General features: G+C 60.0%; 56 protein-coding genes (1 of these 56 running past the window's edge). 33 read left to right on the forward strand and 23 right to left on the reverse strand.

Going from position 1 to position 56702, the window contains the following annotated elements; genetic code table 11:
* Positions 1–251 precede the first annotated feature (251 nt).
* Together YA0848_RS16995 and YA0848_RS17000 are read right to left on the reverse strand one after the other, a co-directional pair.
* Positions 252–1472 carry a CaiB/BaiF CoA transferase family protein gene (locus YA0848_RS16995; protein ID WP_034101757.1) on the reverse strand — a complete coding sequence of 407 codons (1221 nt, stop codon included), beginning with the start codon at positions 1470–1472 and terminating at the stop codon, positions 252–254.
* A 13-nt stretch (positions 1473–1485) separates the two neighbouring features.
* On the reverse strand, positions 1486–2667 hold the full coding sequence (locus tag YA0848_RS17000) for an acyl-CoA dehydrogenase (protein ID WP_010207882.1): 1182 nt from the start codon (positions 2665–2667) through the stop codon (positions 1486–1488).
* A 158-nt stretch (positions 2668–2825) separates the two neighbouring features.
* Between YA0848_RS17000 and YA0848_RS17005 the strand changes: the two genes are divergently transcribed.
* The 20 genes from YA0848_RS17005 to YA0848_RS17100 all read left to right on the forward strand — a co-directional run bounded on the left by YA0848_RS17005 (position 2826) and on the right by YA0848_RS17100 (position 23270).
* Positions 2826–3725, forward strand: coding sequence for a LysR family transcriptional regulator (locus YA0848_RS17005; RefSeq protein WP_169902258.1), 900 nt, complete (start codon positions 2826–2828; stop codon positions 3723–3725).
* A 451-nt stretch (positions 3726–4176) separates the two neighbouring features.
* Positions 4177–5298, forward strand: a complete 1122-nt coding sequence (locus YA0848_RS17010; RefSeq protein WP_034111163.1) for a Re/Si-specific NAD(P)(+) transhydrogenase subunit alpha — start codon at positions 4177–4179, stop codon at positions 5296–5298.
* A gap of 15 nt (positions 5299–5313) precedes the next feature.
* Positions 5314–5634, forward strand: a complete 321-nt coding sequence (locus YA0848_RS17015; protein ID WP_034101753.1) for an NAD(P) transhydrogenase subunit alpha — start codon at positions 5314–5316, stop codon at positions 5632–5634.
* Positions 5634–7070 (forward strand): NAD(P)(+) transhydrogenase (Re/Si-specific) subunit beta, encoded by a 1437-nt coding sequence (locus YA0848_RS17020; protein ID WP_169902259.1) that lies wholly within the window; start codon positions 5634–5636, stop codon positions 7068–7070. The genes YA0848_RS17015 and YA0848_RS17020 overlap by 1 nt, the downstream gene beginning before the upstream one ends.
* 179 nt (positions 7071–7249) lie before the next feature.
* Positions 7250–8743 carry an acetyl-CoA hydrolase/transferase family protein gene (locus tag YA0848_RS17025; protein WP_169902260.1) on the forward strand — a complete coding sequence of 498 codons (1494 nt, stop codon included), beginning with the start codon at positions 7250–7252 and terminating at the stop codon, positions 8741–8743.
* Between the two features lie 317 nt (positions 8744–9060).
* On the forward strand, positions 9061–9273 hold the full coding sequence (locus tag YA0848_RS17030) for a DUF1127 domain-containing protein (protein ID WP_034101749.1): 213 nt from the start codon (positions 9061–9063) through the stop codon (positions 9271–9273).
* Between the two features lie 260 nt (positions 9274–9533).
* Positions 9534–9719 carry a DUF1127 domain-containing protein gene (locus YA0848_RS17035; RefSeq protein ID WP_034101748.1) on the forward strand — a complete coding sequence of 62 codons (186 nt, stop codon included), beginning with the start codon at positions 9534–9536 and terminating at the stop codon, positions 9717–9719.
* 133 nt (positions 9720–9852) lie between these two features.
* Entirely contained in the window at positions 9853–10173 is a 321-nt protein-coding gene (locus YA0848_RS17040) for a DUF2388 domain-containing protein (protein ID WP_034101747.1), read from the forward strand.
* 103 nt (positions 10174–10276) lie between these two features.
* On the forward strand, positions 10277–10585 hold the full coding sequence (locus YA0848_RS17045; RefSeq protein WP_034111159.1) for a DUF2388 domain-containing protein: 309 nt from the start codon (positions 10277–10279) through the stop codon (positions 10583–10585).
* Between the two features lie 26 nt (positions 10586–10611).
* Positions 10612–10932 (forward strand): DUF2388 domain-containing protein, encoded by a 321-nt coding sequence (locus YA0848_RS17050; protein WP_034101745.1) that lies wholly within the window; start codon positions 10612–10614, stop codon positions 10930–10932.
* Positions 10929–12890, forward strand: a complete 1962-nt coding sequence (locus YA0848_RS17055) for a DUF7844 domain-containing protein (protein WP_169902261.1) — start codon at positions 10929–10931, stop codon at positions 12888–12890. Before YA0848_RS17050 ends, YA0848_RS17055 begins: the two co-directional genes overlap by 4 nt.
* Before the next feature lie 276 nt (positions 12891–13166).
* The gene (locus YA0848_RS17060) at positions 13167–14474 is read left to right on the forward strand and encodes a CitMHS family transporter (RefSeq protein ID WP_169867684.1); all 1308 of its coding nucleotides are present in this window, start codon (positions 13167–13169) and stop codon (positions 14472–14474) included.
* A 63-nt stretch (positions 14475–14537) separates the two neighbouring features.
* Positions 14538–15305 carry a TerC family protein gene (locus YA0848_RS17065; RefSeq protein ID WP_034101741.1) on the forward strand — a complete coding sequence of 256 codons (768 nt, stop codon included), beginning with the start codon at positions 14538–14540 and terminating at the stop codon, positions 15303–15305.
* Positions 15306–15518: 213 nt separating this feature from the next.
* A complete protein-coding gene (locus YA0848_RS17070; protein ID WP_034101740.1) occupies positions 15519–17177 on the forward strand; it encodes a Na/Pi cotransporter family protein in 1659 nt (552 codons plus the stop codon).
* Between the two features lie 57 nt (positions 17178–17234).
* A complete protein-coding gene (locus YA0848_RS17075) occupies positions 17235–18620 on the forward strand; it encodes a M16 family metallopeptidase (protein ID WP_169902262.1) in 1386 nt (461 codons plus the stop codon).
* 68 nt (positions 18621–18688) lie between these two features.
* Complete coding sequence (locus YA0848_RS17080; protein WP_034101737.1) at positions 18689–19720, forward strand: DUF5924 family protein; 1032 nt, start codon at positions 18689–18691, stop codon at positions 19718–19720.
* A gap of 53 nt (positions 19721–19773) precedes the next feature.
* A complete protein-coding gene (locus YA0848_RS17085) occupies positions 19774–20922 on the forward strand; it encodes an ABC transporter permease (protein ID WP_169902263.1) in 1149 nt (382 codons plus the stop codon).
* On the forward strand, positions 20919–21722 hold the full coding sequence (locus YA0848_RS17090; protein WP_034101733.1) for an ABC transporter ATP-binding protein: 804 nt from the start codon (positions 20919–20921) through the stop codon (positions 21720–21722). The genes YA0848_RS17085 and YA0848_RS17090 overlap by 4 nt, the downstream gene beginning before the upstream one ends.
* A 1-nt stretch (position 21723) precedes the next feature.
* Complete coding sequence (locus YA0848_RS17095; protein ID WP_034101732.1) at positions 21724–22662, forward strand: MlaD family protein; 939 nt, start codon at positions 21724–21726, stop codon at positions 22660–22662.
* Positions 22659–23270 carry an ABC-type transport auxiliary lipoprotein family protein gene (locus tag YA0848_RS17100; protein ID WP_034101731.1) on the forward strand — a complete coding sequence of 204 codons (612 nt, stop codon included), beginning with the start codon at positions 22659–22661 and terminating at the stop codon, positions 23268–23270. Before YA0848_RS17095 ends, YA0848_RS17100 begins: the two co-directional genes overlap by 4 nt.
* 91 nt (positions 23271–23361) lie before the next feature.
* Here the strand turns inward: YA0848_RS17100 and YA0848_RS17105 are convergent, their stop codons facing one another.
* The 5 genes from YA0848_RS17105 to YA0848_RS17125 all read right to left on the reverse strand — a co-directional run bounded on the left by YA0848_RS17105 (position 23362) and on the right by YA0848_RS17125 (position 27752).
* A complete protein-coding gene (locus YA0848_RS17105) occupies positions 23362–24591 on the reverse strand; it encodes a nucleoside recognition domain-containing protein (protein ID WP_034101730.1) in 1230 nt (409 codons plus the stop codon).
* A gap of 100 nt (positions 24592–24691) precedes the next feature.
* The gene (gene gltP / locus YA0848_RS17110) at positions 24692–26023 is read right to left on the reverse strand and encodes a glutamate/aspartate:proton symporter GltP (RefSeq protein WP_034101729.1); all 1332 of its coding nucleotides are present in this window, start codon (positions 26021–26023) and stop codon (positions 24692–24694) included.
* A gap of 713 nt (positions 26024–26736) precedes the next feature.
* Entirely contained in the window at positions 26737–27204 is a 468-nt protein-coding gene (locus tag YA0848_RS17115) for an inhibitor of vertebrate lysozyme family protein (RefSeq protein WP_034101727.1), read from the reverse strand.
* Positions 27205–27206: 2 nt separating this feature from the next.
* Positions 27207–27371, reverse strand: a complete 165-nt coding sequence (locus YA0848_RS17120) for a DUF1328 domain-containing protein (protein ID WP_003170804.1) — start codon at positions 27369–27371, stop codon at positions 27207–27209.
* 81 nt (positions 27372–27452) lie between these two features.
* Positions 27453–27752: a hypothetical protein gene (locus YA0848_RS17125; protein ID WP_034101781.1), complete on the reverse strand. Its 300-nt coding sequence runs from the start codon at positions 27750–27752 to the stop codon at positions 27453–27455.
* Positions 27753–28143: 391 nt separating this feature from the next.
* Between YA0848_RS17125 and algB the strand changes: the two genes are divergently transcribed.
* Positions 28144–29490, forward strand: a complete 1347-nt coding sequence (algB, locus tag YA0848_RS17130; protein WP_034101725.1) for a sigma-54-dependent response regulator transcription factor AlgB — start codon at positions 28144–28146, stop codon at positions 29488–29490.
* A gap of 10 nt (positions 29491–29500) precedes the next feature.
* Positions 29501–31288, forward strand: coding sequence for an ATP-binding protein (locus YA0848_RS17135; RefSeq protein ID WP_169902265.1), 1788 nt, complete (start codon positions 29501–29503; stop codon positions 31286–31288).
* A gap of 3 nt (positions 31289–31291) precedes the next feature.
* Here YA0848_RS17135 and YA0848_RS17140 read toward each other — a convergent pair whose 3' ends face one another.
* The 6 genes from YA0848_RS17140 to YA0848_RS17165 all read right to left on the reverse strand — a co-directional run bounded on the left by YA0848_RS17140 (position 31292) and on the right by YA0848_RS17165 (position 36862).
* Positions 31292–32068: an N-acetylmuramoyl-L-alanine amidase gene (locus YA0848_RS17140; protein ID WP_169902266.1), complete on the reverse strand. Its 777-nt coding sequence runs from the start codon at positions 32066–32068 to the stop codon at positions 31292–31294.
* A gap of 89 nt (positions 32069–32157) precedes the next feature.
* The gene (locus YA0848_RS17145; RefSeq protein WP_034101722.1) at positions 32158–34224 is read right to left on the reverse strand and encodes a diguanylate cyclase; all 2067 of its coding nucleotides are present in this window, start codon (positions 34222–34224) and stop codon (positions 32158–32160) included.
* Entirely contained in the window at positions 34221–35099 is an 879-nt protein-coding gene (locus tag YA0848_RS17150) for an endonuclease/exonuclease/phosphatase family protein (protein WP_034101720.1), read from the reverse strand. The genes YA0848_RS17145 and YA0848_RS17150 overlap by 4 nt, the downstream gene beginning before the upstream one ends.
* Positions 35100–35109: 10 nt before the next feature.
* Complete coding sequence (dsbA, locus tag YA0848_RS17155; RefSeq protein WP_034111146.1) at positions 35110–35745, reverse strand: thiol:disulfide interchange protein DsbA; 636 nt, start codon at positions 35743–35745, stop codon at positions 35110–35112.
* 169 nt (positions 35746–35914) lie between these two features.
* A complete protein-coding gene (locus tag YA0848_RS17160; protein ID WP_169902267.1) occupies positions 35915–36526 on the reverse strand; it encodes a c-type cytochrome in 612 nt (203 codons plus the stop codon).
* A gap of 33 nt (positions 36527–36559) precedes the next feature.
* Positions 36560–36862: a c-type cytochrome gene (locus YA0848_RS17165; protein ID WP_034101715.1), complete on the reverse strand. Its 303-nt coding sequence runs from the start codon at positions 36860–36862 to the stop codon at positions 36560–36562.
* Between the two features lie 192 nt (positions 36863–37054).
* On the opposite strand from YA0848_RS17165, the gene yihA reads away from it, so the two are divergent.
* Positions 37055–37696 carry a ribosome biogenesis GTP-binding protein YihA/YsxC gene (gene yihA, locus YA0848_RS17170; RefSeq protein WP_003187369.1) on the forward strand — a complete coding sequence of 214 codons (642 nt, stop codon included), beginning with the start codon at positions 37055–37057 and terminating at the stop codon, positions 37694–37696.
* A gap of 269 nt (positions 37697–37965) precedes the next feature.
* On the opposite strand, the gene polA is transcribed toward yihA, so the two are convergent.
* Positions 37966–40758, reverse strand: a complete 2793-nt coding sequence (gene polA / locus YA0848_RS17175; RefSeq protein ID WP_169867678.1) for a DNA polymerase I — start codon at positions 40756–40758, stop codon at positions 37966–37968.
* A 74-nt stretch (positions 40759–40832) separates the two neighbouring features.
* On the opposite strand from polA, the gene YA0848_RS17180 reads away from it, so the two are divergent.
* Both YA0848_RS17180 and YA0848_RS17185 read left to right on the forward strand, forming a co-directional pair.
* A complete protein-coding gene (locus YA0848_RS17180; RefSeq protein WP_034101712.1) occupies positions 40833–41123 on the forward strand; it encodes a DUF2782 domain-containing protein in 291 nt (96 codons plus the stop codon).
* A 56-nt stretch (positions 41124–41179) separates the two neighbouring features.
* The gene (locus YA0848_RS17185; RefSeq protein ID WP_034101711.1) at positions 41180–42133 is read left to right on the forward strand and encodes a homoserine kinase; all 954 of its coding nucleotides are present in this window, start codon (positions 41180–41182) and stop codon (positions 42131–42133) included.
* A gap of 64 nt (positions 42134–42197) precedes the next feature.
* Here the strand turns inward: YA0848_RS17185 and YA0848_RS17190 are convergent, their stop codons facing one another.
* Positions 42198–43124, reverse strand: a complete 927-nt coding sequence (locus YA0848_RS17190) for a zinc ABC transporter substrate-binding protein (RefSeq protein WP_094064489.1) — start codon at positions 43122–43124, stop codon at positions 42198–42200.
* Positions 43125–43182: 58 nt separating this feature from the next.
* Between YA0848_RS17190 and zur the strand changes: the two genes are divergently transcribed.
* From zur to YA0848_RS17210, 4 genes are read left to right on the forward strand one after another with little or no spacing between them, the layout of a single operon-like run.
* Positions 43183–43665: a zinc uptake transcriptional repressor Zur gene (zur, locus tag YA0848_RS17195; RefSeq protein WP_034101709.1), complete on the forward strand. Its 483-nt coding sequence runs from the start codon at positions 43183–43185 to the stop codon at positions 43663–43665.
* The gene (gene znuC, locus YA0848_RS17200) at positions 43665–44450 is read left to right on the forward strand and encodes a zinc ABC transporter ATP-binding protein ZnuC (RefSeq protein WP_034101708.1); all 786 of its coding nucleotides are present in this window, start codon (positions 43665–43667) and stop codon (positions 44448–44450) included. The genes zur and znuC overlap by 1 nt, the downstream gene beginning before the upstream one ends.
* On the forward strand, positions 44443–45231 hold the full coding sequence (gene znuB / locus YA0848_RS17205; RefSeq protein ID WP_034101706.1) for a zinc ABC transporter permease subunit ZnuB: 789 nt from the start codon (positions 44443–44445) through the stop codon (positions 45229–45231). The genes znuC and znuB overlap by 8 nt, the downstream gene beginning before the upstream one ends.
* 37 nt (positions 45232–45268) lie before the next feature.
* A complete protein-coding gene (locus YA0848_RS17210) occupies positions 45269–45988 on the forward strand; it encodes a PA5502 family lipoprotein (RefSeq protein ID WP_034111139.1) in 720 nt (239 codons plus the stop codon).
* A 106-nt stretch (positions 45989–46094) separates the two neighbouring features.
* On the opposite strand, the gene katE is transcribed toward YA0848_RS17210, so the two are convergent.
* Positions 46095–48236 (reverse strand): catalase HPII, encoded by a 2142-nt coding sequence (katE, locus tag YA0848_RS17215; protein WP_169902268.1) that lies wholly within the window; start codon positions 48234–48236, stop codon positions 46095–46097.
* 264 nt (positions 48237–48500) lie between these two features.
* Here katE and YA0848_RS17220 point away from each other — a divergent pair, with 264 nt between their 5' ends.
* From YA0848_RS17220 to YA0848_RS17230, 3 genes are read left to right on the forward strand one after another with little or no spacing between them, the layout of a single operon-like run.
* On the forward strand, positions 48501–49508 hold the full coding sequence (locus YA0848_RS17220) for a methionine ABC transporter ATP-binding protein (RefSeq protein ID WP_034111136.1): 1008 nt from the start codon (positions 48501–48503) through the stop codon (positions 49506–49508).
* Entirely contained in the window at positions 49508–50182 is a 675-nt protein-coding gene (locus YA0848_RS17225; protein WP_034101701.1) for a methionine ABC transporter permease, read from the forward strand. The genes YA0848_RS17220 and YA0848_RS17225 overlap by 1 nt, the downstream gene beginning before the upstream one ends.
* Before the next feature lie 51 nt (positions 50183–50233).
* A complete protein-coding gene (locus YA0848_RS17230; RefSeq protein ID WP_047882318.1) occupies positions 50234–51007 on the forward strand; it encodes a MetQ/NlpA family ABC transporter substrate-binding protein in 774 nt (257 codons plus the stop codon).
* A 406-nt stretch (positions 51008–51413) separates the two neighbouring features.
* On the opposite strand, the gene YA0848_RS17235 is transcribed toward YA0848_RS17230, so the two are convergent.
* From YA0848_RS17235 to YA0848_RS17255, 5 genes are read right to left on the reverse strand one after another with little or no spacing between them, the layout of a single operon-like run.
* Positions 51414–52049, reverse strand: coding sequence for an SCO family protein (locus tag YA0848_RS17235; protein ID WP_034101699.1), 636 nt, complete (start codon positions 52047–52049; stop codon positions 51414–51416).
* Positions 52046–52945 (reverse strand): heme o synthase, encoded by a 900-nt coding sequence (cyoE, locus tag YA0848_RS17240; protein ID WP_034111134.1) that lies wholly within the window; start codon positions 52943–52945, stop codon positions 52046–52048. Before cyoE ends, YA0848_RS17235 begins: the two co-directional genes overlap by 4 nt.
* Positions 52933–54012 carry a COX15/CtaA family protein gene (locus tag YA0848_RS17245; protein ID WP_034101696.1) on the reverse strand — a complete coding sequence of 360 codons (1080 nt, stop codon included), beginning with the start codon at positions 54010–54012 and terminating at the stop codon, positions 52933–52935. The genes cyoE and YA0848_RS17245 overlap by 13 nt, the downstream gene beginning before the upstream one ends.
* A gap of 10 nt (positions 54013–54022) precedes the next feature.
* Positions 54023–54607, reverse strand: coding sequence for a hypothetical protein (locus tag YA0848_RS17250; protein WP_034101695.1), 585 nt, complete (start codon positions 54605–54607; stop codon positions 54023–54025).
* Entirely contained in the window at positions 54573–55340 is a 768-nt protein-coding gene (locus YA0848_RS17255) for an SURF1 family protein (RefSeq protein ID WP_169902269.1), read from the reverse strand. Before YA0848_RS17255 ends, YA0848_RS17250 begins: the two co-directional genes overlap by 35 nt.
* A gap of 33 nt (positions 55341–55373) precedes the next feature.
* Here YA0848_RS17255 and YA0848_RS17260 point away from each other — a divergent pair, with 33 nt between their 5' ends.
* Positions 55374–55577, forward strand: coding sequence for a twin transmembrane helix small protein (locus YA0848_RS17260; protein WP_034101693.1), 204 nt, complete (start codon positions 55374–55376; stop codon positions 55575–55577).
* A 6-nt stretch (positions 55578–55583) separates the two neighbouring features.
* On the opposite strand, the gene YA0848_RS17265 is transcribed toward YA0848_RS17260, so the two are convergent.
* Both YA0848_RS17265 and YA0848_RS17270 read right to left on the reverse strand, forming a co-directional pair.
* The gene (locus YA0848_RS17265) at positions 55584–56471 is read right to left on the reverse strand and encodes a cytochrome c oxidase subunit 3 (RefSeq protein ID WP_034101692.1); all 888 of its coding nucleotides are present in this window, start codon (positions 56469–56471) and stop codon (positions 55584–55586) included.
* Positions 56472–56506: 35 nt separating this feature from the next.
* A protein-coding gene (locus tag YA0848_RS17270; RefSeq protein WP_034101691.1) for a cytochrome c oxidase assembly protein crosses the window boundary here: on the reverse strand, positions 56507–56702 show its end. Its footprint extends 356 nt past the window's final position; 196 of the gene's 552 nt are visible here — the last part of the coding sequence; its start codon lies off the right edge, out of view; its stop codon occupies positions 56507–56509.

Here is a 56702-nt window from a genome sequence, read left to right on the forward strand (position 1 = left end):
TAATAGAGCCAAACAACACTGCCCTACCAACTCCTTCTGGGCTTCGATGAACTGAAGCGATCCGCTGTCGAATCTTGCGTAACTCTTTGTTTACCAAGGAGTTTTCCGTTTCGACTGCGCCGGAAGTGGGGCGAATTATAGACTTCTGGAATCTGCCGTCAAGCGTTAATTTGCGTTCTCTATCAATTAGTTAAAGCTGGCTAAAAACCAACCAGCAGTATCGCTACAGCTATCTATATAGAAGGAAAGATTCAGATAACACCTGCCTCCTTTAAAGCAGCCACATGATCCGGCCCAATACCTAATACGCTCTGCAGCACCTGAACGGTATGCTCTCCTAATAAGGGAGGCGCACTACGGTACTCCACGGGTGTCTTGGATAAACGTATGGGACTGGCAACCTGAGGCACCTCCCCCGCCAGCGGATGGGGCAGTTGAATGGCCAATCCACGCGCCTTGACCTGCGGATCAGTAAACACCTGCGCCAAATCGTTGATCGGCCCGCACGGAACTCCGACACTCTCCAACTGCGCCACCCACTCCGCCGTCGTTTTAAAGACAGTGGCCTGGCGAATCAACGGAATCAACTCGGCGCGATTGGCCACCCGCATCCCATTGGTAGAAAACCGCGGGTCATCCGCCCATTGCGGCTGCCCAGCCACTTGCGCAAATTTCCGGAACTGCCCGTCATTACCTACCGTCAGGATGAAGTCACCGTCGGCAGTAGGAAAGTCCTGGTAAGGCACAATATTCGGATGAGCATTACCCAGGCGCTTTGGCGCGATCCCAGTTGTCAGATAATTCATCGCCTGGTTAGCCAGGCAGGCGACCTGCACATCGAGCAACGCCATATCAATGTGCTGACCGCCACCATCATGATCACGATGGGCCAGGGCAGCCAGTATCGCGACAGTCGAGTAGAGCCCGGTGAGGATATCGGTTAACGCTACCCCCACCTTCACAGGCCCGGCTCCCTCGTCGCCTTCAGGCCGTCCGGTCAGACTCATGAGCCCACCCAGCCCCTGAATCATGAAATCGTAGCCCGCTCGCGCCGCATAGGGTCCTGTCTGGCCAAACCCTGTGATTGAGCAATAGATCAGTTCAGGATTGATCTCCTTGAGCGACTCATAATCCAGCCCATAAGCCGCCAGACCACCGACCTTGAAGTTCTCGATCAGGATGTCGGACTTGGCCGCTAGGTCCCGTATGAGCTTTTGCCCCTCCGGCCGAGTGAAATCGATCGTAACCGACTCTTTATTACGATTGGCCGCCAGGTAGTACGCCGCCTCGCCGGTGCTCTCACCAAAAGCGTCCTTCAGAAAGGGGGGACCCCAGGCCCGCGTATCGTCACCACTTACCGGTCGCTCGACCTTGATCACCTCAGCCCCCAGGTCTGCAAGGATCTGTCCCGACCAAGGGCCGGCCAATACCCGCGAAAGATCCAGTACCCGCAAATGGGAAAGCGCGCCCATGCCCATACTCCTATTAATAGAAGGCCTGAAGCCCGGTTTGCGCGCGCCCTAATATCAAGGCATGCACGTCGTGAGTACCTTCGTAGGTGTTAACCACCTCAAGGTTCACCAAGTGACGCGCCACTCCGAATTCATCGGAAATGCCGTTGCCGCCCAACATGTCACGCGCCATCCGCGCAATATCCAACGACTTTCCGCATGAGTTGCGCTTCATGATCGACGTGATCTCAACTGCGGCCGTACCTTCGTCTTTCATACGCCCCAGACGCAGGCACCCCTGCAGTGCCAAGGTGATCTCAGTCTGCATATCAGCCAGCTTCTTCTGAATCAGCTGGGTGGCCGCCAGCGGTCGTCCAAACTGCTGACGATCCAATGTGTACTGGCGGGCGGTGTGCCAGCAGAACTCGGCAGCACCCAAAGCCCCCCAGGAGATGCCATAGCGCGCAGAGTTCAGGCAGGTGAAGGGCCCTTTCAAGCCGCGCACATCCGGGAAGATGTTTTCTTCCGGCACAAATACGTTATCCATAACGATCTCGCCGGTGATTGAGGCCCGCAGGCCAACCTTTCCGTGAATCGCCGGAGCACTCAGCCCCTTCCAGCCTTTTTCCAGCACGAAGCCGCGGATATCACCGGCATCATCCTTGCCCCAGACGACAAATACATCCGCGATCGGGCTGTTGGTGATCCACATTTTGGCGCCCGTCAGGCTGTAGCCGCCTTCTACTTTGCGTGCACGTGTAATCATCGCGCCAGGGTCAGACCCGTGATTAGGCTCGGTCAGACCAAAGCAACCGATCCATTCGCCTGAGGCGAGTTTTGGTAGGTACTTCTGCTTCTGCGCCTCGGTACCGAACTCATTGATCGGTACCATCACAAGCGACGACTGCACACTCATCATCGAACGATAGCCGGAATCGACACGCTCCACTTCGCGCGCGATCAAGCCGTAACTCACGTAGTTCAAGCCACTGCCACCGTACTGCTCGGGAATCATTGCGCCCAGCAGGCCGGTCTCACCCATCTCACGGAAAATTGCAGGATCAGTCTTCTCATGACGGAAGGCTTCAAGCACACGCGGCGCCAGTTTGTCCTGAGCGAACTGCTCAGCACTGTCGCGCACCATGCGCTCTTCTTCGGTGAGCTGTTGATCCAGAAGAAGCGGATCGATCCAGTTGAAGCTTGCCTTGCCAGCCATGAGTTAAGTCCTCGCAAAGAACAGTGGAAGTCGTGGAGCAAGCCTAGGCTGGGTAATCGTTCTGGGCAAACGAGGTTTAAGCATAAGGTTGTGCTAATTTCTCACTTCGAAACAGTTTTATGCCGTGAAATTTCGCTTTATGAGTGAGGACAAGGTACATGCGCAGAAAAATCCCCAGCACCACCGCCCTTGTCAGCTTCGAAGCGGCGGCCCGCCACGAGAGCTTCACCAAGGCCGCTCAGGAACTTTCCCTGACCCAAGGCGCCATCTGCCGACAGATTGCCAGCCTTGAAGAGTTCTTGAGCGTGGAACTGTTTCGCCGTTCGCGGCGCGGCGTGAAGCTAACAGAAGCGGGACTGTCCTATAGCCGTCGCGTCGCCACACAACTGGACGCGGTGGAACGCGACACGCTGTCCGTCATGGGCCAACAAGGCGCCAATGTGATTGAGCTGGCGGTGGTCCCGACATTCGGCACGCAGTGGTTGATTCCACGGCTCAAGGACTTCCAGCGCCAACACCCGGAAGTCACGGTAAACCTCACCAACCGTACGCGGCCGTTTCTATTTGCAGATACTGACTTTGACGCTGCGATCTATTTCGGAGATGCCGATTGGTCCGGCACCGAATCCCACCGCTTGATGGGAGAGAATCCGGTGCCAATCTGCAGCCCGCGCTTGCTGGGCAATCGCACTCACTTCAGCGCCCAGGAAATCGCAGAACTGCCGCTGCTGCAGCAAACCACTCGGCCCTATGCGTGGCGCCAGTGGTTCAACGCCAGGCAACTGAACGTTCCCCGCGACATGACAGGACCCCGTTACGAGCTATTCTCGATGCTGTCTCAGGCAGCCATGCACGATATGGGCATCGCGTTGATCCCACCGTTTTTGATCCAGCGAGAGTTGGATGAGCATCAATTGGTGATTGCGAGCCCAGAGGCACTGACCAGCGCCAAGGCGTATTACCTGATGATTCCTGAGAGAAAGGTCGAATCAGCGTCGCTGCACGCCTTCAGGGACTGGCTCATCGAGCAATCACAACGCTACAGCCCCAGTATTTAAAGGGTCGCTCAAATTACTGACTCTGTAGTCAGCTATTTATAAATCCTACAGATATACGTATATGTCGCATTTATGCAGACTGTATCTATCGACCGAGAATGCGCGCCAAAGCCATGATTATCATGGCTTACAGCGACCACGACGAGCCAATGCACGACTATTCACAACAACGATGACAAAAACCGCTAAAAATGCCTGAAACCCTTTAATCACTTGTATTTAAAGAGGTTATTTTAGTGAGTTGCGACAATCAGTCACAGGGTGACTTGTAGTTAATTTTTCGTCACCCGTCATAATCCCTTGAAGGCCGTAAAGTTCGCCTGCAAAATGCCGCGCCCCGCTGTCATTTCAGCGGGATCGTGCTGATCGGCCGCCCCAGTTGCGCCTCTCGCGGTGCACTGGCCTTTTTACAAAAAGATCAAAAGCAAAAAGATCATGCAGGAGATTTGACGTGCACATTGGTGTTCCTCTCGAAACCCAGACCGGTGAAACGCGGGTGGCTGCCACCCCGGAAACCATCAAGAAGCTGATCGGCCAGGGCCATAAGGTCACTGTACAAAGCGGAGCGGGCCTCAAGGCCAGCGTTGTCGACAGTGCTTATGAAGCGGCAGGTGCCACCCTTGGCAGCGCCAACGACGCATTTGGCGCCGAGCTGATCCTGAAGGTGGTCGCTCCCAGCGATAACGAGATGGCGCTGATTAAAAGCGGCACCGTATTGGTGGGCATGCTCAATCCGTTCAGCAATGAAACTATCGCCAAATTGGCCGAACGTGGCATCACCGCCTTCGCCCTGGAAGCGGCACCGCGCACTTCTCGGGCCCAAAGCCTGGACGTGCTGTCGTCCCAGGCCAACATTGCTGGCTATAAAGCCGTGCTGCTCGCCGCCCATCACTACCCACGCTTCATGCCCATGCTGATGACCGCCGCTGGCACCGTTAAAGCCGCGCGCGTATTGATCCTTGGCGCTGGCGTTGCGGGGCTGCAGGCGATCGCTACGGCGAAACGCCTGGGAGCTGTGATCGAAGCGTCTGACGTGCGCCCGGCCGTGAAGGAACAGATCGAATCCCTCGGTGCCAAGTTTGTCGACGTGCCCTACGAAACCGATGAAGAGCGCGAATGCGCCGTCGGTGTCGGCGGTTACGCCCGCCCGATGCCCACCAGCTGGATGCAACGTCAGGCGCAGGCCGTGCACGAGCGCGCCAAACAAGCCGATATTGTTATCACCACTGCGTTGATACCCGGCCGCAAGGCACCGACGCTGCTAAGCGCCGACACTGTCGCGCAGATGAAGCCCGGCTCGGTGGTCATTGACCTCGCCGCCGCCCAAGGCGGTAACTGCCCGCTGACTGTGGCCGACCAGGTGGTGGTGGAAAACGGCGTGATCATCTGCGGCCCGACCAACCTCGCGGGCGCAGTTGCCGCCGACGCGTCGGCGCTGTATGCGCGCAACCTGCTGGACTTCCTGAAGCTGGTCTTCAATAAGGAAGGCCAATTTGAAATCAACCTCGAAGACGACATCGTCGCCGCGTGCCTGATGTGCCGCGACGGCCAAGTCATCCGCAAAAACGCTTAAGCAGGGATTCAGACGATGGAAGAGCTTATCTCCCCCGGTATCTACAACCTGATCATCTTTGTGCTGGCGATTTATGTCGGTTACCACGTGGTCTGGAACGTCACGCCCGCCCTGCACACGCCTTTGATGGCGGTGACCAACGCGATTTCCGCCATCGTGATCGTCGGCGCCATGCTCGCCGCCGCCCTCACCGTGACGCCGCTGGGCAAAACCATGGGCACCCTGGCCGTGGCCCTGGCTGCGGTCAACGTGTTCGGCGGCTTCCTGGTTACCCGTAGGATGCTGGAGATGTTCAAGAAGAAAGCCGCGAAAGTAAAAGAAGAGGCGCCGAAGTAATGAGCATGAATCTCGTCACGACGCTTTACCTGATCGCGTCGATCTGCTTCATCCAGGCACTCAAGGGCCTGTCGCACCCCACCACGTCGCGTCGCGGCAACCTGTTCGGCATGCTGGGCATGGCCCTGGCCGTGCTCACCACCGTGGGGCTCATCTATAAGCTCGGCGCTGAGCTGGCCACTGCCGGCATCGGCTATGTGATCGTCGGTCTGCTGATCGGCGGCACCGCCGGTTCGATCATGGCCAAGCGTGTAGAAATGACCAAGATGCCGGAGCTGGTGGCGTTCATGCACAGCATGATTGGCCTGGCCGCCGTGTTTATCTCCATCGCGGCGGTGGTCGAGCCGCAATCCCTGGGTATCGTCAAACACCTGGGCGATGCGATTCCTGCCGGTAACCGCCTGGAACTGTTCCTCGGCGCGGCCATCGGTGCCATCACGTTCTCCGGCTCGGTAATCGCGTTCGGCAAGCTGTCTGGCAATTACAAGTTCCGCCTGTTTCAGGGCGCACCGGTACAGTTCGGCGGCCAGCACAAACTGAACCTGGTACTGGGCCTGACAACCCTGGGTCTGGGGCTGGCATTCATGTTCACCGGCAACCTCACCGCTTTCGCGCTGATGCTGGCTCTGGCGTTCGTATTGGGCGTGTTGATCATTATCCCGATCGGCGGTGCGGATATGCCGGTGGTGGTCTCGATGCTCAACAGCTATTCAGGCTGGGCGGCGGCCGGTATCGGTTTCTCGCTGAACAACTCGATGCTGATTATTGCCGGTTCGCTGGTGGGCTCCAGCGGCGCGATCCTGTCGTACATCATGTGCAAGGCGATGAACCGCTCCTTCTTCAATGTACTGCTCGGCGGCTTCGGTAACGCACCGGACGCCGGGGCGGCCGCTGGCTCAAAAGAAGCGCGCCCGGTGAAATCCGGTTCGGCCGACGACGCGACCTTCCTGCTGACCAACGCCGACACCGTGATCATCGTCCCAGGCTACGGCCTGGCAGTGGCGCGGGCGCAGCATGCGCTCAAAGAGTTGACCGAGAAGCTCACTCACCACGGCGTCACAGTGAAATACGCGATCCACCCGGTGGCCGGCCGTATGCCTGGACACATGAACGTGTTGCTCGCCGAGGCGGAGGTGCCTTACGACCAGGTGTTCGAGATGGAGGACATCAACTCCGAGTTCGGCCAGGCCGACGTGGTGCTGGTATTGGGCGCCAACGACGTGGTCAACCCGGCCGCCAAGAACGACCCGAACTCGCCAATCGCCGGTATGCCGATCCTGGAAGCCTTCAAGGCCAAGACCATCATCGTCAACAAGCGCTCAATGGCCAGCGGTTATGCCGGCCTGGATAACGAGCTGTTCTACCTGGACAAAACCATGATGGTCTTCGGCGACGCCAAGAAGGTCATCGAGGACATGGTCAAGGCCGTCGAATAACACTGCGCCAGCGCAATACCCTAAACCCCGGCCTGCAGTAGGCTGGGGTTTTTTATTGCGGGATGAATCCCGACCAAAGGCTCTAAATCGCTAGCTCGCATTCGACCATGGTAGCGGGCCGAATTTTTTTGAAATCACTACACTGCCCACCTTGCTTCCGTAGCCTGAGATAACAATTCATGTACCGTGATCGTATCCGCTTGCCTTCGCTGTTGAACAAGGTCATGAGCGCGGCTGACGCCGCCGCACTGATCGAAGACGGCATGACCGTCGGCATGAGTGGCTTCACCCGTGCCGGTGAAGCCAAGGCCGTCCCCCATGCCCTGGCCGAGCGCGCCAAGACTTCCCCGCTGAAAATCACGCTGATGACCGGCGCCAGCCTGGGCAATGACTTGGACAAGCAGCTGACCGAGGCCGGCGTATTGTCTCGACGCATGCCGTTCCAGGTCGACAGCACCTTGCGCAAGGCCATCAACGCAGGCGAGGTGATGTTCATCGATCAACACTTGTCGGAAACCGTCGAGCAACTGCGCAACAACCAGCTCAAGCTCCCGGACATTGCAGTGATCGAAGCGGTTGCTATCACCGAGCAGGGTCACATCGTGCCCACCACCTCCGTGGGCAACTCGGCCAGTTTCGCGATTTTCGCCAAGCAGGTGATCGTCGAGATCAACCTGGCGCACAACCCGAACCTGGAAGGGCTGCACGACATCTATATACCGACCTACCGGCCGACCCGCACACCGATTCCACTGGTAAAAGTAGATGACCGCATCGGCAGCACCGCAATCCCGATTCCGCCAGAGAAGATCGCCGCGATCGTCATCACCAACCAGGCCGACTCTGCGTCTACCGTAACCCCGCCTGACAATGACACCCAGAGCATCGCCAACCACTTGATCAATTTCCTCAGGCAAGAAGTGGACGCCGGGCGCATGACCAACAAACTCGGCCCGCTGCAGGCCGGGATCGGCAACATTGCCAACGCGGTAATGTGCGGTTTGATCGACTCGCCATTCGAAGACCTGACCATGTACTCGGAAGTACTGCAGGACTCGACATTTGACCTGATCGACGCCGGCAAGCTGAGCTTTGCCTCGGGCAGTTCGATCACCTTGTCGGAACGGCGCAACGCCGACGTGTTCGGCAACCTGGAACGCTACAAAGAGAAATTGGTGCTGCGCCCTCAGGAAATCTCCAACCACCCTGAAGTGGTGCGGCGCCTGGGCATTATCGGTATCAACACCGCTCTGGAGTTCGACATATACGGCAACGTCAACTCCACCCATGTGTGCGGCACGCGGATGATGAACGGCATCGGAGGTTCAGGCGACTTCGCGCGCAACGCGCATCTGGCGATCTTCGTGACCAAGTCGATCGCAAAAGGTGGCGCGATTTCCAGCGTGGTGCCGATGGTGAGCCATGTGGATCACACCGAACATGACGTGGACATCCTGGTGACCGAAGTCGGCCTGGCCGACCTGCGTGGCCTGGCGCCACGGGAAAGGGCGAGGGTGGTCATCGATAACTGTGTACATCCCGCTTACCGCGATGCACTGAACACCTACTTCGAGACCGCGCGCGCTTTAGGCGGCCACACCCCGCACATCCTTCGCGAGGCACTGAGCTGGCACATCAACCTGGAAGAAACCGGGCATATGCTGAAGGCTTGATTCACACACCTCGGGGCTGAGGCAAGTACAGTTGCCTCAGCTCCTTAAGCAACCCGCCAAAATTTAAAAAACTGTACTGCTGTACCGGTCATTTCCTACCTCATTTTCCTACTCAACCTCTGAAAAATGTCAATTTCGCACCATTTAGGTGCAGACAGGTACAGTTGCCCCATTTCCGTACCGTACAGCCTCATTAAACAGTTAACTGGCCCCTCACAATACAGGTGAACTGTATCTAGAGAGTCTTGCCCTGGAAGAGGATCATTGGCATCAGTTAAACCACTACCTAATCCCGCCACAAGCGGAAGGATGTCATCATGGAACGTACACTCAGTTCCGAACTGTTCTCCGAAAAAGCCGTCAACCACCAAGCCGCTCTGCCTCTGCGCGTTCTGGCCAACCTGATGCTGTGGCAGCGCCGCATCTCCAGCCGTCACCAACTGGCTCGTCTGGATTCGCGTCTGCTGGCTGATGCTGGTATCAGCGAAGCTCAACGCTACGAAGAGCTGAGCAAGCCGTTCTGGCGCTAATGAGCGCTCGCTGGCCCTGACCTGCTTAGGTCCACTGCCAGCAACCAGATTGAACAAAACAAAGCCCGCCCCGGGAAACCGGAGGCGGGCTTTGTCGTTTGGGGGATTCGATTTTTGGCGCTGAACAGAAGCGCTATATCTAGACCAGTACAGTTATAATTACAGAACACTTTAGCGGTACAATTTACCCGCAGTGTATCTGTATCGCTCGATATAGCCCGATCACTATGGTGCTTCAGACCTAATCGAAGGCACCTTCCATGAATAATCGAGACGCTCTGTATAAGCGGCTGACACGGCGTATCGTCGACGGCCTTGGCCGTTGGGCGCAGCGTGCTCACGGTAGGCGCCAGTTGGCTCAGCTTGATCCGCGAGACTTGGCCGATGCAGGCATCACGCAGGGTGATCGTATTGCCGAGCTGTCCAAGCCCTTCTGGCGTGACTAAGCAGTCAAGAAGCTATCCGAAGGCAGAAGTGGCGACTAATATCCAGCAACCGAGTGGCGAAGCACGGGGAGCAGGCGTCTGATCCCCAACGACTGTTCTGCACCACTTATCGTTCATCTTAAGGAGTCACACCATGTCCCGTCTTCGCCTGCTGAGTGCCGCTGCGCTATTGACCCTGGCTACCACTGCCAACGCGAGCAGCTTTATCGTGACCACCGACTCCATCGTTGGCGCCCTGAAAGCCACTTCCGACGCTACCTCCGATGCCACTTCGTCCCTACGTGACAACAAGGTCGTACGCGCCGCCCGTGACGACGCCGCCAGCTTTGTCGCCAGCGAAGGTGCGATTCGTGGTGTGAAGCTGGAAAGCGCCCTGGCTCAGATCCGCCAACAAGCTCCGCAATTGAACACCGCGACGGACGCACAATTGGCCCAAGCCATCCTGGCGATCTGAAACACCATGCAACGGGAGCCTCTGCCGCTCCCGGATGCCTTCGCACTGGCCCTTGCCGGGGCTTTGCGCTAGCCTTGCCGCTCGTTTTCAGTTGTCGAGTCCTATGGCTTTTTCATACCGTTTGCTCATCGTTCCTATGTTGTTTTCTGCCAGTTGGTCGCCCATTGCCTCTGCTTTTGACGTGACCATTCAGGGCACCGTCGCGAGCGCGTACGCCACCAGCAAAGTGACTTCCGCACCTTTCGACAGAAAAGTCGTCATGGCGGCCCAGGATGATGCCGCCGCTTTCGTCGCCACTGACGGCCAGTGGCGGGGAGCACGGCTGGAATCGGCGCTGGATTACCTGCGCCACAGCCAGCCAAAACTTAACGCCAGCGACCTTGAACTGGCGAAAGCAATTCTCGTCCAATAATCACCTTTGTATTTCGGAGTCATTCCATGCGTAGCCCGCTGATCGTCGCCACCCTTGGCCTACTGTTGTTGGCCGATGTTGCCCAGGCGCATACCCTGGTGGCCACCAGTAACATCATTGTGCGCGCCTCCGGTCGCACCATTGATTTCACCTCGGACACCACCACCTCCATCCGCGACTCCAAGGTCGTACGCGAAGCCCACGACGACGCCGCCAGTTTTGTCGCCACCAACGGCGAAATCCGTGGCGCGCAACTGGAGGCCGCCTTCGATACTCTTCGAACCCGCCTGCCTGAAGCACGCGATGCCAGCGATCAGACTCTCGCCGAAGCCATCCTCGCACTGTGAGGCGCCTCGCGGCCTGGCTCCTGGCCGGGACTGTGCTGCTATGCGCCAGCGCTGCCCAGGCCAGCCTGCAACTGCGGCTCAAGACCGAGGGCTTGAGCCCGGCTGAACAGCAGGCCAGCCAGGCATTGCTCGATGACGCGATGCGCTCGTTGCCGCCGCGCTTTATCGAGCAACTGGACCGACGCATCGATGTCGGCTGGACCGACCAGATGCCTGCAAACGCTTACGGCCAAGCCTCCCTGGTGTCTGAGCTGGACCTCAACCGCAACCTGTTGGCCAGCCTGACCGACGGCAGCGCCGCCACGCATAAAACCAATCGCCCCCACGGCACCGTGCGCCGGGAAATGCTGGCCACGGTCCTGCATGAACTGACTCACATCTATGATCGCGCGCGCCTGTGGCCCGAAGACGAACGCAGGCTGATCCAGCGCTGCAGTCGCCAGAACAGCATCACCGGCGTGATCGGCCTGCCGGATCAGTGCCGTGGCCAGAACGACCGGCGCTTCACCCTCAGCGATGACCCGCGATTGCTCGACCTCGCCGGCTGGCCACAATACGTCGGCAGGCGCGGCGAACGCGAACAACACAACCGCCAGGTGGTGCGCAGCCCTGACCTGTACGAAACCACCAGCCCGCTGGAATTCGTCGCGGTCAATATGGAGTACTTCCTCCTCGACCCGAGCTACGCTTGCCGGCGCCCGGCACTGTTCCGTTACTACCGCGATCACTTCGGCTGGGCCCCGCCAAAACAGGATGCCTGCGCCAAGACTTACGCGTTTCTCAATGCCGGCAACGATTTCGCCAAAACGCCGCTGGGCCATATCGATCCCGAGCGGGTGTACCAGATTGATTACTTGCTGGCCGAAGCCAACCAGAACCTGGTGAGCCGTTGGGGCCACAGCATGTTGCGTCTGGTGATCTGCGCCCCGGGCCGCCCGCGTGGGCCGGACTGTCGGCTGGATCTGGACCAGCACCTGGTGCTGTCCTACCGCGCTTTCGTGGGTGACGTGCAACTGTCGAGCTGGGACGGTCTGGTGGGCAAATACCCGTCGCGGCTGTTCGTATTGCCGCTGGCGCAGGTGATCGATGAATACACCAAGACCGAACTGCGCGGCCTGGCCTCCATCCCGCTGAAACTCACGCGCCGGGAGATCAACGAAACAGTCGAGCACGCCGCCGAAATGCACTGGAGCTACGACGGCAACTATTTCTTCCTGTCCAATAACTGTGCCGTGGAAAGCCTGAAACTGTTGCGCAGCGGCAGCGCCAATCCGCAGCTGACCGGCCTGGACAACATCACCCCCAATGGTTTGCTGGAAGTACTGCAGGCTCGCGGCCTGGCCGATACCAGCGTGCTGGACGACAAACGTGAAGCACTGCGCCTGGGGTATCACTTCGACTCCTTCCGCGAACGCTACCAGGCCATGTTCGACGTGCTGCGCAAACATCTGCCGATCAAACAGACTCAGGTTGAAGACTGGCTCTCCCTCAGCGCCGAGCAACGTCGCGTGTGGTTCAACCAGGCCGATCTGCGCACCAGTGCGGCGTTGCTGCTGTTGGAACAGGCGAGCTTCCGTAAACAGCTGATGCTGGCCCAGGATGAGGTCAAGCAGCGTTACCTCGGCGCCCGCGAGTTGAAAAACGGCGGCATGGAGAAAGCCAACGCTACGTTGCAACAGATCCTTGCCAACAGCGGCTTTCTCAGCCGCCCGGCCGAACTGCTCGGCAGTGGCGGCTACGGTCTGCCGCAACCGTCGGAAGCCACGCGTCTGGAGTCAGAAAGCGCCGAGCGGCAAAAGCAATTGCAATCGCTGACCGGCGAGCTGGACAAAGAGGTGAGGGCGCTGCTGGATCCGTCCCGTGCCGCCGAGATTGCTGCCTGTGAAGCCAACCTCAAGCAAGTCGGAGAACATCTGCGCAGTCTGCACAAGGCAGCGGGCGGCCTCGAACTGCCCTGAAGCCCCCGCGATTGTTGACATGCGTTCCCCTGAATACCGCGCGTCTTCCCACCGACAACTGTTTTGCCAGCGAAAGCTGGCTGAAAGCTAAGGCGTCTAGGATCGCCCCCAACTGCCGGCAACAGACCGGCTGTACACAACAACAATGGTGATCCCCGATGTCCGTCCGTACCCGCCTGTTCACTCCCACTCCGCCCGTAAGCCTCGTGACTGCCGTTCTGCGCTGAACCGTTCCGGTTCGCCATTCCCTAGCCGCGCTACGCCTGGAGTATTCCTATGCTGACTTTCCTTGGCTTTGCCATGGTCATCACGTTCATGTTCCTGATCATGACCAAGCGCTTGTCCGCGCTGATCGCCTTGATCATTGTGCCGATTTTGTTCGCGCTGTTCGGCGGCTTCGCGCCGAAGATCGGCCCGATGATGCTCGAAGGCATCACCAAGCTCGCGCCGACCGGCGTGATGCTGATGTTCGCCATCCTCTACTTTGCCTTGATGATCGACTCCGGCCTGTTCGACCCGGCCGTGCGCAAGATCCTCAAGATGGTCAAGGGCGACCCGCTGAAAGTCTCGGTCGGCACCGCGGTGCTGGCCCTGGTGGTGTCCCTCGACGGTGACGGCGCCACCACGTACATGATCTGCGTAGCCGCCATGCTGCCGCTGTACCAGCGCATCGGCATGAGCCCGCGGATCATGGCCGGCCTGATCATCCTCGCCGGTGGCGTGATGAACATGACCCCCTGGGGTGGCCCCACCGCCCGCGCCGCCAGTGCGCTGCATGTGGACCCGTCGGATATTTTCGTACCCATGATCCCCGCCATGGCCGCCGGCGTGGTGGCGATCCTGGTGATCGCTTACATGTACGGCAAGCGCGAACGTGCGCGCTTGGGTGAACTGCACCTGCAAGTCGACGAAATCGACCACAGCGAGATCAGTGTGTCGCAGTACCCGGACGCTCGCCGTCCCAAGCTGATCTGGTTCAACGGCGCCCTGACCCTGGCGCTGATGTGCACTCTGATTGCAGGTCTGTTGCCGCTGCCGGTGCTGTTCATGGTGGCGTTCAGCATCGCGATGATCGTCAACTACCCGTGCCTGCAACAACAAAAAGACCGCGTAGCCGCTCACGCCGGCAGCGTGCTGGCGGTGGTGGGGCTGATCTTCGCGGCGGGCATTTTCACCGGCATTCTGTCGGGTACCGGCATGGTCGATGCTATGTCCAAGAGCCTGCTGGCGGTCATCCCTGAAGCGTTGGGCCCGTACCTGGCGGTGATCACCGCGCTGGTGAGCATGCCGTTCACGTTCTTCATGTCCAACGACGCGTTCTACTACGGCGTACTGCCAGTACTCGCCGAAGCCGCCAGCCACTATGGCATCACCGCCGTGGAAATGGCCCGCGCTTCCATCGTTGGTCAGCCCGTGCACTTGCTCAGCCCGTTGGTCCCCTCGACCTACCTGCTGGTGGCCCTGGCCGGTATCGAATTTGGCGACCACCAGCGCTTTACGTTGAAGTGGGCAGTGCTGGTGTGCCTGTGCATAATGTTCGCCGCCTTGCTGATGGGGATTTTTCCGCTGTTCAGCACTCTATAACCGTACAACCCACTGCGCCGGTTCCAGACCGGCGCGGTTCAACACTTGCGCAAAGGAATACACATGGAATGGCTGACCAATCCGGAGATCTGGATTGCCTTCTTCACCCTGACGGCCCTCGAGATCGTCCTGGGCATCGATAACATCATCATGATTTCGATCCTGGTCAGCCGCATGCCCAAGCACATGCAAGCGCGCACCCGGATTTTCGGCCTGGCGCTGGCAATGGTCACGCGCATCATGCTGCTGCTGTCGATCACTTGGGTGATGCAATTGACCGCCGACCTGTTCGTGGTCCTCGGCCAGGGCATTTCCGGTCGCGACCTGATTCTGTTCTTCGGTGGCCTGTTCCTGCTGTGGAAAAGCTCCCAGGAGATGTACCACGCGCTGGAAGGCGAAGACGAAACCCACGAGGAGCCCAAGGGCGCCGGTGGCAAGTTCATCTACACCATCATCCAGATCGCGATCATCGACATCGTGTTCTCCCTGGACTCGGTGATCACTGCGGTCGGCATGGTGTCCCATGTGCCGGTCATGGTCGCCGCGATCGTCGTCGCCGTACTGGTGATGATGCTGGCGGCCGGCAAGATCAGCGAGTTCATCGATAAGCACCCGTCATTGAAAATGCTCGCGCTGTCGTTCCTGCTGGTGGTGGGTACCGTGCTGATCGCCGAATCCTTCGATGTGCATGTGCCGAAGGGTTACGTCTACTTCGCCATGGCGTTCTCGTTGGCGGTGGAAGCGGTAAACATCAAGATGCGCACCGCCATCGCGAAAAAGAAAAAGCAGCAGGATCCGGTGAAACTGCGCAAGGACATTCCGGGTCAGTAAACCCGAGCCTGAACAAAAACGGGGCCTTCGCGCCCCGTTTTTTTTACATCGCAAAAAGCTGATTTCATGACAGTTTTGTTTCAATCCCCACTTTAGCTATGCGATGCTGGCGCCGAGCCCATTCGCCAACTACAGCTTAAGTACAAGACGTAGAACGGCACGCGGCAATTCTCATTGGCTCCTTCTGGAGCCCACCCACACGGGGGGCCGAGCATGCTGACCTTGCTCAATCTGCTTTCCGCCGTGACCCTGCTGATCTGGGGCACGCACATCGTCCGAACCGGCATCCTGCGGGTCTACGGTTCCAACTTGCGCCACGTCATCGGTCAGAACATGGCCAAGCGCTGGCTGGCGTTTATCGCCGGCATTCTGGTGACCGCCATGGTGCAGAGCAGTAACGCCACGGCGATGTTGGTGACATCATTCGTCGGCCAGGGCCTGATGGGGCTGATGCCGGCCATGGCCACCATGCTCGGCGCCGACGTCGGCACAGCCTTGATGGCGCGGGTACTCACCTTTGATCTGTCCTGGCTGTCGCCGCTGTTGATTTTTCTCGGGGTGATTTTCTTCCTGTCGCGCAAACAGACGCGGGCAGGGCAGTTGGGTCGGGTGGGCATCGGCCTGGGGCTGATCATCCTGGCGCTGCAATTGATCGTCGAAGCGGCGGGACCGATTACCCATGCCCAGGGGGTCAAAGTCGTGTTTGCGTCGCTGACCGGCGACATCCTGCTCGACGCCTTGGTCGGCGCCTTGTTCGCCATGATTTCCTACTCCAGCCTGGCCGCGGTGCTGCTGACCGCAACCCTGGCCGGCGCCGGCGTGATCGGCCTGCATGTGGCAATCGGCCTGGTGATCGGCGCCAATATCGGCAGCGGCATACTGGCATTTCTCAGTACCAGCATGCAGAACGCGGCCGGTCGCCAGGTCGCCCTAGGGAGCCTGCTGTACAAACTGATCGGCCTGCTGCTGATCATCCCGGTGCTCGACCCGCTCGTACGCTGGATGGATAACCTGGACTACAGCGCCCAGGGCATGGTCATCACCTTTCATTTGCTCTACAACGTCAGCCGCTGCCTGATCCTGCTGCCCACCATCGGCCCGATGGCACGCCTGTGCGCGTGGCTGCTGCCGGAGCGAGAAGAGGTCAATGGCAAAGCCAAACCACGGCATCTGGACCCTGCCGCCCTCACCACTCCCAGCTTGGCGCTAGCCAACGCCGCGCGAGAAACCCTGCGCCTGGGTGACCTGATCGACAATATGCTCACCGCCATGCAGGAAGTACTGCGCGGCAAACAGACGGCCATCACCCAGGAAATGCGCAGCCTCAGCGATGACGTTGAAGCGCTCTACAGCGCCATCAAGCTCTACCTGGCGCAAATGCCCCGCGAAGACCTCAGCGAACAAGACAGCCGCCGCTGGGCCGAAATCATCGAGCTATCGATCAACCTCAAGCTGGCCGGCGACTTGATCGAACGCATGCTGCGCAAGGTCCAGCAGCAGAAGACCTCCCAGCGCCGGCAGTTCTCGGAGGTGGGCCTGGAAGAACTCACCGACCTGCACAGCCAGTTGATCGCTAATCTGCGCCTGGGGCTGTCGGTGTTTCTCAGCGCCGACCCCCACAGCGCGCGCCAACTGCTGCGCGAGAAGCGCCGCTTCCGCGCCCAGGAGCGGCGCCTGGCCCATGCCCATGTCAGCCGTCTGCAGCGCAAGATCGTACAAAGCCTGGAGACCAGTTCCCTGCATCTGGAGCTGATTGCCGACATGAAGCGCCTGAACTCGTTGTTTTGCAGCAGTGCGTATGTGGTGTTGGAAACGTCCGACACCGGCGCACTCTCGGCCGAAGATATCGCCGACATCACGCATTCACCCTGAACGTACGATGGCCCGTGAAGTCAGTTACAACTGACCTCACTCGCCAGGAAGCCAGTTATGCGTCGCCTGTTATTCGCCTGCCTGCTGATGGGCGCCGCTCACGCCTTTGCCTTTGACCGCCTGCAAGTCGAGGGCTACACCTTGCCCAACGGCCTGCAATTGTTGCTCAAACCGGGTACCGAGCGCGGGCATGTGGCGATTCGCTTGGTGGTGGGTGTGGGCCTGGATGACTTCCGGTGCGAGGACAAAGAGCTGCCCCATCTGTTTGAACACCTGCTGTTCAGCGGCATCGATGGCGGCGGCGAAGGCGATCTGGAAGAACGCATGCAAGCCCTGGGCGGCGAATGGAATGCCTACACCAGCAACGCCGATACCACCTTCGTGATCGAAGCGCCCGCCTATAACCAGCGCAAAGTGCTGGACCTGCTGCTGGCGATCCTCACTCGCACCGAGTTGACCGACGCCCACATCAATGCAGCCAAACAGGTGGTGGAACGTGAGGACGGCGGCCACTACTCACGCCTGCAACGCCTGCTTGACCGCCAGGACCTGGGCCACACCGCCAGCAATCAACTGGCCGTCGAGTTGGGACTTAAATGTGCCGAACGCGCCGAGGTCAATCACCTGACCCGCGATCAATTGCAAAAACTGCGCAAGGACTGGTACGCCCCCAACAACATGACGCTGATCGTCGTCGGCGATCTCGACAAACTGCTGCCGGCCTATCTGGAACGCACCTACGGCCAATTGACGCCGGTCGAGCCCAGCGAACATTTACCGCTGCCGCAGATCCAACAGGCCGCCGCCGCCCATCGCGAGCTGATCCACGGATGGCTCGGCAACAGCGCCAAACTGCACTGGCTGCTGCCGGAACCGGTGCTGGACGACCAGCACGATGAAACCTACGACCTGCTCAAGGACTACTTGGACTGGGCGCTGTACCGCCAACTGCGCCTCAAGCATGGCCTGTCCTACGGCCCCTGGGCCGAACGCGAAGTGCTCGGCGGTGTCGGTTTTCTGAGCCTGAATGCAGACCTGGAACGGGAAAACCTCAGCGAAGCCGAACAGGTACTGCAAGACCTCAAGACGCAATTGCTCAAAGACGGCCTGGACCCGGCCACCTTTGCGCGTCTGCAACAAGCGGCCATTGCCCGACAAGCCTGGGCCGTTCAGGGCAACAGCGCGCTGGCCGACTACTATTGGAGCGCTACCAGCGATTACGACAACGGCCATTTCAGCGACCCAGCCAAACGCATCAAGGCGGTCAAACTGGACGAGGCCAACCAGACGCTGCGCGAGTTGCTCAAGCAACCCGGCTACTGGCGCATCGAAAAACCACTGTTGAGCTACGACAGCCTGAGTGGGCTCGGCGTCGGCCTACTGGGGGTGATCGCGATCCTGTGGATAAGCGTGCGGCGTTATCGCAAACGGGTTGTGCAATGACGCACCGAACACCCGGCTAAGGCGTTATTCTGTCTGGGATTTTTCCTACACACACTGCGAATCGCCGAATGCCAAACCTGACTCACTATATCCAGCGCATCCTTGAACTGATGAAGCGCTACCCAGGGGTGATCGCACTCGGTGGTTTTATCTCGGGGGTGTGCAGCTTCATCCTGGTGGACCGTCAGCAGGGCATGGCCAGTTGGATCGCGGTGATCATGCTGGTGAGCTGGCTATGGCTGATGCTCGAAAACAGCTTCACGCAGCTGTTCACCAAACTCTTCAAACGGGAAATTCCCGAACCTCTGCTGCGCTACGCGACCCAGATGATCCACCAGGAAAGTCTGTTCTTCGTGCTGCCGTTCTTTTTCATCACCACGGCCTGGAACAGCGGCCAATCGATATTCACAGGGCTGCTCGGCGCCGCGGCGCTGGTGTCGATCATCGACCCGCTGTACTACAAGTGGCTGGCGCCCAAGCGTTCGCTGTTCCTGGCCTTGCACACCCTGACCCTGTTCGCCGCGCTGCTCACTGCACTGCCGATCATCCTGCACCTGACCACCGCCGAGAGTTACAAACTCGCCCTCGGCGTGGCCATGGCCTTGTCGATTCCGAGCCTGGCCGTGAGCCTGCCGCTGCGCAGCCTCAAGGGCTGGGCGATGCTGCTGGGGGTCACGGCCGCCATCGGCGCGGCGGGCTGGCTGCTGCGCAGTTGGGTGCCGCCGGCCACGCTGTGGATGACCGAAGTGGCCATCAGCACGCAGTTGCAGGACCGCACCCCAGGCGATGACCTCAAACAAGTCAGCGCCGCGCAACTGCGCAACGGCGGCCTGTATGCCTACACCGCTATCAACGCGCCGCGGGGGCTGGATGAGCGCATCTACCATGTGTGGAAACTCAACGGCAAAGAAGTGGACCGTATCGCCCTGGATATTCACGGCGGACGCAAAGAGGGCTACCGCGCCTGGACCCACAAGCAGAACTTCCCGGCCGACTCCGTAGGGCGCTGGCAGGTGAGGGTGCTCACCGAAGACGGACAAGTGATCGGCGTGCTGCGCTTTAAAGTCACCGACGCAGCACAAACGGACAACCCACAGTAGGCTGCTTCGTGCTATTACGTAGGACTTGTGGATAGCAAACAAGCTCGGAGCTTATGACCACCCACACCACGCCTGGCGCCGCCCATCTCGATACGTCCACCGCCCCTCCGTTACTCAGGATTACGGGGGACTGGACGCTTGCCCACTACGCCGGCCTGAAAAAGCTGTCGGACAAGCTCGACGGCCAATACGACGCCGGCGCGCGCATCGATCTCAATGGCCTCGGCGCCCTGGACACTGCTGGCGCGTCACTGCTGGTGGAACTGCTCGGGCCGACCCGCATCGAGCAATCCGCCGAGCAGACCGATTGCAGCCTGTCCACCGCCGACCGCGCACTGCTTAAAACCGTGTATCGCTCCCTCAACGACTTCTGCGTGCCGGACAAGGCCCCCGAAGAAGCTACCGGTATTCAGGTGCTGGCGCGTATCGGTGCAGCGGTGGACAAGGTGTGGCAGGACAGCAAGAAACTGCTGGGCTTTATCGGCCTGATCCTCGAAACCTTCGCCCGCAGCCTGTTCCGGCCCAAGCGCTGGCGCATTACGCCCATGGTTGCCCACCTCGAACAGGTCGGCCTGGATGCCGCCCCCATCGTGGCCTTGTTGACCTTCCTGGTCGGCGCCGTAGTGGCCTTTCTCGGTGCCACCGTGCTCAAAAGCTTTGGCGCGACGATTTTTACCGTGGACCTGGTGGCGTTCTCTTTCCTACGGGAATTCGGCGTGCTGCTGACGGCGATCCTGATCGCCGGCCGCACGGCCAGTGCGTTTACCGCACAAATCGGCTCGATGAAGGCCAACGAAGAAATCGACGCTATCCGCACCCTGGGGCTAGACCCGATGGAGCTGCTGGTGCTGCCCCGCGTGCTGGCGCTGCTGGTGGCGCTGCCGATGCTGACGTTTCTGGCGATGCTCTCGGGGATTGTCGGCGGTGGCGTGGTATGCGCCGTGGCCTTGGATATTTCACCGGCGATGTTCCTTTCGCTGTTGCAATCGGACATTGGGGTTCAACATTTCCTGGTGGGCATGGTGAAAGCCCCGATATTCGCTTTCCTGATCGCGGCGATTGGCTGCCTGGAGGGCTTCAAGGTCAGCGGCAGTGCTGAGTCGGTCGGTGCCCACACCACCTCCAGCGTGGTGCAATCGATTTTCGTGGTGATCTTGCTGGATGCGGTCGCGGCTCTGTTCTTCATGGAGATGAGCTGGTGAGCCGTCTACACCGGGCACCCGCCGAGGCGGTGATTGAGGTGCGCGGCCTGTGCAATCGCTTTGGCAGTCAGCGCGTGCACGAGAACCTCGATCTGGACTTGTATAAAGGTGAAATCCTCGCGGTGGTGGGCGGTTCCGGCAGCGGTAAGTCGGTGCTGCTGCGCAGTATCGTCGGCCTGCGCCGGCCAAACGAGGGTGAAGTGCGGGTGTTCGGCAAGAACCTGCCGAGCCTGCCGGAACAGGAGCGTTCCCTGGTGGAACGGCGCTTCGGCGTGCTGTTCCAAAAGGGCGCGCTGTTTTCCTCGCTGACGGTGACCGAGAACGTCGCCCTGCCACTGATCGAACATGCGGGCCTGAGCCGCGCCGATGCCGAGCATTTGGCTGCGGTGAAACTAGCGCTGGCCGGGCTGCCGCTGTCGGCGGCCGACAAGTACCCGGCCTCGTTGTCCGGCGGCATGATCAAACGCGCAGCTCTGGCCCGAGCCTTGGCGCTAGACCCAGACATCCTGTTCCTTGATGAACCCACCGCGGGCCTCGACCCGATCGGCGCGGCGCAATTCGATCAACTGATCCTGACCCTGCGCGACGCGCTGGGCTTGAGCGTGTTCCTGGTGACCCACGACCTGGACACGCTGTACACCATCACCGACCGCGTGGCGGTACTGGCGCAGAAAAAAGTGCTGGTGGCCGATGCTATCGATGTCGTCTCGGAAACGGACGATGCGTGGATTCACGAATATTTCCACGGCCCCCGTGGCCGCGCGGCATTGGATGCCGCTCAATCGCTCAACGAGGTATGACATGGAAACCCGAGCCCATCATGTGATGATCGGACTGTTCAGCGTGATCGTGGTGGTCGGCGCCATGCTGTTTGGCTTGTGGCTGGCCAAGTCCAGCGTCGACAGCGCGTTCCAGGATTACGAAGTGGTCTTCAATGAAGCGGTCAGCGGTCTGTCCCAAGGCAGTGCGGTGCAATACAGCGGGATCAAGGTGGGCGATGTGATCAGCCTGCGCCTGGACCCAAAAGACCCGCGTCGCGTCCTCGCCCGTATTCGCCTGGCCGGGCAGACGCCGATCAAGGAAGACACCCAGGCCAAACTCGCGCTGACCGGCATCACCGGTACCTCGATCATCCAGCTCAGTGGCGGCACGCCGCAAAGCCCCGAACTCAAAGGCAAAAATGGCAACCTGCCGGAAATCATCGCCTCACCTTCGCCCATCGCGCGCTTGCTTAACAACAGCAATGATCTGATGACCAGCATCAACGTGCTGCTGCACAACGCCAACAGCATGTTCTCCGCGGAAAACGTCGAGCACTTGAGCAATACCCTTGCACATCTGGAACAAACGACCGGTGCCATCGCTGACCAGCGTGGCGATATCAAGGTTGTGATGCAGCAGCTGATGCAAGTGAGCAAACAGGCAAGCGCCGCGCTGGAGCAGACCACCGCGCTGATGCGCAATGCCAATGGCCTGTTGAACGAGCAGGGCAAGCAAGCCTTCGGCAGCGCCGAACAGGCCATGAAGTCCCTTGAGCAAAGCACCGCCACCATCAATACCTTGCTGACCAACAACAAGGATTCGGTCAACAGCGGCATGCAAGGGCTCAACGAACTGGCGCCGGCCGTGCGCGAACTGCGCGAAACCCTCGGCTCGCTGCGTGCCATCTCCCGCCGCCTGGAGGCCAACCCCAGCGGCTACCTGCTGGGCAGCGACAAGAACAAGGAGTTCACGCCATGAAGCGTGCATATCAACTGATCGTCCCTGTGGCCTTGGCGCTGATCAGCGCGTGCTCGATCCTGCCCAAAGCCGACCCGTCCGACGTGTACCGCCTGGCTTCGGCCCAAGCCACCAGCCAAGGCACGCCGGTGAGTTGGTCGCTACGCGTGACCAAGCCGCAAACCAGCGAATTTCTCGACAGCCCGCGCATTGCCGTGGTGCCCAATGGCGACTTGATCAGCAGCTACGCGAACTCGCGCTGGAGCGATCCGGCGCCAGTGCTGTTGCGTAATCGCCTGCTCGACGGCTTCCAGCGCGATGGCCGGGTCACGCTGCTCAGCACCGATGACACCAACCTGCAGGCCGACTATGAGCTGGGCGGGCAGTTGCAGGCGTTTCAGAGCCAATACCGAGGCAGTGCAGTGGAGGTGGTGATTCGCCTGGACGCACGCCTGGTACGTGGGAGCGATCAACGGATTCTGGCCAGTCGGCGCTTTGAAGTGCGCCAGCCGGTGAGCGATACCCAGGTGCCAGGGGTGGTGGCTGCGTTTGGCCAGGCAGGGGATCAGTTGAACAAGCAGGTGGTGGATTGGGTGGTGGCTCAGGGCAACCGGGGCGTGAAGCGCTGAGGGCGTCATCGGGGGCAAGCCCCCTCCCACATTTGAATGTATTCACAGGTCAATGGGTGGGAGGGGCTTGCCCCCGATAGCTATCTAAGTCTCAGCCAAAGAACCAGTAGCACACCGAGATAGCCGCCACGACGCCGGCAAACTCCGCCAGCAACGCACAACCCACCGCATGCCGCGCGCGCTGGATACCGACCGAACCAAAGTACACCGCCAACACATAGAAGGTGGTTTCGGTACTGCCCTGAATCGTCGCGGCCACCAGCGCCGGGAAGCTGTCCACGCCTTGGGTCTGCATGGTCTCGATCAGCATTGCCCGCGCGGCACTGCCGGAGAACGGCTTGACCATCGCAGTCGGCAAGGCATCGACAAAGCGCGTGTCCATGCCAGTCCACGCCACCACATGGCGAATCCCTTCCAGGCCGAAATCCAGCGCGCCGGAGGCACGTAATACGCCCACCGCACACAGCATCGCCACCAGGTACGGCAGCAGGTTCTTGGCGACATCGAAGCCTTCTTTGGCACCTTCGACAAATGCTTCGTACACCTTCACCTTGCGCAACGCACCGATCAGCAGGAACAGCATGATCAGGCCGAACAGGGTCAGGTTGCCGAGAATCGATGACAACCCGGCCAGTGCCGTGGCGGACAGGGTCGCCAGCAACGCCATGAAGCCGCCCAACATCAGCGCGCCAGGAATCAAATAAGCCAACACCACCGGGTCCCACAGCCGCAGGCGCTGCATGACGGCAACCGAGAGCAGGCCCACCAGGGTCGACGCACTGGTCGCCAGCAGAATCGGCAGGAACACCAGCGTCGGGTCGGCGGCGCCTTGTTGGGCGCGGTACATGAAGATGGTCACTGGCAACAGCGTCAGCGACGAGGCATTGAGCACCAGGAACAGAATCTGCGCATTGCTCGCGGTGGTCGGCAGCGGGTTGAGTTCTTGTAACGCCTTCATGGCTTTGAGGCCGATGGGGGTCGCGGCGTTGTCCAGTCCCAGGCCGTTGGCGGCGAAGTTAAGGGTGATCAGACCGATAGCGGGGTGACCCGCCGGCACTTCCGGCATCAGGCGACGAAACAGCGGGCCGAGGGCCTTGGCCAGCCAATCGACGATGCCGGCCTTTTCGGCGATGCGCAGAAAGCCCAGCCATAACGTCAGGGTGCCGAACAGCAACACCATCACTTCAACCGACAGTTTGGCCATGGCGAAAATGCTTTCCACCATCGCCGCGAAGATCCCAGCGTTACCGCCGACCAGCCATTGCGCCAGTGCTGACACCATTGCCACGACAAAGAAGCCAAGCCACAGGCCATTGAGCATCAGTTGAATCCCCTCGAATGATGGGGCGAATGATAGCGGGGCCGGCAGAAACGACAAACCCCGGATTTACCCGGGGTTTGCGTTGTTCAGCTCAGGGGGTTCAACCGCGGCTGACCTCGCCGACCGGCAATGCTTCCTTGCTGCGCCAGTGCGGCAGGGAATTCCAGTAGCGCTCGCCCTTGGCGTCGTCGTACATGCCTTCCCAACGAGCGATAACCAGCACGGCCAGGGCGTTACCGATCACGTTCAGAGCGGTACGCGCCATGTCCATCACACGGTCGACACCGGCAATAAACGCCAGGCCCTCAAGCGGAATGCCAACGCTGCCCAGGGTGGCCAGCAGCACCACGAAGGACACACCCGGTACACCGGCGATGCCTTTGGAGGTGACCATCAGGGTCAGTACCAGCATCAGTTGCTGACCGATTGACAGGTCAATGCCGTACAGCTGGGCGATAAAGATCGCGGCGATGCTCTGGTACAGGGTCGAACCGTCGAGGTTGAACGAGTAGCCGGTCGGCACCACGAAGCTGCAGATCGCCTTCGGCGCGCCGTAGGCTTCCATCTTCTCGATCACGCGCGGCAGCACGGTTTCGGAACTGGCGGTGGAGTAGGCCAGCACCAGTTCATCCTTGAAGATGCGCATCAGCTTGATCACCGAGAAACCGAACAGGCGCGCGATCAGGCCGAGAATCACAAAAGCGAAGAACAGAATGGCGACATAAACCAGGATCACCAACTTGGCCAGCGGCAGCAGGGAGGCGAAGCCGAAGTTGGCCACAGTCACCGCGATCAGCGCGAATACACCGATGGGGGCGTATTTCATGATCATGTGGGTCACTTTGAACATGCTCTCGGATACACCCTGGAACATGGTCACCAGCGGCTCGCGCAGCTCAGGCTTGAGGCTCGACAGGCCCAGGCCGAACAGCACGGAGAAGAAGATGATCGGCAGCATTTCGCCACGGGCGACGGCGGCGAAGATGTTGGACGGGATCAGGTTGAGGATGGTCTGGATAAACGCATGCTCGTGTTGTACCTCGGCGGCAGTCGCCTGGTATTTGGAGATGTCCACGGTACCCAGGGTACTCATGTCGATCCCGGCGCCGGGGTGGAACAGGTTTGCCAGCAACAAGCCGACCACGATGGCAATGGTGGTGACCACTTCGAAGTAGAGGATGGTTTTGACGCCGATGCGACCGAGCTTTTTCGCATCACCGACACCGGCAATACCGACGATCAGCGAGGAAATCACAATCGGGATCACGATCATCTTGATCAGGCGAATAAAGATATCGCCCGCCGGCTGCAGCACATTGCTGATCCACCAGGCCTTTTCAGCACTGAAATGGTTGAGCACTGCTCCGATTGCGATCCCCAGTACCAAACCGATGAGGATCTGCCAGGCGAGGCTTAGCTTTGCCTTCTTCATGTCATTACCCTTACTTCAAGTGAACTTAAGGCAAATGCGCCAGCTGCAACGCTCGAAAGCGAAAAAGTGTGAGCATCCGCCTCCATGAAAGGTCGCCGCCGCGTGGCCGAAATGACTTACTGGCAGGCGAAAAAAGGCGCAACTATTCCCATGCAAGGGGGCGACGTCTAATGCCGTAAACGCCTACCCTATGCCGAATCGGCATGGCTTTTTTAGATAATAACTGTCCGAACGGTCAGTTCAAATGCGACATTTTGCCCGACGAATATGCCGTGAAACGGCCAATTCAGGCTCACGTAGGGTTGCAGGCGTTGATCGAAGAATCAGCACAAATGCTTGAGGATTCAGCGCAGTAGTGTCTGAAATGTCCTATAGACCCCTGCAAACTTTCTCGATAGATGGTCGCCGCGACACACTCAGTAATGGTTGAGGGCAGGCAAAAATAAAATGGTGGGCTATGGGCGGCATAACAGGCATAAGCCCGCCGCAAGTTCAACAAGTCGACGACTTGTGAACCTGCGTCGCAGCTTTTCGCCTGACCCGGCCCTTGCGCAGGTACTCCCTGTACCCGTAGGTCACGCCGATCCCAATCGATCAGAGCAACCCGGCCCCCTGGTCATGCACGCCCCGCGGCGGGGCGTGCAGAAGAAAGAAGCGAAGAGCTTCTTTCTATGGACGCTGGTCCCGTTATCAGCAAGCGCTTTAAACGAAACCTAGTACCAATTCGGGTCTTTCTTGAGCTGTTCCATCAGCAGCTTCTGCATGCCTTCGTCCGGTTTACCAATAAAGCGGTAGTCGGCGTGCCGCGTAGGCGACTTGTCAGCCGGGAGGCCGGCCGGCACTTCCACCAACATGGCGTAGGCATCTTCCTTGTCAAAGCTGAAAGCGACGATCAGACGCTTATTCAGGCATGTGTCCGCGGTCTCGCAGAGCGGCCCTACCAAGTACTTGTCGCCATCCTCTTCGACAGCATTCATTTGCTCGGCCGTACCGGTCAGGTTCATCACCCAATCCGGCAGGCGCTCTTCTTTCTTCACCACGCCTTGCCAGGTCTCACGGTATTGCGGGTCCGCGCTGAGCAATTCGTTGGCCCGCGACTGGCCGTCATTGGCGGCCATCGCCAGACCGCTACCGCCCAGCAATAGGGCGGCAGCAATGGCTTTGAGAGACAAAGTGGTCATATTCAGCCTCGGCCGCGACGACCAAAGAAGAACGAAGCAATGAACATCACCAGGAAGACGACAAACAGGATCTTGGCGATACCGGTTGCGGTGCCTGCGATACCACCGAAGCCCAGGACTGCAGCAACAATGGCGATGATCAGAAATGTGATTGCCCAACTCAACATGGTGATTCTCCTTACGCTTCTATTAGAGGGTACAGCGGTCATGCCGTACGGACGCCCAGTGCGGACGACCGCTTTTCTTGCCTAGAACACCCAACGTTCCTGAGCTGGCAGCTGATCCAGCGTTGAATTCTGGTCAGCTACTCGCAATTGCTTGACGCTCACATCGCCAACAGCGCTGGCGGCGGGACGGCTCTGCATCGAACTGAAATGGGTCTGGGTCATGGCCGGACGCTCAAACACTTGGGCTTGCTGCTGACTCTCCTGCCAATGTTGAATCTGCTGGCCTGCAATCAACGTGACCATCAAGGCCAGGCTGGCAAACAAACCTTGCTGCACATGCAGTGGCGATACACGCAATTGGCTGAGGGTTTGGCGAGTCATGCTGCTGTACTCCCGCATTCTGATTATTCGTTCATGACACTCTTGGGAGAGGTATTGCAGAGCGCATGCCAGGTTTTTAACAAAATAAAACCCAATAAAATCAATAAGTTATAGATAGTTGCTCGATGATAGGGGCAGCATCCTGCACGATGGGCCTCTAGGGGCCGTGCGAAATGCACGATGGCCAGCGGTCGGGTCAAGGGATACATCACGACATGGGCGCTGCCCAACTGAGCGAATGACATGAAATGGCCACTCGCTGTGGCCTTTGTGAGAAGAAGCGCAGATACCTGCACGACGATTCGTTTTGTCGGTCAGAATAAACCATGCAACTTGCCCGATTATTCCGGGACTAAACACCATCATTTATCAGTTAGGGAGCGCGGGACAGATGGAATCAGCCAAGGAACTTCAAGGCCGCATTCTTTTAGTAGATGACGAGTCCGCGATCCTCCGCACCTTCCGTTATTGCCTGGAAGATGAAGGCTATACCGTCGCCACCGCCAACAGCGCTGCCCAAGCCGACGCGCTGATGCAACGCCAAGTGTTCGATCTGTGCTTCCTGGACCTGCGCCTGGGCGAAGATAACGGCCTGGATGTGCTGGCCCAGATGCGCATTCAGGCGCCGTGGATGCGCGTGGTGATCGTCACCGCGCATTCGGCCGTGGACACCGCCGTGGACGCGATCCAGGCCGGCGCCGCCGACTATCTGGTAAAACCGTGCAGCCCGGACCAACTGCGCCTGGCCACCGCCAAGCAGCTGGAAGTGCGCCAACTTTCTGCACGTCTGGAAGCCCTGGAAGGCGCGGTGCGCCAGCCCAAGGACGGACTCGACTCCCATAGCCCGTCGATGATGGTGGTGCTAGAAACCGCGCGCCAAGTGGCCGGTACAGATGCCAACATCCTTATCCTGGGCGAGTCCGGCACCGGTAAAGGTGAACTGGCGCGGGCCATCCACGGTTGGAGCAAGCGGTCGAAAAAATCCTGCGTGACCATCAACTGCCCGTCGCTAACCGCCGAACTGATGGAAAGCGAACTGTTCGGCCACAGCCGCGGCGCCTTTACCGGCGCCAGCGAAAGCACCTTGGGCCGGGTCAACCAGGCTGACGGCGGCACGCTGTTCCTCGACGAGATCGGCGACTTTCCCCTCACGTTGCAACCAAAATTGCTGCGCTTTATTCAGGATAAGGAATACGAACGCGTGGGCGACCCGGTTACCCGGCGCGCCGACGTACGTATCCTCGCCGCCACTAACCTGAACCTGGAAGACATGGTGCGCGACGGCCGCTTCCGGGAAGACTTGCTGTACCGCCTGAATGTCATCACCCTGCACCTGCCACCGCTGCGCGAGCGCAGCGAGGACATCCTGACCCTGGCCGACCGCTTCCTGGCGCGCTTCGTCAAGGAGTATGCCCGTCCGGCGCGCGGTTTCAGCGATCAGGCGCGGGAAGCCCTGCTCAACTACCGTTGGCCGGGTAATATCCGTGAACTGCGTAACGTGGTGGAGCGCGCAAGCATTATCTGCCCGCAGGAAAAGGTTGAAATCAGCCACCTGGGGATGGCCGAGCAACCGACCAACAACGCCCCGCGCATCGGTGCGGCGCTAAGCCTGGACGAACTGGAAAAAGCCCACATCGGTGCTGTACTGGCCACCAGCGACACGCTAGATCAGGCGGCGCGCACCCTCGGCATTGACGCGTCGACGCTGTACCGCAAACGAAAACAGTACAACCTGTGAGCTGTACCTTATGAAGTTAGCGATGAAGCTGCGGACTCGGCTGTTCTTGAGTATCTCAGCGCTGATCACCGTCGCCCTGCTTGGATTGATCCTGGGCCTGGTCAGCGTCATGCAGATGGCCAAGACCCAAGAGTCGCTGATCCGCAGCAATTTCGTCACCTTGGAGCTTGGCCTGAAATTGCGCCAAAGCCTGGGCGACCAGTTGATCCTAATGCTCGACGAGCGGCCCAACCCGAACGCCCTGGACGCTTCCAAACGACAGTATTTCGCACTGCTGGACGAGGGCATCGCCCACGAGCGGCAAGACAGCAGAAGCAGCGGGTTCAGTCAGGCCCGCATCGACTACCTGAATTTCCTCAAGGCATTCGACGAGTCCCAACCTGCATCGCTGGTCAGCGGCAATAACGACAAACTCACCCAGACATTCAACGTGCTGCGCAATGGCTTGATCGCCGAGCACAAACGCGCGTTGGAAGCCATCAACACCAGTGAACGCAAATCCCGCGACCGCGCGCTGTTGATCGCCGGTCTCATGGGTTTGGTGGGCCTGGCGGTGCTGATCATCGGCTTCGTGACCGCCCACGGTATCGCCAGGCGCTTTGGCGGGCCGATCGAAGCGCTGGCCAAGGCCGCGGACAAGATCGGCCAGGGCGATTTCGAGGTCACGCTGCCGATCTCGTCAGCCGCGGAAATGAACCTACTGACTCGGCGCTTCGGCATCATGGCCGAGGCGCTGCGTCAGCATCAGGCCACCAATGTGGATGAACTGCTGGCCGGCCAGCAACGGCTACAGGCGGTGCTCGACAGCATCGACGACGGCTTGCTGATGATTGATCGCCAAGGGCGTCTGGAGCACCTGAACCCGGTTGCCCAACGCCAATTGGGCTGGGATGAAGAACGCCTCGGCCAAGGCCTGGGCGAAGCGCTGGGCCGCCCGGAGCTGGATGAACAACTGCACTTGGTGCTGCGTGGCGGCAATCTGGAGCGCGCGCCGGAAGACCTTGAGGTGGAAGTCGACGGCGAACTGCGCCTGCTGACCTACAGCCTGACCCCAGTCAGCCACACCCAAGGGCATATCCTCGGCGCGGTGATGGTGATGCACGACGTGACCGAGCAACGCGCCTTCGAACGTGTGCGCAGTGAATTCGTGCTACGTGCTTCCCATGAACTGCGCACGCCGGTAACCGGCATGCACATGGCGTTCGGGCTGTTCCGCGAACGCGCGAAATTCCCCACGGAGTCCCGGGAAGCGGACCTGCTGGACACCGTTAACGAAGAAATGCAGCGCCTGATGCAGCTGATCAATGACTTGCTCAACTTCTCGCGCTACCAGAATGGCCTGCAGAAACTGACCCTCGGCCCCTGTGAGATTCCCGACCTGCTGGAGCATGCCCGCGGGCGCTTTATAGAGCAGGCCAATGCGCAGCAAATCGAGCTGCTGATCGAAGCCCAGCCCGACCTGCCACGCTTATATGCCGACCAGGCGCAACTGGAACGGGTACTCGACAACCTGCTGGCGAACGCACTGCGCCATACCGCCGATGGCGGGCAAATTCGCCTGCAAGCGCGTCGCCATGGCGAGCGGGTGATTATCAGCGTCGAAGACAACGGCGAAGGGATTGCCTATGGGCAGCAAGGGCGCATCTTCGAGCCCTTTGTGCAGGTGGGCCGCAAGAAAGGCGGCGCCGGGCTGGGGCTGGCGTTGTGCAAAGAGATCGTGCAGTTGCACGGCGGCCGCATGGGGGTGTATTCGCGGCCGGGGCAGGGCACCCAGTTTTACATGGCGCTGCCGCTCTGACGGTCAGCGCCGGTTGAGGGCCCGCAGAATGGCGGCACTTTCGGCATCCGGCGTGCCATCGAACCGCGACGACCTGAAGTGCATCTGGAACGCTGCGAGCACATGACGCGTGGCGACATCCAGCTCACCGGTTTGAGGCGTCTGGTAGCCCAATCGGGCCAACTCCTCCTGGAACCAAGTGATGCTCGGTAGCTCTGCGGTGTATTGCACCTGAAAGCGCGCGACAGCCTGTGCATCCGGCCAACCCCCCAACCCTTCATCGGCCAAACGCTTCCAGGGGAACAAGGGCCCCGGGTCCAACTTGCGTAACGGCGCGATATCGCTGTGGCCGATGATGTTCTTCGGGTCGATGCCGTTGCGCTTGCTGATGTCTTTAAGCAACACGACCAACGACTTCACCTGCGCCTCGGAATACGGGTACCACAGGCGGCCTGTCGGGGTGTCCGTGAAACCCGGGTTCACAATCTCGATACCGATGGAGCTTGAATTGAGCCATGTGCGGCCCATCCATTCACTCTCACCTGCATGCCAGGCACGCTGGCTTTCATCCACCAATTTATAAATGGTGGCCGAGGCGTCATCGCCAATCAGGTAATGGCTACTGACCTGGCCGTGGGTCAACAAGGCCAGGGAGCGTTCCAGGTTGGCCGAGGTGTAATGAACGATCATAAACTGCACGCGATTGTCGTAGTTGACCGAGGGATGACTGGTGTTGATGCGGGGGCCGCTGGCGCAGCCGGCAAGCAGGAGAAACGCAAGGGCGATACAAATGGCTTTCATGGCGGATGACAGTACGCTGAAGACGATAATGCAACAGTGTAACGTACCGACTGAAACAGAGCGGCCTAATTACAAAGAGGGAACATCTTTTACGCCGCCTGCACTTGATTACGCCCCGCCGCCTTGGCTCGATACAACGCTTCATCGGCGCGCTTGAGCGCCAGTTCGCTGCGCTCACCCGAGCGCAATTGCGCCACGCCCATCGACACCGTGATCGTCACCGGTTCGCCTTTGAAGTGAAACGGACACGCTTGAATTGCCTCGCGCAGCCCTTCACCCACCGCCAAGGCCTCGGCGAGGGTCGAATCGGGCATCAGCAAGACAAACTCTTCACCGCCAAAACGCGCGATGAAATCGGTGGGCCGCAGGCGCTTGCTGAGCACATTGGCGATGATCTTCAGCACCTTATCGCCGGCCAGGTGGCCGTAACCATCGTTGATGCGTTTGAAGTGGTCCAGGTCCAGCATGGCCAGCGACAGGCTGTTGCCGCGCTGGTGCCAGGTATTGATTTCGTAGTCCAGGCGCTCGCTCCAGGCCGCACGATTGGGCAGGCCGGTCAATGGATCGATCAGGGCCTTCTGGCGCTGCACTTCAAGGTGTTCACGGTAGCCCTGGGCTTCCTGCTCCATGTTGGCGACGCGTTCGGCCAGGCCTTTGAGGCGCTCGGCAACCTCCTGCTCGCGCAGATCGCGTTGTTGCCGATGCTCGTCCATGGTGCCGAGCAAGCCCTCAAGATGGCTCTCCAGCACCTGTTTGAGGCTGTCCAGGTCGGCGGCGTCCTGTACGCTGGTTTGCAGCCCATCGACCTGCTCGCGGATCTGCGTATCCAGTTCACGCGCGGCAGAGCTACTGTCGGCATGCCCGTCACTGGCCACCTTCAGATGCCCCTGGAAGGCTTCGAGGCGCTCATTGAGTTGCTTGAGATAAGCCTCGAATTCTAGATGGCCACTGTCGGTGATCGCCAACATCAGTACCGCCAGATCATCCAGGATCGGTAGCAGTTCATACCAGTTCAAACCGTGGGCCAGACGCTCGCGCATCGCTTCAGCCTGAGGGCGATGACGCTCGGGCAGGTCCAGCTCTTCGAGCAAGCCGATAAGCGTGTCTTCGATGTGCTTGGCCACGGAGCTGTAGGACGGCTCGGGCGAGTCCGGCAAAGCGTATTGGCCGTCCGATTGCATCGCGTCGGGGTCAAGCGCCTCCACGTCCAACACAGGCGGCAGCGACAGACTGCCAATTACCGTCTGCTCCGGTGCCTCTATGACGTCGGGCTGCGGTGCGTCGATAAAGGCGGCGAGGGCGCTTTCGTTGGCCGGCTCTTGCGCCTGCGGTTCGAGCTCAGGCGCCTTGGGTTCCGTGCGGGCCAGCGCAGCTTTGACCGGCTCGGCCACTGCGTCGGCTTGAGGCGGAGATTCGTAGACGAAGGTCTCGACGGCAATTTGGGCTGGCTGGATCGGTGTGGCGGGTTGAGGCGCCGCGGCTTCGGGTTGTGGCGCGAAGGCACGCAAAGCCTGGGTCAGCTCTTCGGATTGCTCGGGCTGCGGGGTTTCCGATGCGGATTTAGTCGCAACCGGTGCAGCTGAGGGGCCGGGAGCCGGCTCACTGGCAGGTGCTTCTACGTGGGTGTCCTTGGTTCCGAACAAACGCTGTAAAAGCCCTGGTCCGGGACGTGGAGTTTCACCATCCGGGTCCAGGTTAGTCAGCGCCTGCCCTTGCAAGTCGCTCAGCTCGCTGAGCAATAGCGGAATTTCCCGGGCCTGGCCGACACGGCCATCCAACTGTTTAGCGAAGGTCTTCAATGGTCGCGCCACCTCGCGGGGCAGCGGCAGTTTCTGCAACTGCGTGACCAGGGACGTCAGCGCGGTGCTCATCTGTTCAACCCGGGTTTCGCGGCGCTGCTCCGAATCCAACACGGCTTTTTCCAGACGCGGCAGCAGCGCGGCGAGGGCGGCGTCCATGTCGTCGGTGCGGACAACGTCGCGCATCTCCTTCATGCACTGGTCGACCGCGCGGTCGGTGCCTTCAGCCGCCAAGGTGCTGCGCACGAGGCCACGGCGCAGCAGGTCGAGGCGCGCAGCCCAGCGGCGTTCGAGTTTGTCTTGTTGCTCGATGCTTAACAGGTATTTTTCTTTCCAGCGCTGGGCGTCGTCGCTCATGCAAGGGGTCCGCGAGGGCCGGGGCTCAACGCGGGCAATGCATCAGCCGTGAGCGAACCCGGCAGACGAATCTCTACCGCGACCGGCAGGTGATCGGAAATGGGCTGCGCCAGCACCTGCACACTTTCCAGCGTGAGGGTGGGGCTGAGCAGGATATGGTCGAGACAACGTTGCGGACGCCAGCTGGGAAACGTCGCTTCGACTTGCGGCGCCAGCAACCCGAGGTCGCGCAACGGCGAGTTTTGCAGCAGGTCATTGGCATGGGTGTTCATATCACCCATCAGCACCTGATGCTTGTAGTTGCCGATCATTTCGCGCACGTAAGCCAACTGCAGGTTGCGCGTACGCCCCCCGAGCGCCAGGTGCATCATAACCACCACCAACGCTTCCGGCCCTTCGCCGAAACGCACGAGGATCGCGCCACGCCCCTTGGGGCCTGGCAGCGGGTGGTCTTCGATAGCGGTGGGTTTCAAGCGACTCAGCACGCCATTGCTGTGCTGCGCCAGGCGCCCGAGGTTGCGATTGAGCTGCTGGTACCAGTAGGGAAACGCTCCGAGCCTGGCCAGGTGTTCCACCTGATTGATGTAACCGGAACGGATGCTACCCCCATCGGCCTCCTGCAGCGCGACCAGGTCGAAATCGCTCAACAGGTCGCCGATCTTCTGCAGATTACCGGCCCGCCCGTTGTGGGGCAGCAAGTGCTGCCAACCACGGGTGAGGTAGTGCCGATACTTTTCGGTACTTATGCCAACCTGAATATTGAAACTGAGCAGGCGCAGACGGCTGTCCGCGAGCTGGCCAGTGGATTCCAGGTGATCTTCGTTGACCCGCGGATCATGCAGGCCAACGACACGTTCGGTACCCCAGCGGCGCATGAAAGGCCCCTTACTTGGCTGCGCGCTCTTTGGCGATCAGTTGGTCAGCAACGTTGAGGGTCTGTTCAGGCCCACCAGTGGAACCCAGGTCGAAACGGTATTTGCCGTTGACGATCATGGTCGGAACGCCTTGCACGCCGTATTTCTGCGCCAGCTCCTTGGCCTGTTTGATCTGGCCCTGGATAGCGAAGGAGTTGAAGGTGGCCAAGAACTTATCCTTATCGACACCTTGGGTGGCAACAAAGTCAGCCATGTCTTCAGTCTTGGTCAGACGCTTGCCTTCTTTCTGAATCGCGTTGAACACTGCGTTGTGGACCTTGTGCTCGACACCCATGGCTTCGAGGGTCAGGAACAGTTGGCCGTGGGCATCCCAAGGGCCGCCGAACATGGCCGGGATGCGTTTGAAATTCACGTCTTTAGGCAGTTTCTCAACCCACGGGTTGATGGTCGGTTCAAAAGCGTAGCAATGCGGGCAGCCGTACCAGAACAGCTCAACCACTTCGATCTTGCCCGGCACCGAGACGGGCACTGGGTTGGCCAATTCGACGTAGGTCTTACCGGCTTCAAGCGGCACATCGGCAGCTTGAGCGGTCATGCCGAAAAGGCTGGCAGTGACGAGAGCGGCGCTGAGGATCAGATTACGCATGCTTTACTCCTGGACAAATAAAGTCGCCTCACGCGACCTTAGTTGTGACCGGTCGACGCAGGCATGAGTTCGTTAGTGTAACGGCAGCGGCCACAAAAAAGGGCGGCCATGGCCACCCTTTTTATGCTTGCATCGCGGGATTAATCGAGCGTTAACGTCGCCGCGCCGATCAGTGCAGGCCCTGGATATAGCTGGACACTGCCGCGATGTCTTCGTCGCTCAGCTTGCGGGCGATGGTGCGCATGGTCATCGCATCGCCATCGTTGGCACGACCGGCTTCTTCCTTGCGGAAATCGGTCAGTTGCTTAGCGATGTATTGAGCGTGCTGGCCGCCCAGATGTGGGAAACCGGCGGCGGCATTACCCGCGCCATTGGGCGAGTGGCAACCGGTGCAAGCCGGCAGGCCTTTATCCAGGTCACCACCACGGAACAGCTTCTGGCCACGCGCTACCAGTTTCGGATCGGCAGCTCCCACACTGCCTTTCTGGCTGGCGAAATACGCCGCGATGTCCGCCAGATCCTGATCGTTGAGGTTGGTCAGCAAGCCGGTCATTTCCAGCACCGTGCGCTTGCCTGACTTGATGTCCTGCAACTGCTTGGTCAGGTAACGCTCACCCTGGCCGGCCAGTTTGGGGAAGTTCGGCGCCGGGCTGTTGCCATCCGGTCCGTGGCAAGCACCACACACGGCGGCTTTCGCCTGGCCCGCAGTAGCGTCGCCTGCAGCATGGGCAACACCGGTGATGCCCAGGGTCAACAGCAGACTCACGATCAGTTTGTTCATCAGCTAATCCAACTACGGCTAAGGGTTTAAGAGTTATCTACCGGGTTTACTCACCATCCATTCAATGACGGCCTGGTAATCCTCAGTACTGCAGTCCATGCACAAACCACGCGGCGGCATTGCCTTGAAACCCTGGCTCACGTGCTGTACCAGCGTGTCCATACCTTGCGCCAATCTCGGCGCCCAGGCTGCCTGATCACCCCGCTTCGGGGCGTTCGGCAACTGGCCAGCATGGCAAGCCACGCAAACTCGGTTGTACAGCGCTTCCGGTTCCTGTGTAGCCTGAGCGCCGTAAAGCGGAATCAGGACACCGACAGCGAGCAACCATCTGGTCATACATCGACCTTTTCAGGGTTTGAGAGCGTTTTGCGTTCTAATGCGCAATGAAGGTCTATCGCTCCCGTGAACTTCATCCTTCGCTGGGACAAAGCACACACAAAATCTGCGGCATTATATACTGGCGCCACTGAAACGGAAACGACACCGCTTGCCGCACCCTTTTTCGGCACCGCCCACATCGGAAATCTCATGCAACTCAAGAATCCCATCCTCGGCCTGTGCCAACAGTCCACGTTTATGCTCAGCGCCGCCAAAGTTGACCAATGCCCCGATGACGAAGGCTTTGAAGTCGCCTTCGCCGGCCGCTCCAATGCCGGTAAATCCAGCGCCCTGAACACGCTCACCCACGCCAGCCTGGCGCGCACCTCGAAAACTCCGGGCCGCACGCAACTGCTCAATTTCTTCAAGCTAGACGATGATCGGCGTCTGGTCGACCTGCCAGGCTACGGTTATGCGAAAGTACCGATCCCGTTGAAGCTGCACTGGCAGCGTCACCTGGAGGCTTATTTGGGTGGCCGGGAGAGTTTGAAGGGTTTGATCCTGATGATGGATATCCGCCACCCAATGACCGACTTCGACCTGCTGATGCTCGATTGGGCGGTCGCCAGCGGCATGCCGATGCACATCCTGTTGACCAAAGCCGACAAGCTGACCTACGGCGCGGCCAAGAATACGTTGCTCAAAGTGCAGTCGGAAATCCGCAAGGGTTGGGGCGATACGATCACCATCCAATTGTTCTCCGCGCCTAAGCGCATGGGCTTGGAAGAGGCTTACACCGTTCTAGCGGGCTGGATGGAGTTGGCGGACAAGGGCGCGGAAATCGCCGAGTAACTTTTCTGCGGGCAAAAAAAACCCCGGACTTCTTATGGGGAGGGGAAGTTCGGGGTTCAAGTTCCGGACCGCTAGGGCGGGGTCCAGATATCTGCCAACACTTAACACAACATAGGAGCATTGAAGGGCTTCACCACCCATTCAGTAACTCTGAGTGGCAGTTCACAGGTTTAGTTCCGAATTGCCCGAAAACTATTGGAAATAACTGTCAGGTCTTTCCGACATAAAGCGCAATGCCACCACCCTTAGCGATGGCAAAGCGCCCGTTATCAGTGCGCCTCATCCCAGTTATCACCCACGCCCACTTCCACCAGCAACGGCACATCCAGCTGGGCTGCGGCGCTCATATGCTCGCGGATCTTCTCGCTGACTTGCGCAACCAGGTCTTCACGCACTTCCAGTACGAGTTCGTCGTGCACTTGCAGGATCACCTTGGCGTCCAGGCCCGAGTCGGTAAGCCAGTTATCCACCCGCACCATGGCTTTCTTGATGATGTCCGCCGCCGTGCCTTGCATCGGCGCGTTGATCGCGGTGCGTTCCGCCGCGGCGCGCTCTTGGGGTTTATTGGAGTTGATATCCGGCAGGTACAGCCGGCGCCCGAAGAAGGTTTCGACATAACCTTGATCGGCCGCCTGGGCCCGAGTGCGCTCCATATACTCGCGCACTCCTGGGTAGCGGGCGAAGTAGACGTCGATATAAGCCTTGGCCGTCTTGGTATCGACACCAATGTCCTTACCCAGCTTTTGCGCGCCCATGCCGTAGATCAGACCAAAGTTAATCGCCTTGGCGCTGCGACGCTGGTCGGACGTGACCGCCCCCAGCTCGACCTTGAACACTTCGGCCGCCGTGGCCGTGTGCACATCCAGGTTATGACGGAAGGCATTCATCAGCCCTTCATCTTTGGACAAGTGCGCCATGATGCGCAGCTCGATCTGCGAATAGTCCGCCGCCAGCAGCTTGTAGCCCTTGGGTGCGACAAACGCCTGGCGAATCCGTCGCCCCTCGGCGGTACGCACCGGAATGTTCTGCAGGTTCGGGTCACTGGACGACAGTCGACCGGTCGCCGCCACTGCCTGGTGATAAGACGTGTGGATACGCCCGGTGCGCGGGTTGATCTGCTCCGGCAGGCGGTCGGTGTATGTGCTTTTGAGCTTGCTCATGCTGCGGTACTGCATCAGCACTTTGGGCAACGGGTAGTCATCTTCGGCCAGCTTGGCCAGCACTTCTTCAGCGGTGGAGGCCTGGCCTTTGCCGGTTTTCTTCAGTACCGGAAGCCCGAGCTTTTCGTAAAGAATCGCCCCCAGTTGTTTGGGCGAGCCCAGGTTGAACGCCTCACCGGCGATCTCGAATGCTTGGCGCTCCAGCTCCACCATCTTGTTGCCCAGTTCGATGCTCTGGACGCCCAGCAGCTGCGCATCCACCAAAGCACCCTGACGCTCGATGCGTGCCAACACCGGTACCAACGGCATTTCGATGTCCGTCAGCACACTGGCCAAGCTCGGGATGGCGGCCAGTCGCGCATGCAGCGCCTGATGCAGACGCAGCGTCACATCGGCATCTTCAGCCGCATAAGGCCCGGCCTGCTCCAGTGGAATCTGGTCGAAGGTGAGTTGCTTGGCGCCTTTGCCGGCGATGTCTTGGAAGCTGACTGTGTCGTAGTCCAGGTATTTCTTCGCCAGGCTGTCCATGTCATGCCGGGTCGCGGTGGAATTGAGCACGTAGGATTCGAGCATGGTGTCGAATGCAATGCCGCGCACCGTGATGCCGTGCGCGGGGTCGCCGCCGATGGCACAGTTGGCCAGGATGTTCATGTCGAACTTGGCGTGCTGGCCGACTTTGAGCTTGTTCGGATCTTCCAGCAGCGGTTTCAGGGCGAGCAATACGCTGTCGCGATCCAGTTGCTGCGGTACGCCGATGTAGGAATGGGCTAGGGGGACGTAGGCCGCTTCGTGGGGCTGCACAGCAAAGGACACGCCGACCAATTGCGCCTGATGAGCGTCGATCCCGGTGGTTTCCGTGTCGAACGCGATCAACGTTGCAGCGTCGAGCTTCTTCAGCCAGACGTCGAACGTGGCCTGATCCAAGATGGTGGTGTAGACCGCTTCAACAGGGGCCACTACCACTGCCTCCGCTACCGCTGCGACGGGGGCCGCTTCGGTCGAGGCCTTCAGTTCGACGCGTTTGGTATCACGCTGCACTTCGTCGTACCAGCTCTTGAACTCCAGCAGGGTGTACAGCTCCAGCAGTTTTTCACGGTCCGGTTCGATCAGATGCAGGTCATCCAAGCCCACGTCCAGCGGCACATCGATCTTGATCGTCGCCAATTGGTAGGAAAGAAACGCCATTTCCTTGTGTTCTTCCAACTTGGCCGGCAGGTTCTTGGCCCCACGGATCGGCAGCGTCGGCACGATATCCAACTGCTCATAAAGCTCTTTGAGGCCACCATTGACGCCCACCAGCAGGCCGGACGCAGTCTTGGGGCCGATGCCCGGTACGCCGGGGATGTTGTCGGACGAATCGCCCATCAACGCCAGATAGTCGATGATCTGCTCGGGAGCGACGCCAAATTTCTCCTTTACGCCCTCCACGTCCAAGGCGCTACCGGTCATGGTGTTGACCAAGGTAATGTGCCCGTCGACCAACTGCGCCATGTCTTTATCACCGGTGGAGATCACTACCGGACGGTCAGCGGCCGCACTGCTGCGCGCCAGGGTGCCGATCACGTCGTCGGCCTCGACGCCTTCGACGCACAGCAACGGGAAGCCCAAGGCGATCACGCTCTGGTGCAGCGGCTCGATCTGCAGGCGCATGTCATCAGGCATGCTGGGGCGGTTGGCCTTGTATTCGGCGTACATGTCATCGCGAAAAGTCCCACCCTTAGCGTCGAACACCACCGCGAACGGGCTGTCCGGGTACTGCTTGCGCAGGCTTTTGAGCATGTTCAAGACGCCTTTGACCGCACCGGTCGGCAGGCCTTTGGAGGTGGTCAGCGGTGGCAGCGCGTGGAAGGCGCGGTACAGGTAGGACGAACCGTCCACCAGGACGAGGGGGGCTTGGCTCATGAGCAGGATCAACCTTTTCGGCGGGTCAGGCGCTAGAATAGCCGGACCAATGAAAACAAAGGGACAAGGTTATCATGCGTACATTCAATCGCCTGCTGTTGACCGGCTTGATCGCACTCGCTCCGATGGCTGCCATGGCGGCAGACGATGCGCCTTCGGGCGACCCGCAAGTTACCATTCGCACGGAAGGCGATAAGACTATTCAGGAATATCGTCAGAATGGCTTCCTGTACGCAATCAAGGTGATCCCTAAGAAGGGCCCGCCCTATTTCCTGGTGCGCGCAGACGGAACCGATGCGAACTTCATCCGCTCCGACCAGCCGGATATGCTGATCCCGTCATGGAAGATCTTCGAATGGAAATGACTTCTTAACTTCAATTGGCGCCGCCCACCGCGGCGCCCGTACTGGCAGTTTTAACCATGTCTGTGTTTACCCCCCTGGCTCGGCCCGAGCTGGAAACCTTTCTTGCCCCTTATGGGCTCGGCCGCCTGCTTGACTTCCAGGGGATTGCCGCTGGTAGCGAAAACACCAACTTCTTTATCAGCCTGGAGCAGGGCGAGTTTGTCCTGACCCTGGTTGAGCGCGGCCCGGTGCAGGAAATGCCGTTCTTCATCGAGCTGCTGGACGTACTCCACGACGCCAACCTGCCCGTGCCATACGCCCTGCGTACAACCGATGGCGTGGCCCTGCGCGAACTGGCCGGCAAACCGGCGCTGTTGCAGCCGCGCCTGGCCGGCAAGCACATCAAAGATGCCAATGCCCAGCACTGCGCCCAGGTCGGCGAATTGCTCGGTCACCTGCATCTGGCGACTCAGGGCGACAAGGTGCTGGAGCGTAAGACCGATCGCGGGTTGGACTGGATGCTCAGTGAGGGCAACCAGCTGATTTCACATCTTAACGGTGCCCAGCAGCGCCTGTTGCAAGGCGCGCTGGATGAAATCGCCGCCCATAAGGCTCAGATCCTGGCCTTGCCTCGGGCCAACGTGCACGCGGACCTGTTCCGCGACAACGCGATGTTCGAAGGCACACATCTGACCGGTCTGATCGACTTCTACAACGCCTGCTCGGGCCCGATGCTGTACGACGTGGCGATTGCCCTGAACGACTGGTGTTCGGACGCCGACGGTGTGATCGACGCACCCCGCGCTCGCGCACTGTTGGGCGCCTACGCGAGCCTGCGGCCATTTACCGCCAAGGAAGCCGAGCTGTGGCCGACCCTGCTGCGGGTAGCGTGTGTACGCTTCTGGCTCTCGCGCTTGATCGCGGCAGAGTCGTTTGCCGGGCAGGATGTTCTCATTCACGATCCCGCCGAGTTCGAACATCGCCTGGCTCAGCGTCAGCAGGTCACGGTCAACCTGCCATTCGCGCTCTAAGCGCCGATCCGGTCAACAATGCGGGAAGGGGCAAACCCTTCCCACATTTGAACTGCACTAAGACTTACAACGACTCCAGGCACCCAGCCAGGTCATTGCCTAACTTTTCCAGCACCTGCTCATAACCTTGCGCGGTCGCCGGGGTGTAACCGCCCAAAGCATCCAATTCCGCCAGTTTTACCGGCAACCCTGCCACCAGGGTTTCAGCTAAACGCGGACGCAGCGGCGGTTCGCTGAACACACAGGTTTTGCCCACTTCCTGCAACCGCGTACGCATTGCCGCGACGTGCTGAGCCCCCGGCTGTACCTCAGCGGCAACACTGAACACGCCGGCATGCTTGAGGCCGTAGGCAGCTTCGAAGTAATCGAAGGCTTCGTGAAAGACGAAGTAGGGCTTGTCGCCGATGCCGGCCAGACGTGTCTTCAAGCGCGCGTCCAACGCATCCAGGCGTGCGGCGAAAGCCTTGGCGTTGCTCTGATAACGCGCGGCATTGGCAGGGTCGGCGCTGGCGAGATCGGAGGCCATGCGCGCGGCAATCACGCGGGCGTTCACTGTCGATAGCCACAAGTGGGCATCCACGCTGCCTGGACGGTGATCGTGATCATGTTCGTCTTCATCGGCGTGGGAATGGCTATCTTCGGCGAAACGGCGCAATTGCATGCCAGGCAGGTCCTGCACGGCCACAGTTGTGGCTGTACGATTTTTGAGCACGCGAGGCAGGAAGGTTTCCATGTCCGGCCCGATCCAATACAGCAGGTCGACCGACTGCACACGCCGTACGTCGGAGGGGCGCAAGGCGAAGTTATGCGGCGACGCGCCCGGCGGCAACAGCACTTCCGGAACCGCCACGCCGTCCTGCACCGCCGCGGCGATCAGCTGCAACGGCTTGATGCTGGTGAGCACCTTGACGTCGGCCTGAGCGGTGCCGGCAATGAATAAACTGGTGACAAATACGACAAAAACGGGAAAAAGTCGGGACACGATGACCACTCAATGGCGTAGGAACGGGTAACATAATAACGTCTCTATCAAATATCTGTCGCCGCTCATGCCTATAACACCGCTTGCCAGCCGTCCCCACGACCACTCTCACTGCGTGCACAGCGCGCTGTCGGAGGCCGATGCGCTGTGCGCACGCCAAGGCCTGCGCCTGACCGCGCTGCGGCGGCGCGTGCTGGAATTGGTCTGGCAGAGCCACAAACCACTGGGCGCCTACGACATTCTCGGCGTGCTCAGCGAGCAGGACGGCCGCCGCGCCGCGCCGCCTACGGTTTATCGCGCGCTGGATTTCCTGCTGGAAAACGGCCTGGTCCACCGTATCGCCTCCCTCAACGCGTTTGTCGGGTGCAACCACCCGGAGCATGCGCACCAGGGCCAGTTCCTGATCTGCCGGGTGTGCCATGCGGCCATCGAGCTTGAACAAAAAAGCATCAGCGATGCGATTATCCACAGCGCCGCCGACGTTGGCTTCCAAGTCGAAGGGCAAACCGTCGAAGTGGTCGGTTTGTGCTCGGGTTGCCAGGGGGCTTGATGAGCAACGCGTTAATCCGTCTGGAGCAGGTCGGCGTCAAGTTCGCCGGGCAAAACGTGCTGGATAACATCGCGCTCAGCGTGGAGCCGGGGCAGATCGTCACACTGATCGGCCCTAACGGTGCCGGCAAGACCACGCTGGTGCGCGCCGTGCTCGGCCTGCTCAAGCCCGACAGCGGCAGTGTGTGGCGCAAGCCCAAGCTACGCGTGGGCTATATGCCGCAGAAACTGCATGTGGACCCAACTCTGCCGCTGTCCGTATTGCGCTTCCTGCGTCTGGTGCCCGGCGTGGACCGCGCCCGCGCCCAAGCCGCACTTAAGGAAGTCGGCGCCGAACAGGTGATCGACAGCCCGGTACAAAGTATTTCCGGCGGCGAAATGCAACGCGTGCTGCTGGCCCGCGCACTGCTGCGCGAACCGGAGCTGCTGGTGCTGGACGAGCCCGTGCAGGGCGTCGACGTCGCCGGCCAGGCCGAACTGTATAGCCTGATCACCCGCCTGCGCGACCGCCACGGCTGTGGCGTGCTGATGGTGTCTCACGATCTGCATCTGGTGATGAGCACCACCGACCAAGTGGTATGCCTCAACCGCCATGTGTGCTGCTCGGGCCACCCGGAACAAGTCAGCGGCGACCCGGCATTTGTCGAGTTGTTCGGCAAAAACGCGCAAAGCCTGGCGATTTACCATCACCATCATGACCACGCCCATGACCTGCATGGCGCGGTGGTCGACGACCCGAGCGTCCCCCATACCCACGTTCACGGAGATAGCTGCAAGCATGGCTGATTTTCTGCTCTACGCCCTGCTGGCAGGCTTGGCTCTGGCACTGGTCGCGGGCCCTCTGGGCTCGTTCGTGGTCTGGCGGCGCATGGCCTATTTCGGCGACACCTTGTCACACGCCGCGCTGCTGGGCGTAGCCATGGGCTTCCTGTTGGATGTGAGCCCGACCATCGCCGTGACCGCCGGCTGCCTGCTGCTGGCCGTGCTGCTGGTGACGCTGCAACAGCGCCAGCCGCTGGCTTCCGACACCTTGCTGGGGATCCTGGCACCGAGCACCTTGTCCCTGGGCCTGGTGGTGCTGAGCTTTATGCATGAAGTGCGCATCGACCTGATGGCTTACCTGTTCGGCGATCTGCTGGCAATCAGCCCCACCGACCTGGCCTGGATCCTCGGCGGCAGCGCGATGGTGCTGGTGTTGCTGGTGACGCTGTGGCGCCCGCTGCTGGCGATCACCGTGCATGAGGAACTGGCCAGGGTCGAAGGCTTGCCGGTGCCCGCCCTGCGCATGGCCTTGATGTTATTGATCGCGGTGGTGATTGCTGTCGCGATGAAGATTGTCGGCGTATTGTTGATCACATCGTTGCTGATCATCCCCGCCGCGGCCGCTCAGCGTCACGCCCGCTCACCGGAGCAAATGGCGATTGGCGCCAGCCTGCTGGGGATGCTTGCGGTGTGTGGGGGCCTGGCGTTGTCGTGGTTCAAGGACACGCCGGCCGGACCGTCGATCGTGGTCACCGCCGCCGCCCTGTTTCTGCTGAGTTTTGTCCTGCCCCGTCGAGGGGTGTAGACTTGCTCGCTTTTTGCGCAAATAGAGAGTCGCAGGAATGAAGCCGTTCACCGCACGTTATCTGCTCCTTGCCGCATTTTCCCTGCTGCTGGGTGCCTGTCAAAGCACACCGCCCGCTGCCCCGGAGGCCACGGACCCGCGTGCTGCGGCCATCGCGCAGCTGGAGCAAAACCTGGCCAGCAGTGAGTTGGCCACCGCCGAAGACCAACTCGCCACCCTGCAGGCCCAGACGCCCAATGATCCGGCGCTGGAAACCTACCAGCGCCAACTGGCCGAAGCCTATCTACAACGCAGCCAAATCGTGCTGCAAAAAGGCGACGTCAACGCGGCCGCCACCGCCTTGAGCCGCGCCCGGGCATTGATGCCAAAAGCACCGGCGCTGACCGGCGGCGTCAACAGCGCTATCACTCACGCCCGTAAAGCCGAGCTGGATCAAGCCGAAGAGGCCCTTAAAGCCGCCGAAGCCAAGCCCGCCGCGAAGGTCATCGACCCGGCAGCACCGAGCACCACCGTGGCGCTGAACCTCACCAACATCGAAGACATGCGCCATCAGCTCGACGCCATCGCCACCGACGTGGTGAATTACCAGTGCGACGTGAGCATCCAGGTGCCGCGCACAGAAGATTACCCGTGGCTGGCCAGCCTGCTGACCAAACGGGTGAAGCGCATTGATTCGGGATATGACCTGAAGATTCACCGGCAGATTCTGAAGAAGATCCCGGCGCAGATCGTGCTGATTCCGCGCAAGGCGCAGTGAAGTAAAAGCATCGGGGGCAAGCCCCCTCCCACACATTGAACTGTGAATACATTCAAATGTGGGAGGGGGCTTGCCCCCGATAGCTATCTAACTAGCAACTCCTGCCTTAAGCCGGAATCGCCTCGGCCTTCGGCTCACGCTCCCAGACCCGGTGCTGTGCAATCGCGGCGAAGAACGCCTTGAACGCTTTGGCATCCGAGCCGACGATCAGCCCCGCATCCGCCTCTAGCTTCAGCTGATCCAGCAGCGGCTTCACATCCGCCCCTACGGCAATCGCCTTCAGGTGCTTGTAGGCTTCCAGTACGTAGTGCAATGCCACACCGTCGCCGCTCAGGGCTTTCACCGAGTCTTTGCCGCCAGGGATAAACACCGCATCGAACGCAATGGACGGCATGCCTTCCATCGACGCATCCACCGCCAGGGTTTTGCCATCGGCCGTCTTCACCGGCGCCGAAGTCGGCCCCAGCAATTTGGCGTGAGCCCCTTCGGCCTCCAAAGCCTTTTTCAAAGCATCAATCGCGGCACCATCCACGCCGTTGGCGGCCAGAATCGCCACTTTGCGCGTCTTGATATCCCCCGAGAGCAGGTTCACTTGGCTCAACGCTGGCGACGTTTTCACCGATGTTTCGCGTGGCGGCACGGTGCCCTTGGTCGGTGCCGGCAGACCCAGGTTCTGCGCCACACGCTTGGCCAGTTCCAAATCGATATTGGCGAGGATCTCGTTCACTTGGCGCGCACGAATATGCTCGCGCTCGACCTTGCCCAGCTCAAAGCTGTAAGCGGCAATAATGTGCTCTTTCTCGTGGTGGCTCATGCTGTTGAAAAACAGCGTGGCCTGGGAGAAGTGATCGCCAAACGACTCACTGCGCTCACGTACCTTGTTGGCGTCGACGCGCTCGTAATAGGTTTCGAAGCCACCGTCGGTCGGGCCCGGCGGGGTTTCTTTCGGCCAGCCGCCATCGATGGAGTTCGGCTCGTAAGAGGCACGTCCCTTATCAATCACGCTGCGGTGCTGCGCGTCGCGCTGGCCGTTATGGAACGGCGCGACTGGTCGATTGATCGGGATTTCATGGAAGTTCGGACCACCCAGGCGGCTGATCTGCGTGTCCGTGTAGGAAAACAGACGGCCTTGCAGCAGCGGGTCGTTAGTGAAATCGATACCCGGCACGATATGACCCGGGCAGAACGCCACCTGCTCGACTTCGGCAAAGAAGTTGTCTGGGTTGCGGTTAAGCACCATCTTGCCCAGCGGCGTGATGGGCACCAACTCTTCGGGGATGATCTTGGTCGGGTCGAGCAGGTCGAAGTCAAACTTATGCTCGTCCTCTTCGGCGACGATCTGTACGCCCAGCTCCCACTCTGGGTAGTCACCGCTCTCGATGGATTCCCACAGGTCGCGGCGGTGGTAGTCGGTGTCTTTACCGGCAAGCTTCTGCGCTTCGTCCCACACCAGGGAGCAGGTGCCGACCTTCGGACGCCAGTGGAATTTGACGAAGCTGGACTTGCCCTCAGTGTTGATCAGGCGAAAGGTATGCACGCCAAAACCCTGCATGGCGCGCAGGCTTTTCGGAATGGCGCGGTCGGACATTGCCCACACCACCATGTGGGCCGATTCCGGCACCAGGGAAACGAAATCCCAGAAAGTGTCGTGCGCCGAGCCGCCGGTCGGAATTTCGTTATGGGGCTCAGGTTTTACCGCATGCACGAAGTCAGGAAACTTGATCGCGTCCTGAATGAAAAACACTGGCATGTTGTTGCCCACCAAGTCGAAGTTGCCTTCCTCGGTGAAAAACTTCACGGCAAAGCCGCGCACATCGCGCACGGTGTCACCGGAACCACGCGGGCCCTGTACGGTGGAGAACCGCGCAAATACCGGGGTTTTATGCTCGGGGGTCCGTAGGAATCCGGCCTTGGTCAGTGCCGAATGGTCTTCGTAGGTCTGGAAATAGCCATGGGCGCCGGTACCGCGAGCATGCACGATGCGCTCCGGGATGCGCTCATGGTCAAAGTGCGTGATTTTTTCACGCATGATGAAGTCTTCGAGCAGCGACGGGCCGCGGGAGCCGACCTTCAAGCTGTTCTGGTTGTCAGAAATCTTCACGCCCTGGTTGGTACGCAAAGCCTGGCCGGTGGCATCGGAGCGAAAGGCTTCCAGGGCCTGCAGCTTGGCGTTGGTATTGCCGCGGTCCAGGGTATCGGTCCCCGCGAGTTCGCTCTTGGACGGGGTAGCTGGCTTCTTGGTGCTCATCAGTCAAAACTCCTTATTCAAAGTGGCCAGAGCGTTCCCCGGCTCGTTTGAGCAAAACCCCAGGCACGGCACCTGGGAAATTGAGTTGCTTAAGTAGGGACTGACAGGGTTTTGCGCCGTTCCTTTTTTATGACCTTTGATCGCGTTATTGCCAAATCGCTGGTTGGATACGAAATAAATGCTAAGAAACGCTATACGGACAGGCTAAAATGCGCGCCCGGCTAACCGCTGATCCCTTTTCATGCGCCCCACAAGGTTCGCTACGTGATCGAGTTTCAAAACGTCCATAAAACCTACCGTGTCGACGGTAGGGATATCCCCGCGCTGCATCCCACCAGCCTGCGAGTCGAGAACGGCCAGGTGTTCGGCCTGATCGGCCATTCGGGTGCAGGTAAAAGCACGCTGTTGCGCTTGATCAACCGCCTGGAAGAACCCAGCGGCGGTCAGATCACGGTCGATGGCGAAGAAGTCACCGCCCTGGACGCCAACGGCCTGCGTCGTTTCCGTCAGCAGGTCGGCATGATCTTCCAGCACTTCAACCTGCTGGCTTCCAAGACCGTCGCCGACAACGTGGCGCTGCCACTGACCCTGGCCGGCGAAATGTCGCGCAAGGCAATCGACCAACGGGTGGCAGAACTGCTCGCTCGCGTGGGCCTGTCCGAACACGCCAAGAAGTACCCCGCGCAACTCTCCGGCGGCCAAAAGCAACGCGTCGGCATCGCCCGCGCCCTGGCAACCAAGCCGAAGATCCTGCTGTGCGACGAAGCCACCAGCGCCCTCGACCCGCAGACCACCGCGTCGGTCCTGCAATTGCTGGCCGAAATCAATCGCGAGTTGAAACTGACCATCGTGCTGATCACCCATGAAATGGATGTGATCCGTCGCGTATGCGACCAAGTCGCCGTGATGGACGCCGGTGTGATCGTCGAGCAGGGGTCGGTGGCGGATGTGTTCCTGCACCCTAAGCACCCGACCACCAAGCGTTTTGTGCAGGAAGCCGACCAAATCGACGAAAGCGAACAGCGCGATGACTTCGCTCACGTGCCTGGCCGTATCGTGCGCCTGACATTCCAGGGCGAAGCGACTTACGCGCCATTGTTGGGTACCGTCGCGCGCGAGACGGGAGTGGACTACAGCATCCTTGCCGGTCGTATCGATCGCATCAAAGACATTCCCTACGGGCAACTGACTCTGGCCATCACCGGCGGTGATATGGAAGCAGCTTTCGCCCGCTTCACCGCAGCCGACGTGCATATGGAGGTCCTGCGTTAATGGACGTGTTACTGCATTACTTCGATAAGGTGGATTGGGCCGACATTTGGGTCGCCACCGGTGACACCATGCTGATGCTCAGCACCTCACTGCTGTTCACCGTGCTGGTCGGCCTGCCGCTCGGCATCCTGCTCTTCTTGTTCAGCCCACGTCAGTTGCTGGAGCAGAAAGCCACCTACGGCGTTCTGGCGTTTATCGTCAACGCTATACGCTCACTCCCGTTTATCATTCTGCTGATTGTGATGATTCCTACAACGATCTTTATCACCGGCACATCCCTGGGAGTGGCCGGCGCTATTCCGCCGTTGGTGGTAGGCGCCTCGACGTTCTTCGCGCGGCTGGTGGAAACGGCTCTGCGCGAAGTGGATCGCGGCATCATCGAAGCTACGCAAGCCATGGGTGCCACTACTCGGCAGATCATCGTCAAGGCACTTTTGCCCGAGGCGAAGCCTGGCATCATTGCCGCAATCACCGTGACCGCCATTGCACTGGTGGGCTATACCGCCATGGCCGGCGTGGTCGGTGCCGGCGGGTTGGGCGACCTGGCGATCCGCTATGGATACCAGCGTTTCCAGGACGACGTCATGGTCGTCACCGTCATCATGTTGATTGTGCTGGTGCAGATTCTGCAAACCATCGGCGACAAGCTGGTGACACACTATTCTCGAAAATAACGGCCATTGCCGGCCAACTGCCGGCAGATGCCCGAACAAGGAGCTTGCTGGATGAAAAAACTACTGGTTGCTTTCGCCGCCGTTGCCGCGTTTTCCGCTCACGCGGCCGAGACCCTCACCGTCGCGGCCTCGCCGGTGCCCCACGCGGAAATCCTCGAATTCGTGAAGCCGGCCCTGGCTAAAGAAGGCGTGGACCTCGAGGTCAAGGTGTTCACCGATTACGTGCAGCCCAACGTACAAGTGGCCGAGAAGCGCCTGGACGCCAACTTCTTCCAGCACCAACCGTACCTCGATGAGTTCAACAAGACCAAGGGCACTCACTTGGTAAGCGTGGGCGGGGTACACCTGGAGCCCCTGGGTGCTTACTCCAGCAAGTACAAAAAAATGGACGAGCTGCCAAGCGGCGCCAACGTCGTGATCCCTAACGACGCCACCAACGGCGGCCGCGCCCTGCTGCTTCTGGCCAACAACGGCCTGATCACCCTGAAGGACCCAACCAACATCCTGTCGACCATCAAAGACATTACCGCCAACCCGAAAAACCTGAAGTTCCGCGAACTGGAAGCCGCCACCCTGCCACGCGTATTGACCCAGGTCGACCTGGCGCTGATCAACACCAACTACGCCCTGGAAGCCAAGCTGGACCCTGCCAAGGACGCCCTGTTGATCGAAGGCAGCGACTCGCCGTATGTGAACATCCTAGTCACCCGCGAAGACAACAAGGACGCGGACGCCGTGAAGAAACTGATCGCCGCGCTGCATACCCCTGAGGTGAAGCAATTCATCGAAGAAAAATACAAAGGTGCGATCAAGCCGGCTTTCTGATCCTGAAGAAACAAACTGATCCCCAGTCCACTGGCGATCGACAATTTGGGAGGGGGCTTGCTCCCGATAGCAGTGCTTCAGTCGGCATCTACATCGACTGACACCTGCTATCGGGGGCAAGCCCCCTCCCACATTAGGTTTGTGCAAGACTCGAATGTGCTAATCGACGACCAACCGTGGTTCAGTGCCTCTGACATCGGCCACCCGATGGGCTTGCATCTCAATTCAGCATTACGGCGTGAACTCGATCCCAATCAACAGCAGACGCTGGCCCCGACCCCTCAGGCAACACAAAGCAAATGTGGGGGGGGGCTTGCCCCCGATGGCAATGCTTCAGTCGACATCTACATCGACTGACACTCTGCTATCGGCCAAGCAAGCCCCCCCACATTTTTTGTGTCGGCTACTACTGACGCTGTAACAACCCTGGTAATTGCGCCACCAGCTTCTGGTTGTTCAACGGCGCGCGGATAAAACCACGTTGCGTTCCGTCCGGGCCGATCAGCGCGAGGTTACCGCTGTGATCGACGGTGTAGTTCGGCTTGCTGGTATCGGCCGGGATGAACGGGATACTCACGGCGTTCGAGACCTTCTGCACCTCAGCCACATTTGCGCCGGTCAAACCCTGGAATTGCGGATCGAAATAGCCCAGGTACTGCTTGAGCTGGGTCGGAGTGTCGCGGTTGGGGTCGACACTCACCAGGATCACCTGAAGCTTATCCACAACGTCCTTGGGCAGTTCGCTCTTGATCTGGCGCAGTTGAGCAAGGGTGGTAGGGCAAATGTCCGGGCAGAAGGTGTAGCCGAAGAACAGCAGGCTCCACTTACCCTTCAATTCATTGATCACCACCGGCTGGCCGTCCTGATTGGTCATGGTCACCGGCGGCAGCGCGCGGCTTTGCGGCAGCAGGATGATGCCGGCGTCGATCAGCGCGGTGGGGTCGCCCTGGCCTTTGCCGTTGAGCACTTTGTTAACGGTCAGGCCCATGATCAACGCGACGATGGCCACCAGGATAAAGACGGTTTTTTGAGTTCGAGTCATAGGTTCAACAGTAAGTAGTGGTCTACGAGCAGCGCGATAAACAGTAGGAACAGGTACCAGATAGAGTACTTGAAGGTGTTGATCGCCGCGTGCGGCCGACCGCCACGGTACAACACCCAGGCCCATTGCAGAAAGCGCGCACCCAAGACCAGCGCGCAACCCAGGTAGAGCGGGCCGCTCATGTGGATCACGTAGGGCATCAGGCTCACTGCCAGTAGGGCGAAGGTATAAAGCAGAATATGCACCTTGGTGTAATGCTCGCCGTGGGTTACCGGCAGCATCGGAATATCGGCCTTGGCGTACTCCTCTTTGCGGTGAATGGCCAAAGCCCAGAAGTGTGGCGGGGTCCAGGCGAAGATAATCAGCACCAGCAGCAGCGGTTCGGCGCTGACATGCCCAGTGACGGCAACCCAGCCCAGTAGCGGTGGCGCCGCTCCGGCCAAACCGCCGATAACGATATTCTGCGGCGTAGCGCGCTTGAGAAACCCGGTATAGATCACCGCATACCCCAACAACGATGCCAAGGTCAGCCATGCCGCCAGCGGATTGGTGAACGCCAGCAGCAGCGTCAGCCCAGCCACTGACAACACCAACGCAAAGGCCAGGGCGGCCACAGGCTGCACGCGCCCCTGGGCCAACGGGCGCTTATGGGTGCGAGCCATCACAGCGTCGATCCGCCGGTCCACCACGTGGTTGATCGCCGCCGCGCCGCCTGCACACAGAGCGATCCCCAGATTGCCGAAAATCAGCACCGTCCACGGCACGCCAGCGCGGGTCGCGAGAAACATACCGACCAGGGAAGTGATCAACATCAGCACCACCACTTTCGGCTTGGTCAGCTCCAGATAGTCGCGCCAGAGCGCCTGGTCGTGCCGCGCGCCGGTCAAGGTCGCCATGGCATTTCTCCTTTAAGGGTGGTCAGGCCCGATATCTGTTTGCGCGGGATAAAGCGCCAGCCGAACGGCCGCTGACTGCGCACCCGTACCAGGCTGGTACGCGCGTGGTAATTGACCAGCACCAGCGTCAGCAACAACCCGGCGCCACCGGCGTTATGGGCCACGGCCACCGGCAGCGGCAGATGGAAATACACATTGCTCAAGCCCAGGCCGATTTGCGCGGCCAAGGCAATCAGCAACAGGCCCGCCAGTCGCGTCATGCCCACCGCGCGCAGTTGCCAGGCCAAACCGAGCAGGGCCAAGGTGACGATGACCGCGCCCAAGCGGTGGGTCAGGTGAATCGCCGTACGCGCCTCGCTGTCGAGCTGCCCGCCCAGGTAGTTCGGGCCGATATGTTGGGTCAGGTGAAAACCGTTGGCAAAGTCCGCCGCCGGCCACCATTGACCGTGGCAGGTGGGCAGGTCGATACAGGCCACGGCCGCATAGTTGGAACTTACCCAGCCGCCCAGCGCGATCTGGCCGATCACCAACACCAGCCCGGCCGTGGCCCAATATTGCAGGCGCTTCGGCACGATCAACGCCGGTAACACTCCCGACAAACGCAGGGTCAGCAAAAACAGCAGGCTCAGGGTGGCAAAGCCGCCCAGCAAGTGCCCTGTGACCACTTGCGGCCACAGCTTCAATGTCACCGTCCACATACCAAACGCCGCCTGGGCGAATACCACGGCGAGCAGAAACAGCGGCAACTTCACCGGCTGTCCGGGATCGCGCCGATGGCTCCAGCACCGCGCCGCCAACACGCCGATCAGCAGCCCCAAGGTGCCGGCGAAGTAGCGATGGATCATCTCGCTCCAGCCTTTGTCGGCCTCCACCGGCGTGTCGGGAAAATGCAATTCGGCATGGGCCAGTTGGGCTTCACTGTTGGGCACCCCAATAAAACCGTAGCAACCGGGCCAATCCGGGCAGCCGAGACCGGCGTGGGTCAGGCGGGTATAGGCACCCAGCAGCACGACGATCAGCGCCAGCAGGGTGGCAAACAACGCGAGGCGAAATCCAGGTTTGGCCATGACGATGCCCTTATCCGATGTTGGACAGTTTCAACAGATGACGCAGGTCGTTGAGCAGATCCTTGCCCTTGACCGTGGCGTCATAGCGCAGCACCAGGTTGCCGTGGGGATCGACGATCCAAAGCTGCGCGTCCCCCGGCGCAGCGGCGTTTTTGCCGAAGGTCGACAGGTCCAGCGCGTAGCGTTGCAACTGGGGGTATTCGGCCTTGAGCTTGGCGTCATAGTCAGTGCTCAAAGGTTGCGCGCTGGCCAGGGCATGACTGGCGCGCGAAGCATCGCGGCCCAGGCCAATCTGCAGTTGCCGCGCCAGGTACACCAGTTGCTGGCAGTCGGCGGCGCAGGCCGTGGGTGCCGTAACCAGCAGTTGCCAGCGCTGCTCGTCGGCCTGCACGCCGATGTCGGCGCGGGTCTGACCATCACCAATCAGCTCGCCGTGATAGCTGCGACTGTCAGGCACCCAGAACTGCAGCTTGTACATGAGTGTGGCCAACACCATCGGGCCGATGACCATCAGCAGAATCAGGATCAACTGCCAGCGGCCTTTGCGGCGGTCGGGCAGCTCAGACATGTTGGGTGGATTCATGGCCGCTCTCATGGGGCTTCTCCTTTTTTGTGTGGTGCCATCCGAGATAGAGATAAAGCGCCAGCAACGCCAAGACCATGGCGAACCACTGCACGGCATACGCCAGATGTTTTTCCGGGCCCATGGCCACGACCGGCCAGCGGGTTTCGTACGTGCCCGGGCCGGGTTCGGCGCGCAACTCGTAGGCATACCCGCTGCGACCCAGCTCGGCCCACAACGCGGAGGGGTGCAGCGCGGTGAGCAAGCGCGGCCAATTGGACGCCACCGGGTCGGCCTGCAATTGGAAGGTTTCGCCCGGCGCCACGTACACCCAGGCGTCGAGATTCACCGGTTGTTCAGGGGTGGTGAAGGCCGGCGGGGTGCGCCGGTCCGGCCAGGGCAGCCAGCCGCGATTGAGCAACAGCCACAGACCGCTGGCCTGGTCATGGAAGGGTTGCAGCAGCTCGACACCGGCCTTGCCATCGCGCATGCGGTTGTCGAGCAGTACGCTGTGCTCGGCATCGAACTGCCCGCGCAGGTGAACCCGACGAAACGCAGGGTCTGCGAGCGCCGCGAGCTGGTCACCATGGATCGGTTCGGCCGCACGGCGCTCGGCATAGCTGTCCACCAGCACCTGCTTTTCCTGGCCGCGAGACAGCTGCCAGCATCCCAGCCCCACCATCAGCGGCAGCAGCACAAGCACTACCACCGTCGGCGCAATACCGGGACGAAAGCGCTGCCAGGCACTGGCTATACTGGATCTCATCGCCCCTCCCCTCGAAAGCCCAGGAGCCGCACCATGCTCAAAGCAGCTATTGCCCTGATGCTGATCGCGACCGTCGTGAGCCTGTTCAGTGGCTTGTTCTTTCTGGTCAAGGACGAGGGCCACTCCAACCGCCTCGTCACTGCCCTGACCGTGCGCGTGGTGCTGGCCGTGATCACCCTCGGCTTGATTACCTGGGGCTTTTTCAGCGGCCAGTTGGTGTCGCACGCGCCGTGGTGAAACGCCCTACAGCACGTAAACGAAGAAAAACAGGCCGATCCATACCACATCCACAAAGTGCCAATACCAACTGGCCGCTTCGAAGCCGAACTGGTGCTCGGCATTGAAATGCCCGCGCAGGATGCGCATCAGCATCACAAACAGAATGATCGTGCCGATGGTCACGTGGGCGCCGTGAAAACCGGTGAGCATAAAGAAGGTCGCGCCATACACGCCCGAGCCCAAAGTCAGACCCAGCTCTTTATAGGCGTGGATATATTCCTCAGCCTGGAACCCCAGGAACGCCAAGCCCAGCAGCACGGTGATCGCCAGCCAGAGTTTCAGAGCACCGCGATGGCCTTTACGCAGGGCATGGTGGGCAATGGTGATGGTCACGCTGGAACTGACCAGCAGGATCGTATTGACCAACGGCAAGCCCCACGGGCTGATAGTGCCCTCCGGCGCTGGATAGAGTTTCGGGTCCGGGTTGTTGAGCAACGGCCAGGCAAACTCGAAGTTCGGCCACAGCATATGCGCGATGCCCTTAGGACCTTCGCCCGCCAACGCCGGACCGGACACATGCCGCACATAGAACAGCGCACCGAAGAACGCGATAAAGAACATCACTTCGGAAAAGATGAACCAACTCATGCCCCAGCGGAACGAGCGGTCCATCTGCGAACTGTACAAACCGGCGCGACTTTCCTTGATCACCGCGCCGAACCAGCCGAACAGCATGTAGGCCAACAGCAGGCCACCGACGAAAAAGATCCACGGCCCGTGGGATTCCGGGCGCGCGGCCTTGAGATCGTTAAACCACAGGCCCAGGCCGTACACGGTGATCAACAGGCCGAACGTGGCAATTATTGGCCATTTGCTTTGCGCTGGTACGTAGTACGTATCATGAGTCGACATGTATTCGCTCTCCTGATTGAGCGGGCAAACAGTAGCTAGCCGCCGCTATGGGCAGCCACGGGCGGTTGGCGCGCAGTGATATCGAACAGCGTGTACGCCAGGGTCAAATGCTTTACATCCTTGGGCATGTCGCGATCGACAATGAAACGCACGGGCATTTCGATGCGCTCGCCAGGCTGTAGCACTTGCTGGGTGAAGCAAAAACACTCGGTTTTGTGGAAATACACCGCC

Source organism: Pseudomonas sp. S4_EA_1b, from assembly GCF_016307435.1.
Taxonomy (GTDB): Bacteria; Pseudomonadota; Gammaproteobacteria; order Pseudomonadales; family Pseudomonadaceae; genus Aquipseudomonas; species Aquipseudomonas rhodesiae.

Coding starts and splice junctions, on each gene's coding strand:
- YA0848_RS16995 (WP_034101757.1), bottom strand. CDS start 1,472: ATGGGCGCGCTTTCCCATTTGCGGGTACTGGATCTTTCGCGGGTATTG.
- YA0848_RS17000 (WP_010207882.1), bottom strand. CDS start 2,667: ATGGCTGGCAAGGCAAGCTTCAACTGGATCGATCCGCTTCTTCTGGAT.
- YA0848_RS17005 (WP_169902258.1), top strand. CDS start 2,826: ATGCGCAGAAAAATCCCCAGCACCACCGCCCTTGTCAGCTTCGAAGCG.
- YA0848_RS17015 (WP_034101753.1), top strand. CDS start 5,314: ATGGAAGAGCTTATCTCCCCCGGTATCTACAACCTGATCATCTTTGTG.
- YA0848_RS17020 (WP_169902259.1), top strand. CDS start 5,634: ATGAGCATGAATCTCGTCACGACGCTTTACCTGATCGCGTCGATCTGC.
- YA0848_RS17025 (WP_169902260.1), top strand. CDS start 7,250: ATGTACCGTGATCGTATCCGCTTGCCTTCGCTGTTGAACAAGGTCATG.
- YA0848_RS17030 (WP_034101749.1), top strand. CDS start 9,061: ATGGAACGTACACTCAGTTCCGAACTGTTCTCCGAAAAAGCCGTCAAC.
- YA0848_RS17035 (WP_034101748.1), top strand. CDS start 9,534: ATGAATAATCGAGACGCTCTGTATAAGCGGCTGACACGGCGTATCGTC.
- YA0848_RS17040 (WP_034101747.1), top strand. CDS start 9,853: ATGTCCCGTCTTCGCCTGCTGAGTGCCGCTGCGCTATTGACCCTGGCT.
- YA0848_RS17045 (WP_034111159.1), top strand. CDS start 10,277: ATGGCTTTTTCATACCGTTTGCTCATCGTTCCTATGTTGTTTTCTGCC.
- YA0848_RS17050 (WP_034101745.1), top strand. CDS start 10,612: ATGCGTAGCCCGCTGATCGTCGCCACCCTTGGCCTACTGTTGTTGGCC.
- YA0848_RS17060 (WP_169867684.1), top strand. CDS start 13,167: ATGCTGACTTTCCTTGGCTTTGCCATGGTCATCACGTTCATGTTCCTG.
- YA0848_RS17065 (WP_034101741.1), top strand. CDS start 14,538: ATGGAATGGCTGACCAATCCGGAGATCTGGATTGCCTTCTTCACCCTG.
- YA0848_RS17070 (WP_034101740.1), top strand. CDS start 15,519: ATGCTGACCTTGCTCAATCTGCTTTCCGCCGTGACCCTGCTGATCTGG.
- YA0848_RS17075 (WP_169902262.1), top strand. CDS start 17,235: ATGCGTCGCCTGTTATTCGCCTGCCTGCTGATGGGCGCCGCTCACGCC.
- YA0848_RS17080 (WP_034101737.1), top strand. CDS start 18,689: ATGCCAAACCTGACTCACTATATCCAGCGCATCCTTGAACTGATGAAG.
- YA0848_RS17085 (WP_169902263.1), top strand. CDS start 19,774: ATGACCACCCACACCACGCCTGGCGCCGCCCATCTCGATACGTCCACC.
- YA0848_RS17095 (WP_034101732.1), top strand. CDS start 21,724: ATGGAAACCCGAGCCCATCATGTGATGATCGGACTGTTCAGCGTGATC.
- YA0848_RS17100 (WP_034101731.1), top strand. CDS start 22,659: ATGAAGCGTGCATATCAACTGATCGTCCCTGTGGCCTTGGCGCTGATC.
- YA0848_RS17105 (WP_034101730.1), bottom strand. CDS start 24,591: ATGCTCAATGGCCTGTGGCTTGGCTTCTTTGTCGTGGCAATGGTGTCA.
- gltP (WP_034101729.1), bottom strand. CDS start 26,023: ATGAAGAAGGCAAAGCTAAGCCTCGCCTGGCAGATCCTCATCGGTTTG.
- YA0848_RS17115 (WP_034101727.1), bottom strand. CDS start 27,204: ATGACCACTTTGTCTCTCAAAGCCATTGCTGCCGCCCTATTGCTGGGC.
- YA0848_RS17120 (WP_003170804.1), bottom strand. CDS start 27,371: ATGTTGAGTTGGGCAATCACATTTCTGATCATCGCCATTGTTGCTGCA.
- YA0848_RS17125 (WP_034101781.1), bottom strand. CDS start 27,752: ATGACTCGCCAAACCCTCAGCCAATTGCGTGTATCGCCACTGCATGTG.
- algB (WP_034101725.1), top strand. CDS start 28,144: ATGGAATCAGCCAAGGAACTTCAAGGCCGCATTCTTTTAGTAGATGAC.
- YA0848_RS17135 (WP_169902265.1), top strand. CDS start 29,501: ATGAAGTTAGCGATGAAGCTGCGGACTCGGCTGTTCTTGAGTATCTCA.
- YA0848_RS17140 (WP_169902266.1), bottom strand. CDS start 32,068: ATGAAAGCCATTTGTATCGCCCTTGCGTTTCTCCTGCTTGCCGGCTGC.
- YA0848_RS17145 (WP_034101722.1), bottom strand. CDS start 34,224: ATGAGCGACGACGCCCAGCGCTGGAAAGAAAAATACCTGTTAAGCATC.
- YA0848_RS17150 (WP_034101720.1), bottom strand. CDS start 35,099: ATGCGCCGCTGGGGTACCGAACGTGTCGTTGGCCTGCATGATCCGCGG.
- dsbA (WP_034111146.1), bottom strand. CDS start 35,745: ATGCGTAATCTGATCCTCAGCGCCGCTCTCGTCACTGCCAGCCTTTTC.
- YA0848_RS17160 (WP_169902267.1), bottom strand. CDS start 36,526: ATGAACAAACTGATCGTGAGTCTGCTGTTGACCCTGGGCATCACCGGT.
- YA0848_RS17165 (WP_034101715.1), bottom strand. CDS start 36,862: ATGACCAGATGGTTGCTCGCTGTCGGTGTCCTGATTCCGCTTTACGGC.
- yihA (WP_003187369.1), top strand. CDS start 37,055: ATGCAACTCAAGAATCCCATCCTCGGCCTGTGCCAACAGTCCACGTTT.
- polA (WP_169867678.1), bottom strand. CDS start 40,758: ATGAGCCAAGCCCCCCTCGTCCTGGTGGACGGTTCGTCCTACCTGTAC.
- YA0848_RS17180 (WP_034101712.1), top strand. CDS start 40,833: ATGCGTACATTCAATCGCCTGCTGTTGACCGGCTTGATCGCACTCGCT.
- YA0848_RS17185 (WP_034101711.1), top strand. CDS start 41,180: ATGTCTGTGTTTACCCCCCTGGCTCGGCCCGAGCTGGAAACCTTTCTT.
- zur (WP_034101709.1), top strand. CDS start 43,183: ATGCCTATAACACCGCTTGCCAGCCGTCCCCACGACCACTCTCACTGC.
- znuC (WP_034101708.1), top strand. CDS start 43,665: ATGAGCAACGCGTTAATCCGTCTGGAGCAGGTCGGCGTCAAGTTCGCC.
- znuB (WP_034101706.1), top strand. CDS start 44,443: ATGGCTGATTTTCTGCTCTACGCCCTGCTGGCAGGCTTGGCTCTGGCA.
- YA0848_RS17210 (WP_034111139.1), top strand. CDS start 45,269: ATGAAGCCGTTCACCGCACGTTATCTGCTCCTTGCCGCATTTTCCCTG.
- katE (WP_169902268.1), bottom strand. CDS start 48,236: ATGAGCACCAAGAAGCCAGCTACCCCGTCCAAGAGCGAACTCGCGGGG.
- YA0848_RS17225 (WP_034101701.1), top strand. CDS start 49,508: ATGGACGTGTTACTGCATTACTTCGATAAGGTGGATTGGGCCGACATT.
- YA0848_RS17230 (WP_047882318.1), top strand. CDS start 50,234: ATGAAAAAACTACTGGTTGCTTTCGCCGCCGTTGCCGCGTTTTCCGCT.
- YA0848_RS17235 (WP_034101699.1), bottom strand. CDS start 52,049: ATGACTCGAACTCAAAAAACCGTCTTTATCCTGGTGGCCATCGTCGCG.
- cyoE (WP_034111134.1), bottom strand. CDS start 52,945: ATGGCGACCTTGACCGGCGCGCGGCACGACCAGGCGCTCTGGCGCGAC.
- YA0848_RS17245 (WP_034101696.1), bottom strand. CDS start 54,012: ATGGCCAAACCTGGATTTCGCCTCGCGTTGTTTGCCACCCTGCTGGCG.
- YA0848_RS17250 (WP_034101695.1), bottom strand. CDS start 54,607: ATGAGAGCGGCCATGAATCCACCCAACATGTCTGAGCTGCCCGACCGC.
- YA0848_RS17255 (WP_169902269.1), bottom strand. CDS start 55,340: ATGAGATCCAGTATAGCCAGTGCCTGGCAGCGCTTTCGTCCCGGTATT.
- YA0848_RS17260 (WP_034101693.1), top strand. CDS start 55,374: ATGCTCAAAGCAGCTATTGCCCTGATGCTGATCGCGACCGTCGTGAGC.
- YA0848_RS17265 (WP_034101692.1), bottom strand. CDS start 56,471: ATGTCGACTCATGATACGTACTACGTACCAGCGCAAAGCAAATGGCCA.